Origin of the sequence: Aggregatilinea sp. (assembly GCF_036822615.1) — a bacterium.
In the GTDB taxonomy this organism is placed as follows: Bacteria; Chloroflexota; Anaerolineae; order Aggregatilineales; family Aggregatilineaceae; genus Aggregatilinea.
The window spans coordinates 63,974-106,399 of the sequence record NZ_DAISHJ010000009.1 but is presented as its reverse complement, the minus strand read 5'-3'; the positions used below and the strand labels follow the sequence as shown (position 1 = coordinate 106,399).

Below are 42,426 nucleotides of genomic sequence, written 5' to 3'. Positions count from 1 at the left end.
CCTACAAGCAGCTCCTTTTTTTGTCAGTCCATAAACCTGTACATCGGGTTAGCTATGCCCTTTCGTCTCAGCATTCGCAGCAAGCTCGCCCTTGCACTCCTCGCACTGACCGTCCTGACCGTTGGGATCAGTGTGGCGCTCAGCCTACACCGCCTGAGCCTCTACATCAACGATCAGGCGATCGACGAACTGCTCGACGACCGGCAGTCGGTACAGCTCATCATCCGGCTTCACCAGAAGGATGCGCGCGCCGATGCTGCTGCGCTGGCCCTGCGCGGGGATTTGCAGACCGCCGTCGCGGATGGCGATCACGACGCAATCCAGCGCATCATCGAGCTGTACCAGATCCAGCAGGGAGACGATACGATTACCATCACCGACGGGGAAGGCATTGTGCTGGCGCGCGCGCACGCCCCCGAACGCTACGGCGACAGCGTGAACGATCGCAATGTGGTCGAGTGGTCCCTGCAAGGCAAAACGGTTGAAACGCTCGAATATGTGGAAGGCGGCCCCGTCTACGCCGTCGGTGGCGTCCCGCTCGTCAGCAACGACGCGGACGGCGCGCTGTTGGGAACGATCGTCGTGGGCCAGGCCCTCGATCAAGCTTTCGTGGATGATCTCAAACAATCGACCGGCGAAGACGTCTCGCTGATCGTGGACAACAGGCGCGTCTACACGACACTCAACGTAACGTCGCGCGATCTGGACATCAAAAACAGGAGTGCGCAGCACTCCAGTATCAAAGTTGACGGCAGCGCCTATCACGCGGTCTACGGCCCTCTGCGCGGGCAGAGCGCAACCGAGACGCTCGGCGTAATCGAGATCGCCAAGTCAAACGCGTCGATCCAGAAGACCATCCGCGACATCATCGGCGGCGTGATCGCCCTGATGAGCGCGGTCGGTCTGGTCGCGGTGGGGCTGGCGTTCTGGTTCTCGGCCCGGCTGACCCGCCCGCTCAGCCGTCTCACTGAGGCCGCGCGCTCGATGGGCCGTGACAACGTCGCGCCCCGGGTAGAAGTTCACAGTGGGGACGAGCTGGAGGTCCTGGCCGACGCGTTCAACCGCATGTCGGAAGACATCCAGCGCACGCAAGCCGAGCGCGACTTACGCGCCCGGCAGCAGGCCGCCCTGGCCGAGCTTGGACAAACGGCCCTGGGCGGAACCGACCTGCGCTCGCTCATGGATCGTGCCGTGGAGGTGATCCGCTATTACCTGAACGTCGAATACGGCAAAGTGCTCGAACTCCTGCCCGGCAAAAAGACGCTGCGCATGGTCGCGGGAATCGGGTGGCACGAGGGAACCGTCGGGCAGGCCACCATCGACGTGAGTGAGGATTCGCAGGTCGGCCAGACCCTGATCTCGGTTGAGCCGGTGGTGATTCTGGACGCGCCGAACGAAACGCGCTTCAAGATCCCGGCGCTGCTCAGCGATCACAACGTGACCAGCGGCGTCAGTGTGGCGATCAACAGCGGCCAGCAGGTGTACGGTATTCTGGGCGCGCATACCACTCGCTCTCGCACCTTCACCCCCGATGAGATTCACTTCTTGCAGTCGGTCGCCAATGTGCTCGCCGCGGCGATCGAAAGCGCAAACGGGGAAACCGCGCTCAAAGAAAGTGAAATGCGCTATCGCCAGTTGATCGAGCTGTCGCCGGAAATGATCGTCGTGTACGACGACGAGAAGGTGCTCTACACCAACCGGGCGGGCGCGGAGCTGCTCAAGGGGCCGCAGTTGTCCCAGATCATCGGCGCGCCCGGCCTGAACGTTTCCGAGGCGATCCGCGACACGCAAGAGCACCCCGCTAACCTGGATATGCAGCACGCCCGCAGGCGTATCATGGAAGGGCACCTCGTTAAACAAGACGGCGAGACGATGTATTTTGAAGTCACTGCCGCGCCGATCACCTATGTGGGGCGTCCTGCACAGCAGGCCATCGTGCGTGACGTCACCAACCGCAAGCGAGCCGAGGCCCAGCTTCAGCACTACACCACGCGTCTGGAAGCGTTCCATGAAATCGACCGGGCGATCCTCACCGCGCGCTCCGCAGAAGAAATCGCCGCCGCGGCTATGGCAAAACTGCGCGAACTGGTTCCCAGCACCAGCGCCAGCGTGACCCTGTTCGACCTGGAGGCCAACACCGCGCAGGCGCTCGCCGTTAGCGCCGATCACCCGCCGTTTGCCGCGGGCGACCAACTGGCATTGGATCGCTTCCCCAACCTGGAACAACTCCGGCAGGGAGAGCACGTGCTGGTTAAAAACCAGGGCGGGCACGGTAGAAACGGCCACAACAGCAGTTATCCCAATCCCTTTGATGGACAGGGATCGTTCATCAGTATGCCGTTGATCTACCAGGACTCACTCATTGGCTCGATCAACCTCGGCATCGAAGATGGGATGCCGGTTGAGGATCAGTACATCGAAACTGTGCAGGAGGTCGCCAACCAGCTCGCGGTCGCCATCCAGCAAGCGCGCCTGCACGAACAGGTCCGTGTGGCCAACGTTCAGCTTGAGCACCGTGTGTCGGAGCGCACCGCCGAGCTGGTCGTTGCGAACAAGCTGCTCAAGCGCGAGATCCGAGAGCACCGCCGCACCGAACAGGCCGAGCGCGAACAGCGCACGCTGGCCGAAGCCCTGCGCGATACCAGCGCGGCGCTCAACCGCACGCTGAACCTGGAAGAAGTGCTGGAACGCATCCTGGAACAGCTTGGGCGCGTCGTGCCGCATGACGTCGCAAACATTATGCTGGTCGAGCGTGGGCGGGCGCGGATCGCGGGCAGTCACGGCTATAACGAACGTACGCTCGATCCCAACCTGCTCACGCAGACCTATGCCATCGACGATCACCCGAACCTGCGTCGTATGGCGATGACGCGACAGCCGCTGGCAATTTCCGACACAGATAACGCGGACACCAGCGAGTGGGCAGCGTGGCCGGGAGATGCATGGCTGCGGTCCTACGCGGGCGCGCCCATTCACTGGAACGAGGAAATTATCGGATTCATCAACCTTGAAAGCGCAACACCCGGCTATTTCACCGTATCGCACGCTGAACGCCTGGGCGCGTTCGCAGATCAGGCGTCCATCGCTATCCGCAACGCGCAGCTTTTCGCCCAGGCGCAGGAACTGGCAACGTTGCAGGAACGCCAGCGGCTTGCCCACGAGCTGCACGACGCGGTCAGCCAAACCCTATGGTCCGCCAGCCTGATCGCGGACGTGCTCCCGACCATGTGGGAAGCCAATCCCGATAAGGGGCGCGAAAAGCTGGCCCGCCTCAAGCAGCTTACACGAGGTGCGCTGGCCGAAATGCGCACACTGCTGTTAGAACTGAGGCCAACCGCACTGGTCGAAGTGGGCATTGATGACCTGCTCCGCCAGCTTTCCGAGGCCATCGCCAGCCGCACGCGTGCCCAGATCAACCTGAACGCGGACGAGGGCTGCGGATTGCCCGCCGATATTCAGATGGTGTTCTACCGCATCGCACAGGAATCTCTGAACAACATCATGAAGCACACACTGGCAACGCAGATCGATATCGATCTGCACTGCACCACGGAAGCGGTGGAAATGTCCATCGCTGACAACGGCGACGGCTTCGATCCCGAAGAAATACCCGCCGGACACTTCGGTGTCGGTATAATGAAAGAAAGGGCCGCGGCAGTTGGCGCGACATGTACCGTTACCAGCGCAAAAGGTCAGGGAACACAGGTCCGCATATCCTGGCTTCGAAACTAACCGCAATGGAGATGAAGCATGAGCAGTAATCCCAGCATCCGAGTCATGATAGTTGACGATCACACCATCGTCCGCGAGGGCCTCGCCACGCTGCTGGACGTTTTCCCCGACCTGGAGCTGGTTGCCGAAGCCAGCAACGGACTGGAAGCCATCCGGCTGTGCGAAGAACACCAGCCCGAAGTCGTGCTGATGGACATGTTGATGCCCGAAATGGACGGCATCAGCGCGACGCGCGCCATTCGCCAGCAGTTTCCGAACGTACAGGTGCTCGCGCTGACCAGCTTCAACGAGAAGGATTACGTCACCGGCGCCATCGAAGCAGGCGCGATCGGCTATTTGCTGAAGGACATCGAGGCGAACAATCTTGCCGCGGCGATCCGCGCCGCGAAAAACGGTGAGCCGACCCTGTCGCCCGAAGCAACGCGCGTTTTGATTCATGCCACCACCCAGCCCGCCCCTCCCGGCCACGACCTGACCGAGCGCGAGCTGGAAGTTCTGTCGCTGGTGGTCAAGGGGCTCAACAACGCGCAGATCGCGGACGTGCTGACGGTCAGCCCGTCCACCATCAAGAATCACGTGAGCAGCATCTTATCCAAGCTTGGCGTGGCGACGCGCACCGAAGCAGCAGCCCTGGCGATCCAGAAGCAAATTGTCCAGTTGACCTAGACCAGTATAGGCCTAGTCACCCACGACTATTTTCCCCGACTCGCCCGTGTCAGGGGCGACCTTTTGTCTTATGCTTGGTTAGTCAGCTTAGCTGGCAGAAGTGGTAAACCTACTCCAACAGATAGATACACATATGCCCATCAAAGTTATGATCGTGGATGACAGTGCATCCGTACGTGAGGGACTGGCGATATCCCTGGAGGAATTTCCAGATCTCGATCTTGTTGCAGAAGCCAGCAATGGCGCTGAAGCCATTCGGCTGTGTGAAACACTTCAACCAGATGTGGTTCTGATGGATCTTGCAATGCCAGGGATTGATGGCGTTGCCACGACACGCGCCATTCGCGCGTCCCTTCCCGATACACGGGTCGTTGTGCTGACCGGCCTTCGGGAAAAGTCGATGATCCAGTCGGCGCTTCAGGCGGGCGCAATTGGATACTTGCTCAAAACCGTGTCGGTTTCCGCACTGGTAAATACGATCCATGCCGTGTACGAAAACCCCGGAAGCGCTGGCATGGCCCGCGAACGCGTCGAAAGCCCGCTGTAACCCGTACCTCACTTCCATCAGCACGCCAAACGTTGTCTCAGTCAACGCCGCCTGGCCCGAATGTTGTGCTAAAGTCTCTATGCACACATTCCGCCAGCGGCGTAACGTGTTTTTCGGCCTGACCACCCGGCGCGACCGCCACGAGACGATCTTCGGCAGCACGATCGAGTCAAATTCAGCGGCAAGAGCAGCAAACAACGCACAGCTGCGCTTCAAGATCGCATCCGCCGCGTTCTTGCGCGAATGCGCGCTTTCCGGCTGAGGAAGCGCAGCAGTCCCCTATCCGGCCCAATGCGAATGCGCCACCTCACCTACCCTGAAATCCACCACCCAGCGCATGTGAATTCGCGGCACCCAGAGTAATGTTAGAGGCAGATAGATCGGACCTTGAGACGTACTGTAACGCGAGTAAGTAGCAAACGAGATTCAGAAGGAGATTGTGATGACAAGCCTGGGTATGGACAAGGGACTTGGTACGACGATGCTGGAATCCATCCACGAAGGCATGGATGTCTACGACGTCGAGGGCAACAAGATCGGAACGGTCGATTACGTGCAGTTTGGCGACGAAAACCCGGCCACGCCGGAAGTCGAGTCCGCCACGGCCACCGATCCGAATCAAATCGGCGAGGATTCCCTGATGGAAGATATCGCGGAAGCGCTGATGCCCGGCTCGGATCTGCCGGAAGAAGTGCGCAGCACGCTGATCCGCGAAGGCTACATCAAGATCGACAGCGGCTTCCTGCGCTCCGACCGCTATGCGCCGTTGAGCCAGGTCGCCAGCGTGAACACCGAGCGCGTGACGCTCAAGACCAACCGCGACGAGTTGATCAGCCGCTAAAGCGCGGAACGAAAAAGTCGAAAGCCCTGCGTTTTTGCAGGGCTTTTTGCTGCCTATTCGCCGCGTTCCACGACCTCGATCGTTCCCAGCAGCACGTGATCGCCCCGCGCGCTGCCATCCGGCCCCAACACCGGCAGCCGTGTCCCGCTGCGCCAGTCATACACGCCCATGCTCAGCACGTAGCGTCCGGGCAGCACAGGCGTCCAGAACGGCACGAAGTTATCCTGCATGATCGTCGTGTCCGTCTGCCAGTAGAGCGGCGACACGCCCAGAAGATCGCGCTGGGCGACGATCTGCCCGTCCGGCGACAGCAGGTGCACGAATACGTTCAAAGGAAGATCCTGCGCCGAGACGAGCGGCTGTAAATAGAGCTGCAGGTTGACGCCATCATTTTCGCCCGTGACCTGCTCGCGCGGAATGTCGATGCCTGCCAACTGCACGACGTCCCCAAAGTTGACCGGATAGGGCGCGGTTTCCGCCCAGGTATCCAGGTCGGCAGACGGCATGCTATCCGCGCCGGGCAGATACAGAGGTCGCTGGCTGACCTGTGCCAGCCGCGCCGCGAGGGCGTCTCCGTCCGCGCTCAGCCGGTACACGTCGAAAGCCACGTCGCCATCTTTGCGCAGCACCTGCCCCTCGTAGCGTGTGCCGTTCGCTTCCGTCAGCCAGTCGGCTTGCGGCGGCGAAATGGGCGACAGCGGCGACACGAACAACAGCGTGGGCTGCTCGCTGAGCACGATATTCGCGTAGGCGTCAAAAAAGACGACACGCGGTTCGGCAGGCGGATCGGAATACTTGTACAGCAGTGGATCAAGCTCGTGGTTGGGCGTAGAAGCGAACACGACCGTCTCGCCGCTGCCGCGCAGATCGGCGGCAAGTTGCGCGAGGTCGTCCCGGTAAATCGCCTGGACTTCATCGTTACGCGGCCACGTCTCGAAATACGCGGGCAGATCGGCGGCAGCCGTCGCGCCGATCACCACCACACCCAGCGCCCCGGCCCACCGCGCCGCGCGTCGCCGCCCCAGCCAACGCCCCACCTGGACCGTCCCCACCGCGACGAACCCCATCACGGCGGGGAGCGTCACGATCGAGCGCAGAAATGACGGCGCGGAAACCGTCACTAGGCTGGGGATCAGACCGGCAAACGCGACCGCGATCAGCAGCAGGTTTAGCGGTTGACGTTTGATCCGCCACGCCATCAGAGCCAGCCCCAGGTAGCCGAGCAGCCCGATTGGCAGAAGGAACAGGGGTCGCCCCGCGACGTTGTAACGCCACTCGGGATCGCCCGTGAAGACCAGCATACCCGCAAGACCGCGCGCGTTGTCGATCAGCTCGTCGGGATCGCCCTGCTTGAACGATTCCCAAGGGCGGTTGATGGTCTGCGCGCGGTTCAGCCCTTCTGGATCGGTCAGCCGGATATACACCATTGGCAGGGCCAGCCCCACGCCGAGTGCCGTCACCAGCGCCAATTCGGGCAGGCGGCGGCGCAGCACAGCGCGATCCAGCACTACCAGCCCGGCAGCAAAAATCGCGTAGGCAGCGTACAGCGCGACAGAGGACGTATAGGTGTAGATCGTCAGTCCCAGCGCGATCCCGGTTGCCGTCGCCAGCCCCCACCGCCTTGCGCGCCGGGGATCGGGACGCAGCAGCCGGTGCAGCCCCCACACGACCAGCAGCAGGGCAACCGGCAGCGTCACGGCGCGCAGCCCCACCCGGCTGGTGAAGATCGCCCAGAACGATACCGCCGCCACTCCGGCAGCGATCGTGCCTGCCAGCCGCCCGTACAGCTCGGACAGGACGCGGTAAAGCAGCGCGACCGTGATCATCCCACAGACGAACGCCGGGAATTTGATCATCAAAGTGGACGTGCCGAACATCATATACGACCCGGCCAGCAGCCAGACGTACAGCCCCTCGTGCCCCTGATTGCTGGGGTAAAACAGCCGGAAGTCGCCATACTCGGCCAGCAGGCGGCCTTCTTCAGCCTTAAAGATCTCGTCGTGCTGCAAGCCCGGCGGCACGTCTCCCAGCGCCCATAAGCGCGTGCCTGCCGCGACCAGGAGAATCAGCACGGCGAGCCACAGCCGCCCGTACCGCTTCGTCCCCGTTGGCACGCGAACCGCCGCCAGCCGTTTCTGCTCGATATCTTCCAATGCCACCCATCTCCACGGTGCCCTGCTCGATCGGACGCGCGTAAGCATACCGCAAGTCACGCTCGCCTTGTACCCTGGCGCGATCAAAACCGGCGGCCCTGTCAGGGAACCGCCGGGAAGCCACTGCTTAAGCTGTATCTCCAAACGACTAGAGTGGAAATTGAGCGGTCCAGAAGTGATCGAGCACGTGGGTCACATCCGCGATCTGTTCGAACTGCGGCAGGCCGCGCGTCGGCGTGATGCGCTGCGCGTTCCAGTTGGGGCAGCGCTCCAGCAGATCGGGCAGACGCTCGAAACTGGTAAATGCATCTTCATCGTACAGTACCAGTACCGGGACAGTCAGCCGCTCGTACAGCGTCGATACGGCATCGGGCGTGAACAGCATCCCCGTCACGAACGACAGCGGCGCGTAACGCGCTCCCGGCTGGTGCGTTGTCGTATAGGCGTAATCGACCATGCCTTCATCAACCGGACCGGCAAAGCTCTTTTTGAGGTAATAGCGAATCCCGGCGCGCGTCACCAGCGCATCATAAATCGCCTGGCTCCACAACGGGAAAGACAGCATCGCCAACGCGCGATCGTTACCGGGATCCTCGCGCGGGTCGGCCTGCAAGCCCGTCGGCGAAATAAACGCAAGACTGCTGATCTTGTCCGGCGCGTCCAGGGCCGCCCGTGCGGCGAACTCGCTGCTCAGCGACAGCGCCACCACATCCGCCGGGCCGTCGATCTCGTGCAGCAGATCGAGGATCGCGTGTGCGAACACCTCAGGCGAATAGTCGCGGTCTGCCCGGTCCGAAAATCCGAACCCCGGCAGATCCAGGGCATACACAGGCCGCTTGCCCCGGTAAAAGTCGAACAGCGGGCGCATCTCGAACGCCGATCCCGCCGCGTTGATGCTGTGCACCAGCACCAGCGGATGTCCTGTACCGCTCGTGTCGGCATAATAGGTCAACAGCCGTCCGTGCCGGTCCACAAAAGCGCGGCGCTCCGCGTCGATCGCGGGCGACAGGGGCACGTGATGGTTCACTCTCAGCGCGCTGTAGCCGATCCAGCCGAGCGCCAGCCCGGCCACAGACGTTACGAGGGCCGCGCCGCCTTCTAACGCATTCCGTTGAGTTTGGTCCGCCATACGTTCCATCTCCCATTTCCAATAACCGTCTCTACCGCCTGCCGTACGATCCTATACGCGTGTATCCACGTCCCCCGACTCCTTATCGCCAAAGAAGCCCGCCACGGCCCCGGCAATAAACGCCAGCACGGAAGCGACCGCCACCTGCGTGAGGCGTTTGCGAGCCGGTGGGCGGCTCTCATCCCGTTTCTCATCGCGCTGCTTGTCCTGCGGCTTATCCTCTGAGGACGGACTCGGCAGCGGCTGTATGGACCCGGCTCTAGAGTCGGTTTGGTGAGCAGGCTGCGCGTTTTCGGAGGGGAAGATCTGCCTCCCGTGCCGCCGCGCGTAGACCTGAGTGAATTCCGCCCCTACGAAAAAGATCTGCGCGGAATAGTAGACCCACAGCAAAATCAGGATAAACGACCCCGCTGCCCCATAGGCGGATGTGGTGCTGCTGCGCGCGAGATACAGGCTGATCGCGTAGCGACCGATGACGAACAGGCCCGCCGTCACCACCGCGCCTACCCCCACGTCGGACCATTCCAACTCGACAGCGGGCAAAAACCGGTAGACCATCGCAAAGGCCAGCGCAAGCAGCGCAAACCCAACTGCAATGTTGAGTACTTGCAGCAGCACGACGTAGGCCGCGCTGGACAGCAAATTCGCAATTTCATTCGTCAGGCCGTTCAGCACGGTGTCCAGGACCAGCGAAAGCAGCAGCAGCCCGCCGATGCCCACGATCAGCAAAAACGCCATGCCCCGGTCTTTGAGCATATTCACGATGCCGTTTCCCGATCGCAGTTCGACTTCCCAGATCGAGTTCAGCGCATCCTGCAACTGCGTGATGATACTCGTAGCGCCCACCACCAGACCGGCAATACCGATGACCGCCGCCAACCCGCCCGACTGGGATTCGTTCAGGTTGCGAACGAGATCTTGAATGGCTCGCGCAGTTTCTTCCCCGGCATTATCCTGTAACTGGTCGTAGATTTGTCCGCGTGCGGCATCTTTCCCCCACACCACGCCGACCAGCACGATCACGATTAGCAGCAGCGGCCCCAACGAAAAAACCGTGTAATAGGCCAGCGCCGCCGCGTAGCGTGAGGCTTTATCTTCTTGCCACTCTTTGATGGTGCGCTTTAGAAGTTTCCATACCTCGCTCAAGTTCATAGCAGTCTGCCCCCAGCATTCCGGTTACCTGTATTGATGGTCATTACAACTACAATGCTCCTATGCCGATTGTAGCAAGGCGTGCCTTGCGGCTGGCAGCCTTATGAAAAGATCGGGCCAATGCGCCTATAAGCGCACCCACCACTTGACCTAGCAGGAAATGTGTCCTTTTTCCGATGCCAGGCGATCCCGCGCATGATACGTTTAGTTGGATCGGGGAGAAGAGTGCACCTTTTAGGGTAAACAGGTGCGAAATTGACAATCGCCTCCAGAATGGGATTTGAGTCCGAGATGTAAGGAGACAACATGAAGAAAACGATAATCGCCACCTACTCGACGCTGCACGACGCCGAAACGGTCGTGGATGAACTGGTCGAACACAATTTCGCACGCCAGGATATCGGGCTGGCAATCAGTAAAAAAGTACCCGGCGGTTCCGAGGCCAGCATGCAAACCGAAGGGCCTGCTCTGGTCACAGTCACAGCAGACGCGGCCCAAATGGGCGTCGCGCGGCACATCATCCAACGCCACAGACCCGACGACATCGATGAGCGCGATCTCCAGTGGCGCAAAGAGGGCGACACAGGTGACACGCCTGACGAAGACGACTATACAGCGATCGAGCGTAAATAGATTGACATTGGCAGTCTGATACAGGGGACGGGCCTGATCCCGTCCTGCTGGCTTTCTCACCACACCGGAGGCCGAACATGGGTAGTTGGAAAGAGGTGCTGACTTATGTGGCAAGCAACGTGGAAGATCAGTACGACGCGCTAAAGCTCGACCTGCGCGAGCGGCTTGGTATGGGGCCGATTCACCTGCTGCCCTATCTCGGCCACGGCACGCCCTACAGCCTGCATCTGGGAGGCCGCGTGCTGGAAGATTACGACGTAGAGCCTGCCGCCCATAACGACACCATCTGGCAGAATCTGCATAACATGTACCGCCGCTTCCGCACCAAGGAAATTCCCCACGCGCGCATACGGGCGCGCTTCCGCGACCAGGAGCAAGTAGTCACCGCAAACGACGAGGGCGTCTTCCAGATCAACATGGCATGGGAAACGCCGCTGCCGCTGGATAACGTGTGGCACGAGGTCCAGCTCGAACTGCTCGATTACCCGGAACAGCATGTCACCGCGACGGGCCAGATCATCGTGCCGCCGCACAACGCGCAGTTCGGCGTGATCAGCGACCTGGACGACACGGTCCTCAAAACCGACGTGCTCAATCTGGTGGCGATGGCGCGCAACACCTTCCTGCGCAATTCGCGTACCCGGCTGCCCTTTGCGGGCGTCGCGGAATTTTACCTGGCGCTGCAAAAGGGCACGGCGAACACGTACAACCCGATTTACTACGTCTCGAACAGTCCCTATAACCTCTACGATCTGCTGGTAGACTTCTTCGAGGTGCGGCGCATCCCGCTGGGGCCGCTGTTCCTGACCAACCTGGGGCTGGCCGACGATCACTTTTTCCGGTCCGATCCGGTCGAGCACAAGCTGGAAGCCATCGATACGATTTTTGCCACCCACCCGGATCTGCCCTTCGTGCTGATCGGGGACAGCGGCGAGCAGGACGCGGCGATTTACCTGGAAGCGCTGGAGAAGTACCCGGGCCGCATCAAGGCCATTTACATCCGTGATGTCACGCCCGACCGCGAGGTCAAACTGGTCGTCGAAGCCATCGCGCACGCCGCCGAGGCAAGCGTCGATCTGCTGCTGGTCGAGGATACGGTTGCGGCGGCGGTACACGCTGCCGAACACGGGCTGATTGCGCCCGAAGCGCTGCCCGACATCCGCCAGGAACGCACCGAGGACAAAAAAGAGCCGGACACGCTCGAAAAACTGGTCGAGCAGGTATCAGGGCCCCGCCGCTAAAAATCCAGCAGATCCGCCATAAGCACCGCGCCCTCGTTCTGTTGCGGCAGCTTGCTCAGGTAGCGCTCGGTCACGGCGACGTTGGAATGGCGCAGCAGCCGGCTGATCGTGTCGATCGGCACGCCGCTCAGTTGCAGCGCGCCCGCCACGCTGCGCCGCAGGTCGTGCGGGGAAACCAGCCCCAACCCGGCCTCATCCGCCGCCGCGTTGACGATACGCCACAGCGCGTCGGTCGAAAGGCCGTAGTCCGCCACGTGTCCGCCGCGCCAGATCCGGCGAATGAGCGGGCTGCCCTTTTTCGGCGTGACGTAGCTCAGCCACGTTTGCAGCGCGTCCACGACCACCGCTGGCACGTCCACATATACTGCCTTGCTGCCCTTGCCGTGCACCAGCAGCACCGGGCGCCCGTTCTGCGTGCTTAAGTCAGACCACCGCGCGTCAGCCAGTTCTTCGCGGCGCAGGGCCATCGTGCACAGCATCGACATCGCCACCCGGTTACGCGCGCGCTGCGCGTCGCTGTTCGCAATCGCTTCTGCGGCCCGCATCAGCTGCCGGAGCTGTTCCAGTGAGAGCCACCGTCCTGGGCGCTGGCCGTCTTCGGCGGCGGGCGCGCGCACGTTGCCGATCGCCGCGCTGGTATAGTCGTCGATCCACCCGGCTTCGGAGAGAAGCTGCGCCAGCGTTACCAACGCGGCGCGGGCCTGGGTCAATCCCTGCTTGCCCTGCCCCTCCTCGGCCAACCGCCCCAGCCACGCCCGCAAACTGGACGGCGACATCGCCGGAAGCAGCGCCGCTAGCGGCAAATTACGCATCCGGCGCATCCGATCGGGACCGGTCGTCGGCTCCAGCCCGGCCATGTCTTCCAGGTAGCGATCCACCCAGCGCGCATAGGCCCGCTGCGTATGCTGGCTGCTGGCGCGTCCAGCCAGCACCGCCGCGAAGTCGAACGTCGCATCGGGCGGCAACGCGGGCAAACGTTGATCGCGCGGGTCGATTGGCTGAAGCGGAAAACTCATTAGACTCATCCACCGGGTAGATTGCAGGTTGGAATAGATTATACGCCAAACCACGCTTATACTTATAGGCGAACTATTACCTCCTTCACCGCACCCATCTATTTACTGTTTCGAAAAAAAGGACGGCTTACCATGCAACCCAGCCCGCAGCACATCGACATCGTACTCGGCATCGATGTCGGCACGCAAAGCGCCAAGTGCGTCGTGCTCGATGCCAACGGCCAGCTTCGCGGCGTCGGCCAGACTGGCTATCCGGTGCTCACGCCGCGCACGGCCTGGGCCGAACAGGACCCGGATGCGTGGTGGGCGGCGGTGACCGCTGCCGTGCGCGAAGCGCTGCGGCAAACCGGGATCGCCCCGGTGCACGTCCAGGGTATCGGGCTGACCGGGCAAATGCACGGTGCGGTGCTGGTCGGCGCGAACCTGGAACCGCTGCGCCCCGCACTGATCTGGATGGACCGGCGCAGCGCGTCGCTGTGTGACGAAATCCAGTCGCATCTCTCTCCCGCGCAGATTGCCGAGATCGCCGGGAACCGCCTGTCGCCGGGGTTCGCCGGAGCGAGCCTCGCGTGGTTGGCGCAGGCCGAGCCGGAAACGCTGGCACAAACGCGCGCCGTGCTCCAACCCAAAGACTATCTGGCGCTGCGCCTGACCGGGGAAATCGTTGGGGAACCGAGCGACGCGTCGGCAACGTGGCTGTTCGACATCCGCCAGCGCAAGTGGTCCCCGGAACTGGCGGCGGCCTGCGGCGTCACAACCGGGATCTTGCCGCCTGTCTCAGAATCCGCGAGTGTGATCGGCAGGCTGCGACCCGATGCCGCCGAACAGATAGGCCTGCGCACCGGGATTCCGGTCATCGCGGGCGCTGCCGATCAGGCCGCGCTGCTGGTCGGCGTCGGCGTCGCGGAGCCGGGGCGCGGCTCGATTACGCTGGGCACAGGCGGGCAGGTGACGGTCATTTCCAGCCGCCCGCAGGTCGATCCCGGTCTGCGCCTGAACACGTTCTGCCACGCCATACCGGGCCGCTGGTACACGATGGGCGCCATCCTCAACGGCGGGATCGCGCTGCGTTGGTGGCGTAACACGCTCAGCCGCGATGGATCGCTCAACTACAACGACATGACCGCCGAAGCGGCGCGTGTTCCGGCGGGAGCGGAAGACCTAACCTTTCTGCCCTACCTCGAAGGCGAGCGCACGCCGCATATGGATCCCAGCGCCACCGGCACGTTCCACGGCCTGACGCTGCGCCACACCCCGGCCCACATGACCCGCGCCGTGCTCGAAGGCGTCGCCTATGCGTTCCGCGACTGCCTGGACACGTTGCGCGCGGCAGGGCCCGTTCCCGATCATTTCCTGATCGGCGGCGGCGGATCGCAAAGCGCGCTCTGGCGGCAGATCATCGCGGACGTGTTGGGCGTAGGGCTGCAAACGGTGCTCGGATCGGAGCACACCGCGCTCGGTGCGGCGATGCTGGCCGGGGTCGGATCGAAGGTTTTCTACGATCTCGATCAGGCGATTGCCCTGGCCGTGCGCTACGGCCCCACCGAGCAGCCGAACAGCGCCAACGCTGCCGTCTATGCCGAGGGGCTGGCCCGCTACCGCGCGCTGTATCCCGCGCTGCGAGCGATCGAATAGGCCCAGCTATTTACCATCAAGCGACGCACGGCACGAGTACTTATTTTATGCTTCACACTGCACGGCAGTGCCAGACAGAGAGAAATCGATGGCGCACGTATTCATCAGCTACAGCCGGAAAGACAGCGAATATGCGCACCTGCTGGTCAAAACGCTGGAGGACATGGGCTTTGCCGTCTGGATAGACGACAAGATCGACTACGGGACGAAGTGGGCGGATGTGATCGAGAACAACATCGACCACTGCGGCGCACTGATCCTGATTATGTCGCCCGACGCGCAGGACTCATCCTGGGTCAAGCGTGAGCTGGCGCTGGCTCAGGCCAAAAACAAGCCGCTGTTCCCTCTCCTACTGGCAGGCCAGCTCTGGCCCGAGGTCGAAGACGTGCAGTTTGCCGGAATCCAGGACGGGCAGATGCCCCCGGCGAAATTCTACAGCGCCCTGGCTAAATACGTCACCCAGATCACGACGCACGACGTCAAATCGGTACACTTGCGCAAAGAAATGCTGCGCTCGTCCACATTCATCGACCCTACCTACAGGCCCCTGATCGACGCGATCCGTGAGCACCGGCAGCCATCCGCGCCGCTGGGCGTCGGTGTGTGCATCCGCTCATACCCCGATCTTGACGCGATCACCCGGCGGCTGCTCATGGTGACGCCCAACATCGTATTTTGGGAGACAGCCGATCAAAGCGAAGATCTGAAGCTGCACGTGGTCGATACTGACCTGATCAGCTATGGCTACGAAGGGTTTGGATCGTACGAAGCCGTGTATGGGGGGACAGCCTACTTCACGGCGGACAATGACGCCCTCCGCGACTGGCTGCGGGCCACGAAAGGGCTGGCGACGCAAGGGATCGTGACGTTCCGGCCCCTGACCGGTGAGTTCAATTTCTCCGACTGGGACGCCGATCCGTTTGACGGCGGGCAGCTCCCTCACGAGTCGATCCAGGAACGCGTCGAGTGGACGGAATTTTCCCCGCCCGATACCCGGCACCGCGCCATCCACCCCAACGACGCCCTTATTCTGGACTATCCCGAATTCAAGCCGCTAATGGAGTTGGCGCTGCCCGTCGTTGAAGGCGTTTCGCTGGACACACTGGGCGGCTGGTCATCCGTCCGCGACGCCGCCCGGTTCCTGGCGGCGCGTCTCGATGCGCTGCGTACGTGCTTTGCCAGCGATGACTTCGCGGCCCAGCAGACAGTCGCCCAGCAGGAAATCACGGCCCGGATCGCCCAGCATCGCGGCGATCTCGACGCCCAGCGGCCCAGGACCGTAACCCGGCCCGACTGGAAACTGGCGATCTACGGCATCGTCAAGACGGGCGCTACCGTTCAGTTCCGGGGCTATTCCGGCGAACTGCTGGCCGCAGCGCCCGCATATTCCAGATACCTCATCGACAAGCTGCCGCTGGGACAGGACGAAACCTATTTTCTGTGGGCCATCCGCTAAGCGGAGGAGCCGGGCTAATTCGCCGGTGTGCCGCCCGACGGCCCCCGGCGCTGCCATGCCCACCAGCCGCCTCCGGCGATCAACACCAGCACCACCAACCGGATCAGCATCGTCACGATGTCGCTGTCCACTACCAGCACGGCGATGAGGGCCAGCCCCAGCGCGCCCACGAGATAAAACAACATGCGCTCGCGCTCGGTTTGCAGCAGCGTCACCCGTGTTTGCAGGCTGTGCAGCATGAGCTGCGTACGCTGAAGCGCCAGATCGATGTGATGCAGATCGGCCTCGATATGATCGCGTACCTGCTCTACCGCGGCGACGCGCGCTTCCCACACCGTCGGCGCGGCGTCCCACAACCCGCTGTGCATCAGCGCCAGCCGGAGCTGTCGCGCCAGCGCCTGCACCTCGCGCGCGCTGGCTTCGGTCGCGGCGCGATCGGCCAGCATCCCCGTCTGGGTCGTCTCCAGCATTTCCAGATCGGCCTGCAGCGGCATCAGCGAGCGCATCCGGTCCGGACCCTGCGGCGCGGTCCAGTCGCGCACGGAATGGGCCACCTGATCGAGCGCGGTTTGCTGGACGCGCGTGGAGCGTGCAGCCATGTCTTCGTACGTCTCCAAACGGTGACGCGCCTCGACCGAGTACCAGTCGATTTCCGTCGCCAGCGTCGTCAGGAAGCCGTCCGCCCGTTCGCCCGTGCGTGCATCCGGGTAAATCAGCAGGTTCGGCAGCGAATCTTGGCCCAGGCACAGCACGCCGTAGGGCGTGCGGATCGGCTGCGAGCGCGCCTCTTCCAGATCCTCCGGCGGGCGCGACGCGATGCCGCACCAATAGCGTGTGGTGTAAATCCAGGAAGGCGTCGTCGGCATGTTGCCCAGCGAGGCGTCGAGCATCGACCATACGTCCTGCTCGTGATCGCCCGCCCGCTCCACGATGATGTGCAGCAGCAGCATATTACGCAGCACATGCGCGACCATACACGCCGAGGCATTCGTCCGGCCCGCGAGCACGCCCGTTTCCAGGATCACGTGCGGCGAGGAGGGCGCTGCCGCTTCCCACGTGGGAACCGGCGGCAGATCCGGCGCGGGCATCGCCAACCAGCCCGTCATCGCTTGGTGCATCGCCTGCATATCGGCCACAAACTCATCGTGCCTGGCCTGGCGGCGTGCAGGGCTTTCCCCCGACACTTCGCGCAGGTAATAGTAGGTCGCGTGGACCCGTGGCTCACGAATAATCATGTCGTTTTCCCCCAGAGCGCCGCGATAAGCAGGTATCCGGCAGCGCTGATGATCACGAAGAAGGCAGCAGGCAGGACCGGCGCCCCGGCAGCGGCAGGGAAACGCCCGACTGCCGCCGGTTGCTGTGCCTTGAAAAAACGTCAAAGAGCACTACAATCGCCAGCGTACGTTTGCCTACCTGTAGTAACCCGGACGACTGCCCAAAGGCACGCCCTATGAAGACATGGCATAAGCTCGCGCTGATCTGCCTCGCCGCGCTGGTCTTGCGCGGGGTGCTGGCAGCCCTGGTCGAGCATCCCGGCATTGCCGATCCCAATCACTATTATAATCTCGGACGCGAGCTGGCTGGCGGGCACGGGTTCCAGATCGACTACATCTGGCAGTTTTACGCCAGCCCCAAAGCCGTCGTGCACCCGATCGATTGGTGGATGCCCCTGACCGGTGTGATCGCGGCGAGCGGCATTGCCGTGTTCGGCGTCAGCGTGCATGCGGCGCTGGTCCCCTTCGTCATTCTCGGCGCGCTGCTGCCCTTGCTCGCCTACGCTGCGGCGCGGCAGTTGGGTGGCTCTGAAACGGCGGCATTATTCGCGGCGGCGGCGGTCGCCGTGCTGCCGGAATTTGTGCTGAATTCCGTCCGCACCAACACCCTGATCCCCAACGCGCTGTTCGTCTGCGGCGCGATCATGCTGCTGGTGCGCGGGATGCGGACCGGCGATTGGCGCGCGCTGGCGGGCAGCGGCCTGCTGGCGGGACTGGCCTACCTCACCCGCAGCGAAGCGATCCTGCTGCTGCCCATGCTGATCGTCACCACTGCGTTATACGCGGTCGTGCGCCCGTCCGCGCTGCGCGCGAAGCCTGCTGCGCTGCTGCTGCCGGTCATCGTCGCGGGCCTCGTCGTCGCGCCCTGGCTGGCGCGCAATCTGCACGAATTCGGCTGGCTGACCCCGCCCAACCAGAGCCAGTTCGCCTTCTGGGACGACATCCGCGAGCAGTACACCTACGAGCCTCACTACACCTGGAGCACCCTGCGCGCGTCGCAAAGCCTGAGCGCCATCGTCGCCAAGCGCCTGTTTGAAATGGCCGCCAGCGTCAAGCTGCTCTACACCGGCCTGGACGTTTTTCTGCCCGTCCCGGTGATCGGCGGGCTGCTGTGGCTGGCCGCGCGCCGCGACCGGGACCGCCTGCTGACGCTCGCGCCCACGCTGATCCTGCTGCTCGGCTTTTTCGTCTTCTACACCGTCATCAACCCCTACATGAGCCAGGGCGGCAGCTTCAAGAAGGCGTACCTCTCGCTCGTGCCGCTGCTGATCCCCGTCGGGGCGATCATCATGGAGCGCGCAATTCCCGACCGCCGCTTGCTGTTCGGCGCGATGGGCCTCGCGCTGATCCTCATGACCGGCAACGCCGTTGAGATGGTCCGCGCGGACGTGCGCTTTACCAATACATACGTAGACGATATGCGGCGGGTTGTAGCGACTGCCCGCACCCTGCCGGACACCAACGGCGACGACGACATCGTGCTGATGAACCAGGATCAGTTCATGCTGAGTTTTCTCGGTATGAAATCGGTCGTCATCCCCTTCGACGATCGAGAAACCATCCTCACAGCGGCGCAGCGCTACGGCGTGGATTACCTGCTGATGCCGCCTGCCCGCCCCTCGATTGACGCGCTGTTCCAGGGCGAGGAAGTCGATCCGCGCTTCGTGCTGGTCGCCACCGTGCCGGGGACCCAGTACGAGCTGTACCGCTTGGAGCCGGAGCAGCCGTGAGCGACTCCCCGCGCCGCCACCGCGTTTTGCTGGCGATCTTCGCCGTCGCGCTGCTGCTGCGGCTGGCGTACGGTCTGAGCCAGGATCACGACGCCGTGTTTAGCGCGGGCAACGACTCCGCGTGGTATCTGCAAAACGGCATCTGGATGGTTACCAACGACCTGCCCGGCCCGCCCACGACCGCCCCGCTGTACCTGCTGTTTATCGGCGCGTGGCAGCGGTTGCTCTCGCCGGACGGCTCCGCGATTGTCGCCATCCGCATCTGTCAGGCGATCCTGAGCACGCTCACCTGCTTCTTCGCTTATCGCCTTGCGTGGTCTGCCAGCGGCGAGCGCCGCGCGGGCCTGCTGGCGGCGGCGGCGTTGGCCGTCGCGCCCGTCTTCATTATCGAAGCGGCGCAGGTGCTCACCGAAACGCTGTACATCTTTTTTGTCATGGCCGCGCTGTGGCTCTACGTAGACTTCGCCGCGCCGCCCGCAGCCCCGGATCGCACGCCGTGGCGCGCGCTGGTCGCCGCCGGGATCGTCTTCGGGCTGGCGACGCTCACCCGCGCGATCCCGCTGCTGTTCCCGTTCGGCCTCCTGATCCACCTGCTCCTGCTGCGCGGCTGGCGGCGCGGACTGGTCCAGGCTGCCGCGCTGATCGCGCCGTTCGTCCTGGTCGTCTCCACCTGGACGATCTATAACCTCGTTGCGTGGGATACGTTCGTGATCGGCGGGGACGGCTTCGCGTCGTTCCTCTACATCGGCGCGCGCGAGTGGGAAGGGCCGGAAGCGACTGACCAGCAGCTTGCGGAAGACGTGCCGGAACTCTCGCCCGATGAGCTGACCAACCCCGACCGTGACGACGTCTTCCTGACCGGCGCACAGCGCGCCATCTCCGAAGATCCGGTGGGCTACGTGACTCGCCGCGTGAAACAGCTTGCCAGCGCCTATTTGCAGCCCCACGGCACGACCTTCTTCGACGGACCGAGCCTCAAAGACATGGCGCGCGATTGGCTCACGGACGACCGCTCGCTGAACGGCCTGCGCGATCTGATCAGCGGGCAGGGCTTCTGGCCCAAGCTGGCGCTCTACCTGTTCCACTATACCGCCCTCGTCGCGGGCGCGGCGGGCATGTGGATCACGCGCCGCCGCTGGCGCAGCACGCTGCCGCTGCTGGGCTTCGCGCTGTATACCACGCTGGTTCACCTCTTTTTGCTGGCCCTGCCCCGCTACCTCTTCCCCGCCGAGCCGGTCTGGTGGATCTTCGCCGCCGCCGCGCTGGTCGCGCTGTGGGATTGGGCGGCATCGCGCAGGGTTTCCGCCCGGCAAACGGCTGGCAGCGCGGCCTGACCTTCCGGTATAACTGACTCAAAGCGCGCCGGGCCATGCCGGGCCGCGCTATGCTGATTCCGACCCATCGACCGGAGGCTTATGATGCACCGTGCCCGCCTGATTCTGGCGTTCTTGCTGCTCACTGCCGCGTTCGTCCCGATCACTCGCGCGATCGAAGCGGCCCCGGCCCTGCGCAGCGCCTGCCAGGGCCTCACCTTCGACGCCTTCGCCTCCCCCGACTGCGACGCCGAAATGGCCTCCGATCCGCAGCCGCCCGTGGTCGCGCTCGCCATCGATAACGGCACGGTCGCCGGATACACCTTCATGCGCGTCATCGCTGACCACCCCGTTCAGGTGCTCAGTGCGCCGGGTGGTGGCCGCATGCTCTACACCATAGACGCCGGTTTCAACTTCATCACCCCGCGCAGCGTGCGCGAAGGCTGGGTCGAAATTAATCCCGGTGAATACGTCGCGGAGCAGTATCTCGCTTACGTGCAGCCGTCGCTGTTCACCGGGGTGTACATCCAGGCCGAGCCGCCGCGCCCGTTCGGGTGGATTCTGAAGCACGGCTACGCCAGCGACCGTCCCGGTGGCGCGCCGGTCCAGACGCCGGAAATGAAGGTTACGCGCTACACGCTGACCTACGTCTACAGCACGGTGAACGCGGACGGGCTGGACTGGTATCTCGTCGCGCCGGGCAAGTGGGTCGAGCAGCGCAGCATGGGGCTGGTCAAGCGTGTGGCACGCCCGGAGGGGGTGGGCGCGCGCTGGGTCGCCGTGGACCTGTACGAACAGGTGCTGGTCGCCTACGAGGGCGACGCGATGGTCTTCGCCACGCTGGTATCGTCGGGTCTGCCCAACTGGAGCACCCGCGAAGGGCTGTTTCAGGTCTGGACGCAGCAGATCAACGCCGCCATGAGCGGGGCGGAGGGCCTGCCGGACTACTACCGGCTGGAAAACGTGCCCTACGCCCTCTACTTCGATGGCAACATCAGCTTACACGGCACGTACTGGCACGACGGCTTCGGCTACCGGCACAGCCACGGCTGCGTGAACCTGACCATCACCGACGCGCACTGGCTCTACGACTGGCTCGGCCTCGGCGGATCGGTCTACATGTACTACAGCCGCCCCTATTGAGGCTCCGTCGCGGCGGGTGTCGCGGCCACCAGCACACCCTCGTGTGCGCTCAGGTGCGCTTCCAGTGTGATCGCCGTGCTGCCGAAAATCGCCGGGAACTCGACGCCGTGGTTCGCCAGATCCAGATCGGAGCGAGCGATGGCGTCCATTTCCGGCCCGACGACCTGGGCATCGACCGTCATCGTGTGCGCGTGCTCGACGTTGTGCACATCCAGCGTGCCATCCAGCACGAAGCTCACCGGTTCCTCGGTCACCGGAACGAGACCCTGCGACGTCGCCACGTAAAACGCGATGGGATAGTCGCCCGTCGCCATCGCCGCCCGCAGAATCTGATCGACTGCCGCGTTCCCCGTATCCACATGATCGACGTCGATGTTCAACTGCACCAGCACGCGCAGATCCTGATCGACTGGTTCGAGCGTGATCGTGCCTGCCTCGACCGGGAACACGCCCTTGAGCTGCACGCCGCGCACCTCGGCCACGAAATCCACGCGCGACGCCTCCGCATCGACGGCGAACACACGCGCCGTCTGCGCGGTCAGCGTCGGCGTGACGAGATCCGTGGTGCGGTCGTCCTTGTCGCCGGGATCGAGCCACCACGATGTGACGAACGTGATACCAATCAGGACTACAACCAGCATTAACAAAAGAACAGCCGCCCCACGGCGGCCCATTTTACTCACTTTGAACGCACTCCTTGTGCATGCCAGCCGCAGCCCTGCCGCTGGCTTCTCCGCGCGTAGGAATGTACCCGTTTCGCACGATAAATCAATGCCAGGTTGGTGTCAATCCCGTTATCCGTCGAAGCGATGCAAGCATCGCCCGCACAGCAATGCCTGTGCTTTTATGATCGTATTTGACTGACGACTTCAAACGAACAACGAACGACTGCTTTACCCCGCCTGCCGCCGGTCCTGCGCCAGCATATACACCAGCCGCCCGGCGAAGTACGTCGCAAAGCCGCCCGCCGCCAGCAGCAGCGCCACCAGCGCCGCGAACGCGCGCCCCGCCGCTCCATCCCGGCTGAAGTCCATCCCCGTCTGCGGATGCACCGGCTGCGCCAGGATGACCGTCACGGGTGCGGAGGGGATAATCTGGCCCTCGGTGGTAATCATGACTGCCACCAACGCCTGCTCGCCCTCGCCCGCCATCGCGGCACGGATCTGCCATTGGCCCGACGGCTGGACGGTCGTGGAGCCGAGTACCGCGCCCGCCGTCTGGTTTTCGAGGCGGATCGTCGCACCCGGTGCGCCATACCCCATCGCCACCAGCGGCCCCGGCAGCACGATGTCGCCCGACACCGGCACGGAGATCGTCGGCGCCGAAACCACGGCTACGGCTTGCGGCAGAAGCGCCTCGCCCCCTTCAGCGGGCAGAACCTCGATTTCCGGTTCCGGCTCGTCCGGTCCGGCGGCAGCGCCGGGAACCCAGGTGAAGCTCCACGCGCCGCTGTCGTCCGCGGTCGCCTGCCCGATCTCTTCGCCGTCCGCCGTGATGATCACGCTCGCGCCGGGTTCCGCCGTGCCGCTGATGATCACCGCGTCCGGTTCCGAGACAGCCGCTTCAGGTCCCGCTGCTTGGTTGAGTTCAGGGGCCATCGCCACCACGGTTGCGCCCTGCGTCGGAGTCGCGGCAGATGCGCCGCCCGTTGCGGTTGGGACCACCGCAAGGGCAAAAGGCGTAACGCTGGCGGGCGGGTTGATGCCCGGCCACGGAGTGAAGGTCAGCGTGGGAGACACGCCTGACGGATCGCCTTCCACAGTACCCAACGGGCCACCCTGCCCGCTCAAATCGCCGGGCACGATCGTCACCACGACCACGCTGCCGGGATCGACGCCTTCGGGCAGCGCTACGGACCACACGCCCTGTGCATCGGCGGTTGCGCTCGCCACTAGGCTGCCATCCTCATACAGCTCGACGACATCACCCGGCGCGGCGGTGCCGCTCATCGCTGCCGGAGTTGGAGCCGCCATCGTTAACGTGGCAGGCTGAGTCGCCGTCGCGGGAGGCACGGTCGCGCGCGGGAACAGCGTGTTGGTCGCTGTCGATACAGGCATACGCTGAGTCGCCGTCGCCGGGGGTACCGTAGCGTTGGGGAATGACGTATTGGTTGCCGTCACCGTGGGCCAGAGCGTCGGGGAAGGGAAAACTTCCTGCGTGGGGGACGCCGGTCCGCCAGCCGCGCCGGTTGGCGTCTGCCCGCCCTGAACGGTCATGCCGCCCTGCCCGTCCATTGCCTCTGCGGTCTCAATCGTCTCGCCAAGTGGCAGCGCTTCGGCTTCCTCGGTGGCGCCACCGCGCGGCAGCTCAGTCACGGTTGGAACTTCCGCAATCGGGGTTCCCTGCACCTCCGTACTGAGCGCTTGAGGCTCTCCAACAACCGCCTCGGTTTGGCTGAGATCAGGGGATTCAGTGACAAGTTCAGTGGGCAGCGGCGTGGCAGGAACCAGTTCCTCAGTCGCCTGCGGGGTTACTTCAAGCACTACTGGCGGCTCGGTTGCAGGCACTCCGCCCACTTCCATGACGCTCGGCAGTTGGGTCGTCGTTTCGTCCTTATCGTAAAACTCGACCCAAAACAGCAGCGCCGCCAATCCAGAGGTCACCACCAGCCCGATTAGAAAGAGAACATCCAGCCGCCGTACAACACGATGCAGGTCTGCGCTCACGGCTAGTCCTCCAACTTCTCGCGGCGCACGGCCAACGCTCGCGCTTGATCGGACCAGCTCGTCATGTCGCTCACCCGGTAGCGCCAGCGCGGGAGCTTCACAATCGACTGGATTTCATCCGGCGTGAGAGATGCCAGTTCTTCGAATGTATCCACTCCCGCTTCGTACAGTTTGGCCGCATACACCGGGCCAATACCGTTAATATCCGTCAGGCGGTCGCGCGTGGGTGGAATATGCACGTTGCTCACCCGGTCGAGCGTGGGGTAAATCTTGTCGAGCAGCTCGCCAGTCTTGAGGAGCAAATCGGCCTGCCCGCGCTGCTCAGCCGCCGTCGTCTGAAGCAGCGACGTGTGTTCGTTGACTTTTGCGTCGATCTGCGCCGCTATCTCGGCCTGCGCGGCCAGCCGCTGATCAATTCCGGCCAGCAAGCCAGCGTTGTCCTCCGCCTGAGCATTTCGCGCGGCCCAGTCTTGCAGCCGTGACGTGATTTCTGCCAATTGCCCGGCCTGTTCACTGAGTGTCTCAGCGATTGCCTCATGTGCGGTCAGGGGGACCATGTCGTCCAGGCGCTTGCTCACCTGCTCCACCTGAACCGTCAACCGATCGACCGCATTCGCCGGGGCGAGGCTGCGCAGTTCGGCGAGAATCTGTTCCAGACTGTCGGACCCCGCCAGCGTTTTCCCGTCTTCAGTGTCTTCAGCCTCACCCGTTTCTTCAGCAGCGTCACTTTCGTCACGTTCTGCTGCGATCACATCCAGGCGACTGGCGATCTGGTCCAACTTGGTTTCGTAATAATTGAGCCGTCCATCGACCCAGGTAATTTGCGTGGACTGGTCGCTCAGCAGTACTTTCAGCGCCTCCGCGGCTTCCGCCTGGGTGCGCAGCGACGTCGTCAGTTCGTCGCGCTCTTCCGGCGTTACCACGGCCACCGTGTCCCGCCCATCCGGCGACTGTTGTTCGAGCAGATCGGCAAGCTGTTCGATCGCCATGCGCTGTTCGTGCAGCTCATCGTTCAGGAGCGACCGGGTCAGGGCGCCATCCACCTCTGCCGGTGCAGACGCCAGTAAACGCGGGCGCAGCGCAACCGCGTACACTATTGCCGACACCAGCACGGTAAGAAACGCACCGAGGGATAAGATGGCTAATGCTTGGACGGCGTCCATAAGGCCCTTCCCTATTCTCTCGTGCTGCCCAACGGGGGCGCTCTAACGTGAGCAAGAATGATCTTATTATAGTGCAAGCGTTGTTTGCCGCGAACAGGCGCAGTGAGCGAATTCTGGCGTGTACTTATATAGACGCTGTACGGCAAGCGCGTTAAGCTTATATTGAAAATTCTTCGCCTATGGCTCTTAGAATATGAGGGGAACACATGGACCTTTTTGGAAAGACTTATTCGGCTGATGAACTTCGCCAGATGGTAGGCACACTCGATCAGCTTGGTGGCGTCCGTCTTGGTGAACTCGCGGACGGCAGCGAGCGGGGCGTACGCGTCGCGGACTTCTACACGGCCAAGGGACTCACATTCACCGCCCTGCTCGACCGGGGTATGGATATTGGCCCGGCGGCGTTCCAGGGTTCCCCGTTGGCGGTGCACTTCGCAACTGAATACCGGCATTCCGCTTACTATGAACCGCAGGGACTCGGCTGGCTGCGCTCCTTTGCGGGCGGCTTGATGACCGGCGCAGGCATGGCGTGGATGGGCGCGCCAACCCAGGATCAGGGTGAAGATCTGGGGCTGCACGGGCGGATGTCGCACATCCCCGCGACTCACGTCAGCACCGGAGCCGAATGGCAAGGGGACCAGTATGTGATCTGGGTCGAGGGACAGGTCCGTGAAACAGTACTGTTCGGTTATAACCTGCTGCTCAAGCGCCGCATCAGCACCACGCTCGATGGCACGTCGCTGCGGATCGAAGATACGGTCACCAATGACGGCTTCACGCCCGCCGATCACATGATGCTGTATCACTGCAACTTCGGCTTCCCATTCGTCAGCCCGGACAGCCGCGTCGAAGTTGATGCCAGCGAGATCAAGCCGCGTGACGCCATCGCCGAACCCGGTCTGGATCGGTGCCACCAGTTCGAGACGCCGGTTCCCGGGTATTCAGAGCAGGTATTCTTCCACACCGTCCATCCCGACAGCGCCGGATATGCTCAAGCGAAACTCGTGAACGACGCCCTGGGCCTCGCTGCCGTGGTGCGTTATTCGGTTGATACTCTCCCCGTGCTGACCCAGTGGAAGATGATGGGTGCGGGCGAATATGTGTGTGGGCTGGAACCCGGCACGGCAGTCGTTACGGGGCGCGATAAAGCCCGTGCACTGGGTCAGGTCATCACCCTCCAGCCCGGTGAGCAGCGGCAGTATGATGTTCAAATCGGGGTTCAGCGCCTGTAATTACACGTGGGGATGAACTCGGAGCGGAAGATCGAACCGTCACGACGAAATCCGCAAACTCAGCCTTGACTGGCCTGATAGCGTATGCTATCATCCTGCACATCGCCAGGGGGCGTAGTGTAGCGGTTAACATGTCGGCCTGTCAAGCCGAAGATCGCGGGTTCGAATCCCGTCGCTCCCGCACCGACCGCGCGTCATTTCCGAATGGCGCGCGTCTATTTTTTCCCCTAAAACTTCCGCAATTTCGACCGGCATTGACCCCTCATCATCCAGAATGACATTAAAGTCACCATGCAGCGCAATCGCCACCACGTGGTCGTCGTAAACGATCACCTGCTCGACGATCTTGGCCAGGAGTTGTTGGCGTGCTTCTTCTGGCTCCTCTGTCTGAGCGCACTGCTCCCAGTAGGAGCGGAAGTTACGGATCAAATCGGCAGCCTCATGCAGCTCGTCGTAGTCGATGGGGCGCAGGGATTCAATCTCGCGCTCAAGCTGCACGCGCTTCTCGAAGTACTCGTCCCGGTCGATAAACCCATGATCCCACCGGAAATCGATGCGTTCGATGATCTCCCGGATTTCCTCCATGCGCTTGAGTGACGCTTCGTTCTCCACCCGGCTGCGCACAGCGTTCTCTACCCGTTCACGGAAATCCTCAGGAATGACCAGTCCATTCAGCACCTCAACCACCTGTTCGTTGAGGTCGTCTTCGCGGATGCTCAACTGGCCGCAGTCCTCATAGCCCCGTTCCTTGCACAAGCAGCGATAGTAACCCGTTGCACGCCGCTTATCCCAGGCAGCACGCATCTTGCCGTAGTTGTCATCCTGCAAGCCGTGCGGCATCGACACCAGACACCGCGCACAGAACGTGCGGTCGTGCAAGATATACGTCCGCCGCCGGTTGGTCGGCATCCGGTGACTGACCATTCCTTCGCGGATTTGCTCACATACCTCAAACAACTCATCCGTGATGAACCCCTGGTGTTTGCCCTCATACCAGGTCTTACGATGGCGGCTGGACTTCTTGCCCTCCCCCAACGTGCCGTTGTAAAGAGTCTCCGAATAGGAGACACGACCGGTGTAGGTCTTGTTCTGCAACAGATCGCGTACCGTGTGTTTGTTCATGGGCTGCTTGTCTGCCCGCAGCCGCTGGATTTCCCGCTGCTCATTCATCCAGTCCGCGATTTCCGAGTCACTGTAATCCCCGGTCGAGTACATGATAAACGCCCGGCGAACAATAGCCGCCTGACGTGGGTTGATGTACAACCCCGCTGGCCGTTCCTCGGTCCCTTCATCCACATGGACCATGTCATAGCCGAGTGGCGGATTGCTGCCGTTGAACTCACCACGTATAGCTCGCTGATGTTTGGCCCGCTTCGCCTCCGTGCTCAGGTTTCGCGAGTAAAAGGCAGCAAAGACCGCCAGCATCTGCTCCATCATCGCCCCATAAGGACCGGCATCTTCATCGTCCTCGCTGAACCCTTCCACGCAGAACAGTTTCAGCCCGTATTCGCGGCGCAGCAGCATCTTGATCATGACCGCATGGTTATGATCACGCGCCAGACGGTCGAATTTCCACATGATGATCGATTCAAACTTGCCGCGTTCAGCCGCGGCCCGCATGTCCTGGAAACCCTCACGGTCCAGGCTCCAACCGTTCTTCGCACCGTCCTTGTAAACGCCAACGACTACTCCACCCTTCTCAGCAATCATCTGGCGGCACACCGCTTCCTGGTCTTCCAGGCTGATCTCATTCTGCATGTCCGACGAGTAGCGGGCATAGATCGCATACCGGGTCCGTTTTTGAGTGGTCATCACCTTTTGCTCCATTCTCTGATTCAACTTCTGTATAGAGTCAACTTTACAAGGGGAACTCTCCCTCAAACGAAGAAGGGTCCCCCACTCGCGCACGTCGTTTACTGCTCAGCGACAGCATCCTGAAAAATGTGACGCACCTGTTCAGCCTGATCGGGAACAATCTCTATTTCCGTCCCATTCCAGCGGTAGCCAAACGGCAGGGGCATCGCTTCCCGGTAGCGAGACCGGGCATAGTACGTTCGCTCGCAGCTTTCCATAACATCCAAGATGGCCTGGATGAGCACAGGCGGTACAGCACGTGTGTCCGGTTCCCCGGCACAGCACAGCTTCATGCCCAACATGAGGCGAAACCCACCACGCACGATGCCTGTTACGCAGGGATCGTGTACCAGCGACTCATACGGGGGATAGATGATCACGCCGACTGCACCGGCCTGGACCGAGTCCATTAGCGGTTTGATGTCATTTTCGGCGAAGACTTCGACCACCTCACCACGCAGTCGCGCGACCGTTTCGTGGCAAAGCTGTTCCAGCGCTGTCGCCTCGTCAGGTGAGCAGCCTGCAGGCAGCAAGACCGCATAACGAGAAGACCGATACTTACGATTGGGGGCCATGCGCGTTCTCCTTGTCCATATCTATGGTGGATTCACGTTGTCCTTCAGCGTCCTGGGGCGGAATGACAATCAGCACTCCGGTCCGTGACAGACGCCGATCTTTGCGGGTGACGGGCACATACACCCCCGCTTCCGCTATGACCTTGCCCTGGGAAAAAGTGTATTTGGTCATCGTTACACCCTCTCCCGGTCCGGAACAACAAAGCAGCCCAATCCGACAGAGGAGTCAGTTGGGCCGCGGAATCCACACAGGACAGGAGTCCCGTGATTTTGTATAATACGATGCAGCCCGTTCACTGGCACGCACAGTGTCGGGTTAGAACCGTGTGGGGTGCTCCAACACTCCGCGCGGTTCGCCTTTTTGTTCTCGGCTACCATCAAACTATAGCATGTTGGCCCGTTTGTCAAGCGCCTGTGGGCCATTCTGGGGCTTCTGAAGGCTATTTTCATTTTGTCACTCCTCCCTTTTTTACCGTCCCGTCGCAGCTAGAATCGCGTTTTGGCGAATGCAACGCAGCTCACGCGCCAGCCAGGAATAGAGGTTGCCACCCTGCTGGTGAAATTCGGTCAGGTCTTTACCCCACGGGACATGGATCACCTGCACCCGCCCGGACAGCGCCTGCAAACGCGCCGCGCCCTTCTCCCCGGCCTGATCGACATCGTAGGCGGCCAAGATGATCGGCACACTCACCAACTCAGCCAACCAGCGGCGATTGAGGTGGCTGCTGGCGCTGCCCACCGTCACTGCCGCCACCAGCGGTTCCCCTTCCTGCTGGGCCAGCAGCGTGTCGAATTCCCCTTCACAGAACAGCGCGGCCCTGGCACCTTTCAACCGATCGGCTTGGTACAATCCCCCCCTGCTCCCTCCGGCAATCTGGAGATATTTGGGCGATCCCGATGCACGCCGCACCTTCACCGCCCACAGGATTTCCTCACCGTTCGTCAGCCACGGGAGGGTGATGCCACACGGCACACTCACCCCGGCCACCGTGCGCCACTCGCGGTACCCACCGGGGATGTACCCCAGGTGAGCCGTCTGGATGGTGCTCATCGCCAGACCCCGTTCCAGCAGGTAATCCCGCGCCGGTTCACCCTGGGATGACCACAACGTTTCCTCGGCCAGGTCCACCACCTGCCGCGCCACCACCTGCCAGGACATCGGCGGCGGGTCATCATCCGACGGTTCAGGCCGGTGCGTTGAGATGACCGGGGTCGGTCCCAACCCCCCATCCAACATCCGGACTGCTTCGTCAAAACTCAGGTGGTGGTAACGCTGCAGCCAGTCAATGGCATCTCCGCCGATCTGGCACTTGCCAAAACAGCAGTATCCGTCCGCCCATACCGCCAGGCTGTATCCCTTACGCTCGCCGTGAAACGGGCACTTCCACAAACTGGCGCGGCGGCTGCGCGCCGGTGCCGGTCCCAGGTCCTGTTCCACAATGCGCCGCAGGTCGTGGCGTTCCTTCAAGGCTTTCGTATCCACCAATCCCATCTTTCCCACTCCTCAATTTGTCACCCACAAATGACGGTTGACACACGACAAATTCCGGTTTTTGTCATTTCCCCGCGACATTATCTTTTTCCCGTAAAACGGATTTTTGTCCCGGCGTTGTGACACGTGACAGGTTTTGTTTTCTGTCATGCCCCCCACCTTTCAGACCAGCCAGTAGCGTTCCGAAGGCCGCCCGCGCTCGCCGGTCTGGACCACTTCTCCGGCCACCTGCCCATCCTGTTCCAGTGCCTTGAGCGCTTCCATCACCGGTTTGCGCGGTGAGCGCAGCGCGCGGTAGATGCTGCGCACCGACAGACCCTCTTTTTGGCCGGACAGCAGCTTGAGGATACGTGTTTCCAGTCGTGACTCTTCACTCTCGCCCAGGTCGTGCAGCAGCCGGTGAGCCGAAGCCCGCCAGGTCTCGACAATCTGCTGGGCGCGGTACCAGTGCGCCGCACGCACCACCGGTTTGTTCTGCCGCCGCTCACCCAACTCAATCCAGTCCAATGCCGCCAGGATGATCGCCACCTTCAGCGCCTGGACGTGCAGCCGCCCGTAGACGGTGCGCAGGCGGTCATCGAGCGGGGAATTGGGGGCGGTCATCTCACGCAGCACCCGCTCGTAGAGATACAGCGGCTCCCAGATGTCGGTCGCCACCAGCGACCAGGGGTCCACAATGGCGTTATCGCCGATGGTGGCCTGCTCCGCCGGGGCGGGCAGCGTCTCATGCAGGCCGCGCAGATGCCGTACTAACAACTCCGGCACTGCGGTTTCGTTGGAGGACGGGCGTTCGACGTAGTCCGGTTCCGGCGTGAGCAGCACAAAACGCGCGAGTGTACCGTTGAACCAGTCGCTGACACTCAGCGACACCGACAGTTCCGCCGGGGTGGCTGCCCCCAGGATGGAGAGCGCGGCATCACGAATGACCACCATGCCCCGGTTATTGGTATTCGAGTCGAGATAGTCGGGGCAGTCGAAGAGCTGCATCAGCAGTTCTTTCAACCCCTGCATGTAGTCTCGCCCGAAGGACTTGAAGAGCGCCGACAGTTCGTCGCGCAGGATGCCGCGCTGGGCGGCGTAACGGTTGCCCTTGACCAGGCGGTCGCGGTCGCGGGCCGGAATCTCGTCGAAGTTGGGCGGCAGCACACCCCCCAACATGCTCATAAAGGCTTCCGGCGACCCCGGCTGCGGCAGGATCATGTGCGGCATGGCGGAGCGGGCAACTTTGCCCGCCAGGCCCAACCCGGCGGATTTGCGGTAGTAGGTCGAAACCGCCACCAGCATCACAAACAGGTTGGGAAACACTGCCTGGCCCCACGGTGTGTGAATACATAACCGGCGGCCAATCGCCAGGGCGGCCAGCCAGAGTCCGGCCCCTTCGTGGAACAGCAGCGGGGTTTCGTTGGCCGCACGGCTGGCCCAGGTCACGTACTCGTCCAGCCACCCCCCAACCTCTGCTGCCTGCTGCTTTTGTTCATCGGTCAAACAGGCTGCTTCCGGCAGTTCCGGCACGGTATCGACTTCGCTGTTGCGTAACCGGGCTGCCGGAGCCGGGCCGTTGGGGTTCACCCGCCAGACTGCATCCAGCCCTTCCGGACCCAGCATCCGCCGCAGGGCCTTGACTTCATCCGGCACGGCCATGTTGGTGTTAGACAGCAGCAGGTTGGCCAACGGGCTGCACGGCAGATCCTGCCAGTCCAACCCGACCATCGCGCGCGCCAGCACATACGCATCCTGATCTGATAAACCATTCCCACTCATGAGGACCACCCCACCCGGTATGTTTCGCGCATCTGACGCGCTTCCTTTCGCTCATCTGTTCGACCTTTACAGGGTATCAGAAAAGGTGTGACATCTTGTAGTGGCAAAATAGGACATCGGATAGGGGCAAAATAGGACAGGGGGTAGGAGCACTTTTACCCCTTGAAATGTCACTTTTTGACAGTTGAGTGTCGCGTTTGGACACGCTCGTGTCACAAATAGGACATCATCATGTCACATATGGGACATTTTGGTGTCTCATTAGTTTATTTCTTCCTTTATAGTGTATTTTTTATCTGTCCATAAACCATAAACAAACCATACTATGACCGGAATCAGATTGTGATTTTTGGTCGGATCTGAGATAATGTTTTTATTTTAAGAACATTAGTTCTAGTTCAGCTATCTTAAGTAAGAAAGGTGGTGTGGTCCGTGGCAATCAAAGCGGCGGTGGTCGATGACCACGACTTAACTCGTATCGCGGTTGAGGAGATTCTCAGCCGCGCTTCCGACATAAACTTCGTGGGCAGCTTCACCGGTGTGGGGACCCTGTTGGAGTCCGCCCAGGAAGTCGACGTGCTCTTGTTGGGCGATGGCCTGTCTCAAACCAACGCGCTGGCGGCACTGGCACGGCTGAGTGAAGAGCGTCCAGAGATGCGTGTCATTGTGCTAGGGCGGCAGTGGACCGAAGCCGGTATCCGGGCCGCGTTGGAGTGTGGTGCGGTAGGCGTGATGGACCGCGACGAGCTGCTGCACGATCTGCTGGCCGTTGGCGTGCGGCGGGTCTATGCCCGCCAGCAGTTCCTATCGCCCGCTGTGGCAACTGTGGCATTGGCCCATAACAACACGCCGGATGCCCCTACCCTGACCGAACGCGAATTGGAGGTGGTGCAGCTCATGCGTGATGGCGCGACGCCCAAAGCGATCGCGGTGGCTTTGCGTATCCAGCCCCGTACCGTCTATCGCAAGCAGGAAAGACTACGCGAGAAGCTGGGTGTCCAGACCAATGAACAGATTGTGCTCGAAGCGGTCAAACGCGGCCTGATCTGATCTTCAAATAGACTTTTTTATCCTTCAACCCGGTGGATGCGCAGTGCCGGGTTTTTGATTCGGATCGGAGGATTCCCATCCGGGCCGGTAAATTTCCCCCTCCCCAATGTCCTATTTTGCCACTCCCGGTGTCACGCTGGCTGTGATATGCTGGAACAGGCGAGAAGTGTAACGGGGTGAACGAGTATGACGGTCAATATCGTAATTGCCGATAATGTGGACCTGGCGTTGGAAGGCATGAAAACCGTCCTGCGCCAGCACGGCGCGTTCCAGGTGGTAGGCACCTACCAGATGCTGTCGGACATGCTAAATGTGCTGGGAGATGTGCGCCCCGACGTGATCCTGCTGGGTGACCGGCTTGAGCCTGACCTGGACGTGCTGGCGCTGGTGGATCAGGTGCAGGCGGCGGCTCCCCGTGCACGGATTCTGATTTTGAGTTACCTGTCCGACGGGCTGATCGTCCAGGAGTTGTTCACAGTTGGGGCGATGGGGTATTTGTATAAGAACGATCCCCTGAGCCACTACCTGGTGGAAGCCATCCAGACCGTGATGCGCGGTCGCCCGTATCTCTCTCCCACAGCCAATTCGGAATATCTGCTGGCCATGCAGTCGGATCGTGCGGGCTGGCAGTTGGATGCCGAAGCGCGCGAAATATTGCGTCAGTTGGCACAGGGACTCCGCCCCCAGGAAATTGCCCTGCTCCGTGCGGTACCGGTGCGCCGCGTCTATGGTGTGTGCGAGAGGTTACGCCGCCGCTTTGGGGCTGAGACGAACATCCAGCTGATTGCTCTCGCTGCCGAAGAAGGGTTTTTGCCTTAGTGAACCAGCATATTGAGGTGACGATCTATCTGCCACCATTCTCCTTTTGCAGACACAGTCAGCCAACCGGATAAATCAGCCCGACAACAGCGCCGATGATCAGGTAGATAAGCAAAGACCACGCGATGTTGTGAATCACAAAGCGACGCGGCACATGGATCAGCATAGGCTCAAACACCAACACTGGGAGCGACCCTATCAACCACGCACTGCCCCAGAACAGCATACCGAATAACACACCAGACCGTTCCAGTTCCTCTGCGAGCATTGCATAAATCACGCCAGGCACGATCACTTCCAGCAGCACGGCGGCTATCGTCATCCGGGCCAGCCAGGTGCGCAGGTTCTCCGGTGTCACTTCCACCTGCATCCCCGGCAGCATACGCTCATAGACACCCATCTTTTTCTCGCTCATACCGCGCAGAGGGCCCACAATATTGAGCACAACCGATCCGGCGACAAGCGCCAAAATTAACCATCCAACCGCCATGTATTCCTCCAATCCTGATCTGAACCTATGTTCTAGCATACCGCGTTACCGGTTTCCCTTCAAAGAACATCCCGCAGTCGGTCGAGTAGGGAATTTTGCGGTTCAGATCGGGTAAATTTCCCACCCCAAAATGGTAATTCTCCGCATGAGGCACCCCCCTGCTCCGCTACGATGGTAGATGGCCGAACTCATCTAGCTCTGGAGCTCATGTATGACCCGAATCCTTTGTTTTGCGCTCATGGCGCTGGCGCTCGCTGCGTGTGGTAGTGGCGACGACGATACGCCACAGGTAGAGAACACAGCAACCGCCACTGCGACTGCTACGGCGACGGTGGAGATCACTATTCCACCAACCGCCACTCCAACGTTGGCGCCTACCGCGTCACCGACGCCAACAGCCTCACGCACGCCGACGATTACGCCCACGCTGGCCGTGCGAGTATTGGAAATCACCGCCGTGATGCCGGGAGTGGCACTGGAACCAGTGGCAGCCTCATTGGCGACATCCGACGCGATGCCGCTCGCCGAGTGGGTGCGCATGGAGTCCGACCATCCCAACCTGGATTATGTGAGTGGGGAATGGATCGACATGTGGTCCTGGTCTGCCGGTCAGAATGAATACCACTACAGTGTAGACCCGGACGCCGCCGTACATCTGGACTTCGAAGGTGAAGGTGTGCGGGTGTGTTACGTCGCCTTCTGGAACGGCGGTATCTGGGAGATTGTAGTGGACGGTCGCGTGGTAGGCTCGGTGGATGCCTACTATCCCGAAGCGCACTTCACCTGCACCGATACGTTTCCCGTCGCGGCAGGCACACACACGCTGCTCGTGCGCAATACGAGCGAACGTAATCCGGCCAGTTCCAACACCATGCTTGCCCTGGATGCAATCCTGACGTATCACAGCAGCCCTTCCGCAGTGATCACGCCTGCTGCATCGCTCACGCCATCACCAGAGCCACATCCCGCCCGCCGGGTGGAACTCATCCAGGGGCCTCCGGCTATCCAGCCGACTGCCACCGACGCGCCGCCGGAACTGGTGACTGTCGCGGTACTCATCGCCTACGACGAAAACGCCAACCGTTCGGTAGACCCGGCAGAAGGCGTGCGCGGTATTCCCATCCGGCTGGTGGATGTAGCCACCAATCGCGCGCTGGCACAAGCCCTCACCGACGAGTCGGGTTATGCGCGCATCCAGCTGCGGACCAACGCGCAGGTCAGCCTGGTCGTGCCCTACTTCGGCCAGTCGTGGGATGTTTCACGCCGATGGGGCGGCAGCGATTCGACTTTCACCCTGCTCCTGCCCGCAGGCAACCAGCCTGGCCTTATACCCTAGAGGACAATTATGAGAAACAAACGACGTATCCATTGGATCATCGCGCTGTCGCTGCTGCTGGCAGCCGCCATTGCCTGCGCGGGCACGGTGAACAACCTGCAGATCACCGGTCTGCCGCAGTATGTGTGCCCGTCCAGCACACCGCGCCCAACACATACCCAGCCCGCGACCAGCCAGCCGCTGTGGCCGCCGTATTTCGCCTCCAATCTGAGCTGGTACCAGGTTGCGCCCAACTTCAACACGATCTACGCTCAGTGGACCGGCCAGAATGCGGGCACAGTCTACCTGTCCTTTTCGGGCAGCATGATGACCTACCCGTACTACTGGCCCGGCAGCAACGGGTACATCGCAGTCGATACCATCCCCGGTCCGACCCGGACCAACCTGTATGCCATCACCATCCCGACCAGCGTGTATTACGCTTCGGTCAGTATTTATGCGAGCGGCGTGGCCGGGTCGAGCCGCAGCTACGGGGTCACGCGGGTGACGTACTATATCTATCCGAATCCGCTCAACCCGCCGCCGGGTGGTGCGCCGGGCAGCATGACACCCACGCCGCGTCCCACCTATACACCCTGGCCGACACCAACCGAGTACGTGCGCACCAATGACTACTTCGTAGGCGACGCGATCTACACCCCGGCGCAGCCTTCCGGTCTGCAACTCATGTTCCGCGTGACGAGCATCAGCGACCGGCCCGCCGCAGAACCGGACGGTCAGGGTCAACCACAGTCGATCTTCATCTGGGAGTTTGAGGTCAAAAACGTTGGCTCGGTGGAATATGACATTTTCCCGGCAGGCCAGATGTACGTCAGCACCATCACACTGCCCGGCGGCATGGAAACCGAGGGCGTCTGGGGCGCGAGCCTCGCGGCGGCGGAGGAAGCTGGATTCACACCCAACTACGAACTGACCGATGTGCAGCCAGGGGAAACCAAAACCTTCACGCTGGCGGCCTATGGCCCACGCGGCACGGCGCGACGCGTCTCGTATGTGCTCGACGTCACCTCGCGCGATGGCGGAATACCGACCATCGTACCGGGCCAGAACATCGTGTCGTGGATCAACGAAGTCAACACCATCTGTACCGGCGACATCGCTGAGCCATAGGAGAGATTATGCCCTGGGTTGATGATGTACTGGATGGACTGCAAGTCCAGATCGACAAACTGTGGTATGACCTGCTGCGCCTGCTGGCGCTGGCGGGTTGGACGCTGCAAAAAGGGTTGTTCATGATGGGCCACGCGATTGAGTTGGCAAACATCTGGCTGGTCGAGAACGCCTTCGCGCCACTCATCACACAGACCAACAATCAGATGCGCGTCACGGCCAGCCTCGCCTTCGTAATCGCCCTCATGGTGTTGGGTATCACCTACCTGCTGGCGGCCTTTGTGAAACTGGACGTGGTCAGTCCACGCGGCGCGATTGGCTGGTACCTGGCCGGGATCGTGTTTTTCCAACTTGGCCCGCTGCTGTACCAGGGCATGAACGACTTCCGCCGCGATCTGAGTACCGGGTTCTATACCGTCGCGCTGGACAGTATGCAGAGCGCGGGCAGTCCCTTCAGTTCCCTCGGAGCCGTGACCAGCAGTGACCTGCCACCACTGGAAGCGTGTGATGCGCTGGGACCGTATCTGCCCGGCGCGACCGGATTCAGTAACGACGTGGACGGTCTGGATATTGCCCTGGCCTACCTGCTGGCCGATGGTCAGGACGTGATGGGCTACCCGCCCCCAACCCTGACTGCCTGTTTCCAGCCGCGCGGCGCATTGTACGATCCCGCCCTGCCTACCCACTGGCAGTTCTACGAGGACTCGTACTTCTACGTGGGTAACAGCTCACAGTTCTTTGGTGACCCGCTCAACGAAGAGGAGCGCAAAGCCTCCATCGACAAAGCGGGCGCGGCGCAATTTCGCATTTTCTCCGCCTGGCCGATGGTCATCTTCGGCGTGGTCGAGCAGCTCATCTTCCTGCTGCTGACGATAGCGCAAGGACTCACGTTTGTCAGTTTCAGCGTCGCCATTCTGTTCGCCTTTTTCAAAAAGACCGAAGTGATCGCCCGCTCGATTCTAGATATGTGGATTGAACTCATCGTGCAGACGGTGGTGATCGCCCTGATGCAGTCGCTCATCATCTCATTCCTGCTCGGCGCTGCTGCCACCCAAAACGCATTGGTCGTGTTGGGTGTCTCCCTGCTCTGCACCATCTTTATCCTGGTGCTGCTGTGGAGCGGCATCAAGGCGGTATGGAACAGCTTCAACCGGCTGTTTGGAGCCATTGGGCAAGCCACCGGCGGTGTGATGGTCGCACCGGGCGCGGTGGGCCTGGGATTGGCCGGAGCCGGTGTTGCTGCCGCTGCCGGTGGAGCCGCACTTGTGACCAATGTCGGCAGCAGCGCGCTGGCCGGAGTCTCTGCCATGCAGCAGGGTGCGACAGTGTCTCAGACTGCCGGTGTGATGTTGGGCGGCTCGCGGCGTTTGCAGTCTGCGGCTCGAACGCTGGCTTACCTCCCCGGCACGCGCAATACGCCGATCGGTCAGATGGCCGACGAATTCACCGAAGGTTCTGTGCTGCGCCAGGTGGGTCAGAGTATCCCGCTGGTGGGCGGTGTTGCCGGGCCGGTTTTGGGGGCGTTGATGCTCAGCGACCGCAGTCAGCCGCCCAAGCCCAAGCGCAGCGTCAGCCTGCCTGCTGAACCGGTAGACCGGGAAGATGGGGATAACGTTACGCCTGAACGACCGTCCAGGTCGCGTCGTATGGGTACATTTACGCCCATACCCGACGAGTTACCCCTGCCCGCCGTGATCCAGCCTCCTGTCTCATCTACCGGTGATCCTGGTGAGGAAATTGAGGAGCGTGTCAGTGACGTTGGCGCATCCGTCCGCTCGCACGCGGGACAAACCCACGCGGCAGTGGATCGTGTGCAACGCGCGACAGATGCACAGGGAGAAGAGATCGAAGAGCGCGTCGGCGCAGTGGGTGCGGACGTCCGGGCGCAGGCAGGCCAGTCAAAAGTGGATGCAGAGCGTACCGCCTATGCTTCGGATATGCACGGCGAAGAGGTCGAAGACCGCATTGCCACTCTGGGTGCAACCCTGCAAACCGGTCAGACCCAGCCGGTCCTGGGCCTGATGCGGGTTGAGGGTGCAGCCAATATCGCCGGTATCATGGGTGATTTCATTTCCCAGATGCGCGTCCAGCGTACCCTCGATGGTCAACCAATGGCCGGTGGCGCAGATCACTTCACCATCGCGCAAGGTGTCGCGCGGGCGATGGGCGTTACACCCCAGGCCGGTGACCGTGCGCCAATCCAGGGGGATGTGTCGCGGTTGGGGCTGTTTGGAGACATGGCACTGCGCCTGGGACTGACGGGCCAGCAGGCTCAAACCGTGATCTCTGAAGTCAAGAACTCCCCTACCGGGCAGCTTACGCCGCAAACGCAGGCCACATTGGTTGAGCAGGCGCGCGGCACTCTCAACACCGGCTGGGAAGGTGCTCAGCAAGCCGTGAGTGCCCTTCAACGCGCCGCTGTGATGCTGCCAAACGCCATCACCGCGCGGGGTACGGCGGTTATACCGAATATCAATGTCACGCCGCAGGTGCAGGTCAACGTCAGCGCACCGGAGCGTAATAGTCTGGATGCGGCCATGCACTCCCAGGAAGCCTTGGCTGGCAGCCAGAGCGCAACGGCCCAACGAGGTGAAGAATGATCGAACAACTCCAGTACCATACCATTGAGGAGCTGCGCGCCCTGAGTCTGGACGAGCTGCGGGCGTTGTGGGAACTTGTACCCACCGACCGCCAGCACCGTTACCAGATGCTCTACCAACGCGAGGTGCGTATCAACGGGGCGTCCGGTTCGGATGCCCTGGAACAGCAGATCGTGACCGCCCTCATCCAGCGTTATGCAGACGGGGCGCTGGTGCCGATTGGTGCGCGCTGGGCCAGGACGCCCATCCGTATTCAAAACGCGGCGCGGCTTGGCGAAGTGCATGTCACACCTGAAGCGGAGTATACGCCGCCTGCGCCCAAACGGACTCAGGCGCTCCTGATCTTCAGCGGCGCAGGCTTGTTTCTGATCTTTTTCGTGTTTTTCCTGCTCTCGCGGTTGGGTGGAGATGACTCCAAACCAACTGGGGAAGCGGGCGATGATTCACCCTATGCCACGCCGACCCTACGTTACACGCCTTCACCGACGCCCATCGCGCTCGAAGAGCAGGATGTCATCATCCGGGATGGTGTACGCGACCGCGCCCCCGCTTACCCGGTCAACCTGCAAATCCTGCCTGCCGGGCAAACTCAGCCGCGTGTGTTTGTCGTGCAGCGAAGAAAAGTTGAGTTGTCCGAGTGGTTGTATGATCCCAACCCCGACACCGCGTCGTTTATCCAGGCGCTGAGTGTGCGCCCGGTGATTGGCGTACCGTGGTCTCCGCAGAACGAAGCCCTTTTTGAATCGCTGGGACCGGGCGCGACGTTTAGCATCCGGCTCAACACGGGAGCGGTGCAGCAGTTTGACTTCGCCAGCAAAACCCAGGTCAGCCGCAGTGATACCAGTGCCTTCCGGCAGATTGAGCCGGGATTGGTGCTGGTCCTGATAGGCGAGCGGGACGAGCGCGGCGCGCCAACTGCATCGCGCCTGCTGGTGCTCGCTACTTACCCGCCCGAACAGGAGCTTTCGCGGGATGATGTATTGGTGGCCGATCTGTTGGATTTGCCGGTAGTCGATGTGACACCCGCCCCGCCAGCGCCGACCGCGACGCCGCTCCCGGCGCGAGACTTGTTGCACGTGGACGTGATCTCGGTCGTCACTGTAGACCAAAGAATCACCGTGCAATTGCGGGCCTACAACGGTCAATCCGAGCCAGCAGACATCCGACCGGAAAACATCGCCATTACCTTTGGTTACGCCCCGCGACCACCCGGTCCCTGGATGCCCGCCGAAGGGCTGGGGCCGTTCATGCTGCTGCCGGGCCAGGCAGTGGACCTGACGCTGCATTGGGCGTGGGCGGGCGAGCCGTATGCCAAACTGATCGTAGGAGCTTCCCAGTATGCCATACAATTGACGCCCGGTTGAAACTAAGGCATTATGGCAGCGTAACGACAGCGGGACGGATAGGGCCGTTCGGCGGCTCTCGACCCTGGCACAAGAGACTTGTGCCCGAATGTATGGGCAGACTCGGCTCGCCAGCGATAGGTCGTTGCAGGTGGACACGTCGTCCGGCTTACATCGCAGATTCATGTCAGTTTTAGGAGATTCTCATGCCCGCCGGGAAAATGCATGTCGATGAGATAGACATCGCTTCATCCCTCGTGCGCCGGCTTCTCGTGGCGCAATTCCCGCAGTGGGCAGAACTCTCCCTCGAGCCCGTGCCATCCGCCGGGACGGACAACGCCCTCTATCGCCTCGGCGACGACATGGCCGTGCGACTACCCCGCCACCCCGGAGCCATCGATCCGGTGGAAAAGGAGCAGCGGTGGCTGCCGAAACTAGCCCCGTTCCTACCGCTGGCTGTTCCTGTCCCACTCGCGAAGGGGACTCCCGGCGAGGGCTACCCCTGGCCGTGGTCCATCTGCCGGTGGCTCGAAGGCGAGAACGTGACCATCGAGCGCCTCGCTGAACCCCGTCAGGCGGCAACCGACCTGGCGCAGTTCATCGTTGCCTTGCAGCGGATCGACGCCACCGGTGGGCCGCCGCCTGGGCCGCACAACTTTGACCGCGGCGAGCCGCTCGCCATGCGAGACTCCCGTACCCGTGCCGCGATTGCAGCCCTGAACGGCATACTCGATACCGACGCGGCGACCGCGGTATGGGAAGCGGCCCTCCGGTCACCCGCCTGGAGCCGCCCGCTCGTTTGGATCCATGGAGACCTGCAATCCGGGAACTTGCTGGTCCAACAAGGACGGCTCAGCGCGGTCATCGACTTCGGAGGTCTCGGTGTGGGTGATCCGGCGTGCGACCTGCAGGTCGCGTGGAATCTTTTTTCCGCCGAAACCCGGGACGTATTTCGGGTGACGCTGCGGGTCGATGAGGCGACGTGGGCGCGCGGTCGCGGCTGGGCATTGTCCGTCGGATTGATCGCTCTCCCCTACTACCAGACCACCAACCCGGTACTCGCTGGCATCTCTCGGCGCGCCATTGATGAAGTCCTGGCCGAGCACAAACGCAGCATGTGATACGGAAACGAACTTCAAGAAACGCCGCGTGACGATACCTGATCCCACCTGTATGTCTGGATCTGTCTGGGTGTAAGCTCAACTGTCCACCGAAATTCGCCTTGCTGCCCGGTCAGGCGGTGGAACTGACGCTGCATTGGTCGTGTACCAGTA

34 protein-coding genes, 1 tRNA gene and 1 pseudogene are annotated in these 42,426 nt (G+C 62.0%); 22 read left to right on the top strand and 14 right to left on the bottom strand.

The annotated features are described in order from the left end of the window. The first annotated feature begins 54 nt into the window (after positions 1 to 54). From V7116_RS05280 to V7116_RS05260, 5 genes are all read left to right on the top strand, one after another. Positions 55 to 3,732: a GAF domain-containing protein gene (locus V7116_RS05280; protein ID WP_324390843.1), complete on the top strand. Its 3,678-nt coding sequence runs from the start codon at positions 55 to 57 to the stop codon at positions 3,730 to 3,732. A gap of 18 nt (positions 3,733 to 3,750) precedes the next feature. After that, positions 3,751 to 4,398, top strand: a complete 648-nt coding sequence (locus V7116_RS05275) for a response regulator transcription factor (protein ID WP_324390842.1) — start codon at positions 3,751 to 3,753, stop codon at positions 4,396 to 4,398. Between the two features lie 133 nt (positions 4,399 to 4,531). Beyond that, a complete protein-coding gene (locus V7116_RS05270; protein WP_324390841.1) occupies positions 4,532 to 4,945 on the top strand; it encodes a response regulator in 414 nt (137 codons plus the stop codon). 79 nt (positions 4,946 to 5,024) lie between these two features. Beyond that, positions 5,025 to 5,207, top strand: a complete 183-nt coding sequence (locus V7116_RS05265) for a hypothetical protein (RefSeq protein ID WP_324390840.1) — start codon at positions 5,025 to 5,027, stop codon at positions 5,205 to 5,207. 180 nt (positions 5,208 to 5,387) lie between these two features. Continuing rightward, positions 5,388 to 5,786 carry a hypothetical protein gene (locus V7116_RS05260; RefSeq protein WP_324390839.1) on the top strand — a complete coding sequence of 133 codons (399 nt, stop codon included), beginning with the start codon at positions 5,388 to 5,390 and terminating at the stop codon, positions 5,784 to 5,786. 53 nt (positions 5,787 to 5,839) lie between these two features. Here the strand turns inward: V7116_RS05260 and V7116_RS05255 are convergent, their stop codons facing one another. The 3 genes from V7116_RS05255 to V7116_RS05245 all read right to left on the bottom strand — a co-directional run bounded on the left by V7116_RS05255 (position 5,840) and on the right by V7116_RS05245 (position 10,220). Next, a complete protein-coding gene (locus V7116_RS05255) occupies positions 5,840 to 7,945 on the bottom strand; it encodes an ArnT family glycosyltransferase (RefSeq protein WP_324390838.1) in 2,106 nt (701 codons plus the stop codon). A 142-nt stretch (positions 7,946 to 8,087) separates the two neighbouring features. Beyond that, positions 8,088 to 9,068, bottom strand: a complete 981-nt coding sequence (locus V7116_RS05250; RefSeq protein WP_324390837.1) for an alpha/beta fold hydrolase — start codon at positions 9,066 to 9,068, stop codon at positions 8,088 to 8,090. Between the two features lie 51 nt (positions 9,069 to 9,119). Continuing rightward, positions 9,120 to 10,220 (bottom strand): YhjD/YihY/BrkB family envelope integrity protein, encoded by a 1,101-nt coding sequence (locus V7116_RS05245; protein ID WP_324390836.1) that lies wholly within the window; start codon positions 10,218 to 10,220, stop codon positions 9,120 to 9,122. A gap of 306 nt (positions 10,221 to 10,526) precedes the next feature. Here V7116_RS05245 and V7116_RS05240 point away from each other — a divergent pair, with 306 nt between their 5' ends. Both V7116_RS05240 and V7116_RS05235 read left to right on the top strand, forming a co-directional pair. After that, complete coding sequence (locus tag V7116_RS05240) at positions 10,527 to 10,853, top strand: hypothetical protein (protein ID WP_324390835.1); 327 nt, start codon at positions 10,527 to 10,529, stop codon at positions 10,851 to 10,853. 77 nt (positions 10,854 to 10,930) lie between these two features. After that, a complete protein-coding gene (locus tag V7116_RS05235; RefSeq protein ID WP_324390834.1) occupies positions 10,931 to 12,094 on the top strand; it encodes an App1 family protein in 1,164 nt (387 codons plus the stop codon). Here the strand turns inward: V7116_RS05235 and V7116_RS05230 are convergent. Continuing rightward, positions 12,091 to 13,110, bottom strand: a complete 1,020-nt coding sequence (locus V7116_RS05230) for a tyrosine-type recombinase/integrase (RefSeq protein WP_324390833.1) — start codon at positions 13,108 to 13,110, stop codon at positions 12,091 to 12,093. The genes V7116_RS05235 and V7116_RS05230 overlap by 4 nt on opposite strands. 132 nt (positions 13,111 to 13,242) lie before the next feature. Between V7116_RS05230 and xylB the strand changes: the two genes are divergently transcribed. Beyond that, positions 13,243 to 14,745: a xylulokinase gene (gene xylB, locus V7116_RS05225; RefSeq protein WP_324390832.1), complete on the top strand. Its 1,503-nt coding sequence runs from the start codon at positions 13,243 to 13,245 to the stop codon at positions 14,743 to 14,745. An 88-nt stretch (positions 14,746 to 14,833) separates the two neighbouring features. Next, the gene (locus tag V7116_RS05220) at positions 14,834 to 16,201 is read left to right on the top strand and encodes a toll/interleukin-1 receptor domain-containing protein (RefSeq protein ID WP_324390831.1); all 1,368 of its coding nucleotides are present in this window, start codon (positions 14,834 to 14,836) and stop codon (positions 16,199 to 16,201) included. A 14-nt stretch (positions 16,202 to 16,215) separates the two neighbouring features. On the opposite strand, the gene V7116_RS05215 is transcribed toward V7116_RS05220, so the two are convergent. Beyond that, positions 16,216 to 17,436, bottom strand: a complete 1,221-nt coding sequence (locus V7116_RS05215; protein ID WP_324390830.1) for a hypothetical protein — start codon at positions 17,434 to 17,436, stop codon at positions 16,216 to 16,218. 215 nt (positions 17,437 to 17,651) lie between these two features. On the opposite strand from V7116_RS05215, the gene V7116_RS05210 reads away from it, so the two are divergent. From V7116_RS05210 to V7116_RS05200, 3 genes are all read left to right on the top strand, one after another. Next, complete coding sequence (locus tag V7116_RS05210; protein ID WP_324390829.1) at positions 17,652 to 19,205, top strand: ArnT family glycosyltransferase; 1,554 nt, start codon at positions 17,652 to 17,654, stop codon at positions 19,203 to 19,205. Next, positions 19,202 to 20,539, top strand: coding sequence for an ArnT family glycosyltransferase (locus V7116_RS05205; protein WP_324390828.1), 1,338 nt, complete (start codon positions 19,202 to 19,204; stop codon positions 20,537 to 20,539). Before V7116_RS05210 ends, V7116_RS05205 begins: the two co-directional genes overlap by 4 nt. Positions 20,540 to 20,620: 81 nt before the next feature. Then, on the top strand, positions 20,621 to 21,661 hold the full coding sequence (locus tag V7116_RS05200; protein WP_324390827.1) for a L,D-transpeptidase: 1,041 nt from the start codon (positions 20,621 to 20,623) through the stop codon (positions 21,659 to 21,661). Here V7116_RS05200 and V7116_RS05195 read toward each other — a convergent pair. The 3 genes from V7116_RS05195 to V7116_RS05185 form a co-directional block, all read right to left on the bottom strand. Next, positions 21,655 to 22,335, bottom strand: a complete 681-nt coding sequence (locus V7116_RS05195) for a YceI family protein (RefSeq protein WP_324390845.1) — start codon at positions 22,333 to 22,335, stop codon at positions 21,655 to 21,657. The genes V7116_RS05200 and V7116_RS05195 overlap by 7 nt on opposite strands. Positions 22,336 to 22,554: 219 nt before the next feature. Further along, a complete protein-coding gene (locus tag V7116_RS05190) occupies positions 22,555 to 24,327 on the bottom strand; it encodes an Ig-like domain-containing protein (protein ID WP_324390826.1) in 1,773 nt (590 codons plus the stop codon). 2 nt (positions 24,328 to 24,329) lie between these two features. Continuing rightward, positions 24,330 to 25,490 (bottom strand): helix-hairpin-helix domain-containing protein, encoded by a 1,161-nt coding sequence (locus V7116_RS05185; RefSeq protein ID WP_324390825.1) that lies wholly within the window; start codon positions 25,488 to 25,490, stop codon positions 24,330 to 24,332. A gap of 206 nt (positions 25,491 to 25,696) precedes the next feature. On the opposite strand from V7116_RS05185, the gene V7116_RS05180 reads away from it, so the two are divergent. The 3 genes from V7116_RS05180 (at position 25,697) to V7116_RS05170 (ending at position 27,319) form a co-directional block, all read left to right on the top strand. After that, positions 25,697 to 26,722: an aldose 1-epimerase family protein gene (locus tag V7116_RS05180; RefSeq protein ID WP_324390824.1), complete on the top strand. Its 1,026-nt coding sequence runs from the start codon at positions 25,697 to 25,699 to the stop codon at positions 26,720 to 26,722. A 108-nt stretch (positions 26,723 to 26,830) separates the two neighbouring features. Next, positions 26,831 to 26,903 (top strand) — tRNA-Asp (locus V7116_RS05175). Between the two features lie 110 nt (positions 26,904 to 27,013). Then, positions 27,014 to 27,319: a hypothetical protein gene (locus V7116_RS05170; protein ID WP_324390823.1), complete on the top strand. Its 306-nt coding sequence runs from the start codon at positions 27,014 to 27,016 to the stop codon at positions 27,317 to 27,319. 390 nt (positions 27,320 to 27,709) lie between these two features. On the opposite strand, the pseudogene V7116_RS25725 reads toward V7116_RS05170, so the two are convergent. The 5 genes and pseudogenes from V7116_RS25725 to V7116_RS05145 all read right to left on the bottom strand — a co-directional run. Then, positions 27,710 to 28,480 (bottom strand): annotated as a pseudogene (locus tag V7116_RS25725) (recombinase family protein); the annotation flags it as partial. Between the two features lie 155 nt (positions 28,481 to 28,635). Then, the gene (locus tag V7116_RS05160; protein WP_324390821.1) at positions 28,636 to 29,151 is read right to left on the bottom strand and encodes a hypothetical protein; all 516 of its coding nucleotides are present in this window, start codon (positions 29,149 to 29,151) and stop codon (positions 28,636 to 28,638) included. Then, positions 29,135 to 29,323 carry a hypothetical protein gene (locus V7116_RS05155; protein WP_324390820.1) on the bottom strand — a complete coding sequence of 63 codons (189 nt, stop codon included), beginning with the start codon at positions 29,321 to 29,323 and terminating at the stop codon, positions 29,135 to 29,137. The genes V7116_RS05160 and V7116_RS05155 overlap by 17 nt, the downstream gene beginning before the upstream one ends. A 297-nt stretch (positions 29,324 to 29,620) precedes the next feature. After that, on the bottom strand, positions 29,621 to 30,643 hold the full coding sequence (locus V7116_RS05150; protein ID WP_324390819.1) for a CHC2 zinc finger domain-containing protein: 1,023 nt from the start codon (positions 30,641 to 30,643) through the stop codon (positions 29,621 to 29,623). Between the two features lie 162 nt (positions 30,644 to 30,805). Beyond that, a complete protein-coding gene (locus tag V7116_RS05145; protein WP_324390818.1) occupies positions 30,806 to 32,404 on the bottom strand; it encodes a DUF3987 domain-containing protein in 1,599 nt (532 codons plus the stop codon). Positions 32,405 to 32,827: 423 nt separating this feature from the next. On the opposite strand from V7116_RS05145, the gene V7116_RS05140 reads away from it, so the two are divergent. Both V7116_RS05140 and V7116_RS05135 read left to right on the top strand, forming a co-directional pair. Then, positions 32,828 to 33,454, top strand: a complete 627-nt coding sequence (locus tag V7116_RS05140; protein WP_324390817.1) for a response regulator transcription factor — start codon at positions 32,828 to 32,830, stop codon at positions 33,452 to 33,454. Positions 33,455 to 33,640: 186 nt separating this feature from the next. Continuing rightward, positions 33,641 to 34,273 carry a response regulator transcription factor gene (locus tag V7116_RS05135; protein WP_324390816.1) on the top strand — a complete coding sequence of 211 codons (633 nt, stop codon included), beginning with the start codon at positions 33,641 to 33,643 and terminating at the stop codon, positions 34,271 to 34,273. Positions 34,274 to 34,331: 58 nt separating this feature from the next. Here the strand turns inward: V7116_RS05135 and V7116_RS05130 are convergent, their stop codons facing one another. Beyond that, the gene (locus V7116_RS05130; RefSeq protein ID WP_324390815.1) at positions 34,332 to 34,763 is read right to left on the bottom strand and encodes a hypothetical protein; all 432 of its coding nucleotides are present in this window, start codon (positions 34,761 to 34,763) and stop codon (positions 34,332 to 34,334) included. 211 nt (positions 34,764 to 34,974) lie between these two features. On the opposite strand from V7116_RS05130, the gene V7116_RS05125 reads away from it, so the two are divergent. The 5 genes from V7116_RS05125 to V7116_RS05105 all read left to right on the top strand — a co-directional run bounded on the left by V7116_RS05125 (position 34,975) and on the right by V7116_RS05105 (position 42,273). Beyond that, on the top strand, positions 34,975 to 36,099 hold the full coding sequence (locus V7116_RS05125; RefSeq protein ID WP_324390814.1) for a hypothetical protein: 1,125 nt from the start codon (positions 34,975 to 34,977) through the stop codon (positions 36,097 to 36,099). 9 nt (positions 36,100 to 36,108) lie between these two features. Beyond that, a complete protein-coding gene (locus V7116_RS05120; protein ID WP_324390813.1) occupies positions 36,109 to 37,209 on the top strand; it encodes a hypothetical protein in 1,101 nt (366 codons plus the stop codon). Positions 37,210 to 37,217: 8 nt separating this feature from the next. Then, on the top strand, positions 37,218 to 39,809 hold the full coding sequence (locus V7116_RS05115; RefSeq protein ID WP_324390812.1) for a hypothetical protein: 2,592 nt from the start codon (positions 37,218 to 37,220) through the stop codon (positions 39,807 to 39,809). Next, entirely contained in the window at positions 39,806 to 41,173 is a 1,368-nt protein-coding gene (locus tag V7116_RS05110) for a hypothetical protein (RefSeq protein WP_324390811.1), read from the top strand. The genes V7116_RS05115 and V7116_RS05110 overlap by 4 nt, the downstream gene beginning before the upstream one ends. A 185-nt stretch (positions 41,174 to 41,358) precedes the next feature. After that, positions 41,359 to 42,273 (top strand): aminoglycoside phosphotransferase family protein, encoded by a 915-nt coding sequence (locus V7116_RS05105; protein WP_324390810.1) that lies wholly within the window; start codon positions 41,359 to 41,361, stop codon positions 42,271 to 42,273. Positions 42,274 to 42,426: the final 153 nt, after the last annotated feature.

Excerpts from the sequence above, each read along its gene's own strand:
- V7116_RS05155 (WP_324390820.1), bottom strand. The coding sequence starts at position 29,323 with ATGACCAAATACACTTTTTCCCAGGGCAAGGTCATAGCGGAAGCGGGG.
- V7116_RS05215 (WP_324390830.1), bottom strand. The coding sequence starts at position 17,436 with ATGATTATTCGTGAGCCACGGGTCCACGCGACCTACTATTACCTGCGC.
- V7116_RS05105 (WP_324390810.1), top strand. The coding sequence starts at position 41,359 with ATGCCCGCCGGGAAAATGCATGTCGATGAGATAGACATCGCTTCATCC.
- V7116_RS05125 (WP_324390814.1), top strand. The coding sequence starts at position 34,975 with ATGACCCGAATCCTTTGTTTTGCGCTCATGGCGCTGGCGCTCGCTGCG.
- V7116_RS05220 (WP_324390831.1), top strand. The coding sequence starts at position 14,834 with ATGGCGCACGTATTCATCAGCTACAGCCGGAAAGACAGCGAATATGCG.
- V7116_RS05180 (WP_324390824.1), top strand. The coding sequence starts at position 25,697 with ATGGACCTTTTTGGAAAGACTTATTCGGCTGATGAACTTCGCCAGATG.
- V7116_RS05270 (WP_324390841.1), top strand. The coding sequence starts at position 4,532 with ATGCCCATCAAAGTTATGATCGTGGATGACAGTGCATCCGTACGTGAG.
- V7116_RS05275 (WP_324390842.1), top strand. The coding sequence starts at position 3,751 with ATGAGCAGTAATCCCAGCATCCGAGTCATGATAGTTGACGATCACACC.
- V7116_RS05135 (WP_324390816.1), top strand. The coding sequence starts at position 33,641 with ATGACGGTCAATATCGTAATTGCCGATAATGTGGACCTGGCGTTGGAA.
- V7116_RS05230 (WP_324390833.1), bottom strand. The coding sequence starts at position 13,110 with ATGAGTTTTCCGCTTCAGCCAATCGACCCGCGCGATCAACGTTTGCCC.
- V7116_RS05280 (WP_324390843.1), top strand. The coding sequence starts at position 55 with ATGCCCTTTCGTCTCAGCATTCGCAGCAAGCTCGCCCTTGCACTCCTC.
- V7116_RS05265 (WP_324390840.1), top strand. The coding sequence starts at position 5,025 with ATGCACACATTCCGCCAGCGGCGTAACGTGTTTTTCGGCCTGACCACC.
- V7116_RS05120 (WP_324390813.1), top strand. The coding sequence starts at position 36,109 with ATGAGAAACAAACGACGTATCCATTGGATCATCGCGCTGTCGCTGCTG.
- V7116_RS05210 (WP_324390829.1), top strand. The coding sequence starts at position 17,652 with ATGAAGACATGGCATAAGCTCGCGCTGATCTGCCTCGCCGCGCTGGTC.
- V7116_RS05235 (WP_324390834.1), top strand. The coding sequence starts at position 10,931 with ATGGGTAGTTGGAAAGAGGTGCTGACTTATGTGGCAAGCAACGTGGAA.
- V7116_RS05150 (WP_324390819.1), bottom strand. The coding sequence starts at position 30,643 with ATGGGATTGGTGGATACGAAAGCCTTGAAGGAACGCCACGACCTGCGG.
- V7116_RS05260 (WP_324390839.1), top strand. The coding sequence starts at position 5,388 with ATGACAAGCCTGGGTATGGACAAGGGACTTGGTACGACGATGCTGGAA.
- V7116_RS05250 (WP_324390837.1), bottom strand. The coding sequence starts at position 9,068 with ATGGCGGACCAAACTCAACGGAATGCGTTAGAAGGCGGCGCGGCCCTC.
- V7116_RS05200 (WP_324390827.1), top strand. The coding sequence starts at position 20,621 with ATGATGCACCGTGCCCGCCTGATTCTGGCGTTCTTGCTGCTCACTGCC.
- V7116_RS05195 (WP_324390845.1), bottom strand. The coding sequence starts at position 22,335 with ATGGGCCGCCGTGGGGCGGCTGTTCTTTTGTTAATGCTGGTTGTAGTC.
- V7116_RS05185 (WP_324390825.1), bottom strand. The coding sequence starts at position 25,490 with ATGGACGCCGTCCAAGCATTAGCCATCTTATCCCTCGGTGCGTTTCTT.
- xylB (WP_324390832.1), top strand. The coding sequence starts at position 13,243 with ATGCAACCCAGCCCGCAGCACATCGACATCGTACTCGGCATCGATGTC.
- V7116_RS05130 (WP_324390815.1), bottom strand. The coding sequence starts at position 34,763 with ATGGCGGTTGGATGGTTAATTTTGGCGCTTGTCGCCGGATCGGTTGTG.
- V7116_RS05160 (WP_324390821.1), bottom strand. The coding sequence starts at position 29,151 with ATGGCCCCCAATCGTAAGTATCGGTCTTCTCGTTATGCGGTCTTGCTG.
- V7116_RS05115 (WP_324390812.1), top strand. The coding sequence starts at position 37,218 with ATGCCCTGGGTTGATGATGTACTGGATGGACTGCAAGTCCAGATCGAC.
- V7116_RS05110 (WP_324390811.1), top strand. The coding sequence starts at position 39,806 with ATGATCGAACAACTCCAGTACCATACCATTGAGGAGCTGCGCGCCCTG.
- V7116_RS05245 (WP_324390836.1), bottom strand. The coding sequence starts at position 10,220 with ATGAACTTGAGCGAGGTATGGAAACTTCTAAAGCGCACCATCAAAGAG.
- V7116_RS05145 (WP_324390818.1), bottom strand. The coding sequence starts at position 32,404 with ATGAGTGGGAATGGTTTATCAGATCAGGATGCGTATGTGCTGGCGCGC.
- V7116_RS05170 (WP_324390823.1), top strand. The coding sequence starts at position 27,014 with ATGCAGCGCAATCGCCACCACGTGGTCGTCGTAAACGATCACCTGCTC.
- V7116_RS05240 (WP_324390835.1), top strand. The coding sequence starts at position 10,527 with ATGAAGAAAACGATAATCGCCACCTACTCGACGCTGCACGACGCCGAA.